The 57671-nt window shown below is 61.7% G+C and carries 54 protein-coding genes and 2 pseudogenes (2 of these 56 cut by a window edge); 31 read left to right on the forward strand and 25 right to left on the reverse strand.

The window, feature by feature from the left end:
• On the forward strand, positions 1–360 hold the 3' portion of the coding sequence (locus NL154_RS14400; RefSeq protein ID WP_221164419.1) for a tRNA (cytidine(34)-2'-O)-methyltransferase. The gene continues 102 nt to the left of window position 1, outside the view; the window shows 360 of its 462 coding nt (coding positions 103–462); its start codon lies beyond the left edge, outside the window; it ends in the stop codon at positions 358–360.
• Positions 361–555: 195 nt separating this feature from the next.
• Positions 556–2202, forward strand: a complete 1647-nt coding sequence (locus NL154_RS14405) for a Na/Pi cotransporter family protein (RefSeq protein WP_221158085.1) — start codon at positions 556–558, stop codon at positions 2200–2202.
• Between the two features lie 3 nt (positions 2203–2205).
• Here the strand turns inward: NL154_RS14405 and NL154_RS14410 are convergent, their stop codons facing one another.
• On the reverse strand, positions 2206–2466 hold the full coding sequence (locus NL154_RS14410; protein ID WP_064804101.1) for a hypothetical protein: 261 nt from the start codon (positions 2464–2466) through the stop codon (positions 2206–2208).
• A 168-nt stretch (positions 2467–2634) separates the two neighbouring features.
• On the opposite strand from NL154_RS14410, the gene hemF reads away from it, so the two are divergent.
• From hemF to NL154_RS14425, 3 genes are all read left to right on the forward strand, one after another.
• Positions 2635–3546: an oxygen-dependent coproporphyrinogen oxidase gene (gene hemF, locus NL154_RS14415; protein WP_210630452.1), complete on the forward strand. Its 912-nt coding sequence runs from the start codon at positions 2635–2637 to the stop codon at positions 3544–3546.
• A gap of 102 nt (positions 3547–3648) precedes the next feature.
• Positions 3649–3912 carry a hypothetical protein gene (locus tag NL154_RS14420; RefSeq protein ID WP_221146960.1) on the forward strand — a complete coding sequence of 88 codons (264 nt, stop codon included), beginning with the start codon at positions 3649–3651 and terminating at the stop codon, positions 3910–3912.
• 112 nt (positions 3913–4024) lie between these two features.
• Positions 4025–4210: a DUF1059 domain-containing protein gene (locus tag NL154_RS14425; RefSeq protein ID WP_221146999.1), complete on the forward strand. Its 186-nt coding sequence runs from the start codon at positions 4025–4027 to the stop codon at positions 4208–4210.
• A gap of 70 nt (positions 4211–4280) precedes the next feature.
• On the opposite strand, the gene NL154_RS14430 is transcribed toward NL154_RS14425, so the two are convergent.
• From NL154_RS14430 to NL154_RS14440, 3 genes are read right to left on the reverse strand one after another with little or no spacing between them, the layout of a single operon-like run.
• The gene (locus tag NL154_RS14430; protein ID WP_434732845.1) at positions 4281–5534 is read right to left on the reverse strand and encodes a CCA tRNA nucleotidyltransferase; all 1254 of its coding nucleotides are present in this window, start codon (positions 5532–5534) and stop codon (positions 4281–4283) included.
• Positions 5531–6181 carry a CoA pyrophosphatase gene (locus NL154_RS14435; RefSeq protein WP_434732846.1) on the reverse strand — a complete coding sequence of 217 codons (651 nt, stop codon included), beginning with the start codon at positions 6179–6181 and terminating at the stop codon, positions 5531–5533. Before NL154_RS14435 ends, NL154_RS14430 begins: the two co-directional genes overlap by 4 nt.
• Positions 6178–6801, reverse strand: a complete 624-nt coding sequence (locus tag NL154_RS14440; RefSeq protein ID WP_221165338.1) for a DUF1285 domain-containing protein — start codon at positions 6799–6801, stop codon at positions 6178–6180. Before NL154_RS14440 ends, NL154_RS14435 begins: the two co-directional genes overlap by 4 nt.
• A 158-nt stretch (positions 6802–6959) precedes the next feature.
• Here NL154_RS14440 and NL154_RS14445 point away from each other — a divergent pair, with 158 nt between their 5' ends.
• From NL154_RS14445 to NL154_RS14465, 5 genes are read left to right on the forward strand one after another with little or no spacing between them, the layout of a single operon-like run.
• Positions 6960–7970, forward strand: coding sequence for an AAA family ATPase (locus tag NL154_RS14445; RefSeq protein WP_210630447.1), 1011 nt, complete (start codon positions 6960–6962; stop codon positions 7968–7970).
• 13 nt (positions 7971–7983) lie between these two features.
• Entirely contained in the window at positions 7984–8904 is a 921-nt protein-coding gene (locus tag NL154_RS14450) for a DUF58 domain-containing protein (protein WP_210630446.1), read from the forward strand.
• Positions 8901–11714, forward strand: coding sequence for a DUF4159 domain-containing protein (locus NL154_RS14455; protein ID WP_221146957.1), 2814 nt, complete (start codon positions 8901–8903; stop codon positions 11712–11714). Before NL154_RS14450 ends, NL154_RS14455 begins: the two co-directional genes overlap by 4 nt.
• A 1-nt stretch (position 11715) precedes the next feature.
• On the forward strand, positions 11716–13788 hold the full coding sequence (locus NL154_RS14460) for a hypothetical protein (protein WP_434732847.1): 2073 nt from the start codon (positions 11716–11718) through the stop codon (positions 13786–13788).
• Positions 13789–13792: 4 nt separating this feature from the next.
• Positions 13793–14209, forward strand: a complete 417-nt coding sequence (locus NL154_RS14465; RefSeq protein ID WP_210630443.1) for a GNAT family N-acetyltransferase — start codon at positions 13793–13795, stop codon at positions 14207–14209.
• Here the strand turns inward: NL154_RS14465 and NL154_RS14470 are convergent, their stop codons facing one another.
• A complete protein-coding gene (locus tag NL154_RS14470) occupies positions 14210–14773 on the reverse strand; it encodes a GNAT family N-acetyltransferase (protein ID WP_210630442.1) in 564 nt (187 codons plus the stop codon).
• 218 nt (positions 14774–14991) lie between these two features.
• Here NL154_RS14470 and NL154_RS14475 point away from each other — a divergent pair.
• Positions 14992–16001: pseudogene (locus NL154_RS14475) on the forward strand (glutathione S-transferase family protein).
• A gap of 34 nt (positions 16002–16035) precedes the next feature.
• On the opposite strand, the gene NL154_RS14480 reads toward NL154_RS14475, so the two are convergent.
• Positions 16036–16512 (reverse strand): NUDIX domain-containing protein, encoded by a 477-nt coding sequence (locus NL154_RS14480; RefSeq protein WP_430961399.1) that lies wholly within the window; start codon positions 16510–16512, stop codon positions 16036–16038.
• Between the two features lie 73 nt (positions 16513–16585).
• Between NL154_RS14480 and NL154_RS14485 the strand changes: the two genes are divergently transcribed.
• The 4 genes from NL154_RS14485 to NL154_RS14500 all read left to right on the forward strand — a co-directional run bounded on the left by NL154_RS14485 (position 16586) and on the right by NL154_RS14500 (position 19748).
• Positions 16586–17494 (forward strand): metallophosphoesterase family protein, encoded by a 909-nt coding sequence (locus NL154_RS14485; protein WP_210631583.1) that lies wholly within the window; start codon positions 16586–16588, stop codon positions 17492–17494.
• Positions 17495–17652: 158 nt separating this feature from the next.
• On the forward strand, positions 17653–18213 hold the full coding sequence (locus NL154_RS14490; protein ID WP_210630439.1) for a tetratricopeptide repeat protein: 561 nt from the start codon (positions 17653–17655) through the stop codon (positions 18211–18213).
• A gap of 184 nt (positions 18214–18397) precedes the next feature.
• Positions 18398–18907 carry an RNA polymerase sigma factor gene (locus tag NL154_RS14495; RefSeq protein WP_210630438.1) on the forward strand — a complete coding sequence of 170 codons (510 nt, stop codon included), beginning with the start codon at positions 18398–18400 and terminating at the stop codon, positions 18905–18907.
• A 1-nt stretch (position 18908) separates the two neighbouring features.
• Positions 18909–19748, forward strand: coding sequence for an anti-sigma factor family protein (locus tag NL154_RS14500; protein ID WP_210630437.1), 840 nt, complete (start codon positions 18909–18911; stop codon positions 19746–19748).
• 284 nt (positions 19749–20032) lie between these two features.
• Here NL154_RS14500 and NL154_RS14505 read toward each other — a convergent pair whose 3' ends face one another.
• From NL154_RS14505 to NL154_RS14525, 5 genes are all read right to left on the reverse strand, one after another.
• Positions 20033–20356 (reverse strand): hypothetical protein, encoded by a 324-nt coding sequence (locus NL154_RS14505; RefSeq protein ID WP_434734163.1) that lies wholly within the window; start codon positions 20354–20356, stop codon positions 20033–20035.
• A 110-nt stretch (positions 20357–20466) separates the two neighbouring features.
• Positions 20467–22185: a 2-isopropylmalate synthase gene (gene leuA, locus NL154_RS14510; RefSeq protein WP_210630436.1), complete on the reverse strand. Its 1719-nt coding sequence runs from the start codon at positions 22183–22185 to the stop codon at positions 20467–20469.
• A 156-nt stretch (positions 22186–22341) separates the two neighbouring features.
• Complete coding sequence (locus NL154_RS14515) at positions 22342–22467, reverse strand: hypothetical protein (RefSeq protein WP_259665256.1); 126 nt, start codon at positions 22465–22467, stop codon at positions 22342–22344.
• Positions 22468–22526: 59 nt separating this feature from the next.
• The gene (locus NL154_RS14520; RefSeq protein ID WP_210630435.1) at positions 22527–23756 is read right to left on the reverse strand and encodes a benzoate/H(+) symporter BenE family transporter; all 1230 of its coding nucleotides are present in this window, start codon (positions 23754–23756) and stop codon (positions 22527–22529) included.
• Positions 23757–23904: 148 nt separating this feature from the next.
• Positions 23905–24489 carry an ATP-dependent Clp protease proteolytic subunit gene (locus NL154_RS14525; RefSeq protein ID WP_221146954.1) on the reverse strand — a complete coding sequence of 195 codons (585 nt, stop codon included), beginning with the start codon at positions 24487–24489 and terminating at the stop codon, positions 23905–23907.
• 232 nt (positions 24490–24721) lie between these two features.
• Here NL154_RS14525 and NL154_RS14530 point away from each other — a divergent pair, with 232 nt between their 5' ends.
• Positions 24722–25480, forward strand: a complete 759-nt coding sequence (locus NL154_RS14530; protein WP_210630433.1) for a DUF2076 domain-containing protein — start codon at positions 24722–24724, stop codon at positions 25478–25480.
• A 136-nt stretch (positions 25481–25616) separates the two neighbouring features.
• Here the strand turns inward: NL154_RS14530 and queF are convergent, their stop codons facing one another.
• The 6 genes and pseudogenes from queF to NL154_RS14560 all read right to left on the reverse strand — a co-directional run.
• Positions 25617–26081, reverse strand: coding sequence for a preQ(1) synthase (gene queF / locus NL154_RS14535; protein WP_210630432.1), 465 nt, complete (start codon positions 26079–26081; stop codon positions 25617–25619).
• Positions 26081–26995, reverse strand: a complete 915-nt coding sequence (gene emfA, locus NL154_RS14540) for a cation diffusion facilitator family transporter (RefSeq protein WP_210630430.1) — start codon at positions 26993–26995, stop codon at positions 26081–26083. The genes queF and emfA overlap by 1 nt, the downstream gene beginning before the upstream one ends.
• Before the next feature lie 200 nt (positions 26996–27195).
• Entirely contained in the window at positions 27196–27876 is a 681-nt protein-coding gene (locus NL154_RS14545) for a DUF2161 domain-containing phosphodiesterase (RefSeq protein ID WP_210630428.1), read from the reverse strand.
• A gap of 13 nt (positions 27877–27889) precedes the next feature.
• Positions 27890–28129 (reverse strand): hypothetical protein, encoded by a 240-nt coding sequence (locus tag NL154_RS14550; RefSeq protein WP_210630427.1) that lies wholly within the window; start codon positions 28127–28129, stop codon positions 27890–27892.
• 101 nt (positions 28130–28230) lie between these two features.
• Entirely contained in the window at positions 28231–30420 is a 2190-nt protein-coding gene (locus tag NL154_RS14555) for an anthranilate synthase (RefSeq protein WP_434732848.1), read from the reverse strand.
• Positions 30421–30685: 265 nt separating this feature from the next.
• Positions 30686–31276: pseudogene (locus NL154_RS14560) on the reverse strand (TonB-dependent receptor domain-containing protein); the annotation flags it as partial.
• 148 nt (positions 31277–31424) lie between these two features.
• Between NL154_RS14560 and NL154_RS14565 the strand changes: the two are divergent.
• Positions 31425–32375, forward strand: a complete 951-nt coding sequence (locus NL154_RS14565) for an extensin-like domain-containing protein (protein ID WP_221146953.1) — start codon at positions 31425–31427, stop codon at positions 32373–32375.
• Positions 32376–32504: 129 nt separating this feature from the next.
• On the opposite strand, the gene NL154_RS14570 is transcribed toward NL154_RS14565, so the two are convergent.
• Positions 32505–34184: a formate--tetrahydrofolate ligase gene (locus NL154_RS14570; protein WP_434732849.1), complete on the reverse strand. Its 1680-nt coding sequence runs from the start codon at positions 34182–34184 to the stop codon at positions 32505–32507.
• 158 nt (positions 34185–34342) lie between these two features.
• Between NL154_RS14570 and NL154_RS14575 the strand changes: the two genes are divergently transcribed.
• A complete protein-coding gene (locus NL154_RS14575) occupies positions 34343–34873 on the forward strand; it encodes a TIGR00645 family protein (RefSeq protein ID WP_210630423.1) in 531 nt (176 codons plus the stop codon).
• A 67-nt stretch (positions 34874–34940) separates the two neighbouring features.
• Here the strand turns inward: NL154_RS14575 and NL154_RS14580 are convergent, their stop codons facing one another.
• Complete coding sequence (locus NL154_RS14580) at positions 34941–36599, reverse strand: hypothetical protein (RefSeq protein ID WP_434732850.1); 1659 nt, start codon at positions 36597–36599, stop codon at positions 34941–34943.
• A gap of 332 nt (positions 36600–36931) precedes the next feature.
• On the opposite strand from NL154_RS14580, the gene NL154_RS14585 reads away from it, so the two are divergent.
• Positions 36932–37657 (forward strand): helix-turn-helix transcriptional regulator, encoded by a 726-nt coding sequence (locus NL154_RS14585; protein WP_210631582.1) that lies wholly within the window; start codon positions 36932–36934, stop codon positions 37655–37657.
• 125 nt (positions 37658–37782) lie between these two features.
• Here the strand turns inward: NL154_RS14585 and NL154_RS14590 are convergent, their stop codons facing one another.
• From NL154_RS14590 to NL154_RS14600, 3 genes are all read right to left on the reverse strand, one after another.
• Positions 37783–38913 (reverse strand): DUF2333 family protein, encoded by a 1131-nt coding sequence (locus NL154_RS14590; RefSeq protein ID WP_434732851.1) that lies wholly within the window; start codon positions 38911–38913, stop codon positions 37783–37785.
• 236 nt (positions 38914–39149) lie between these two features.
• Complete coding sequence (locus tag NL154_RS14595; protein ID WP_434732852.1) at positions 39150–40223, reverse strand: hypothetical protein; 1074 nt, start codon at positions 40221–40223, stop codon at positions 39150–39152.
• A gap of 73 nt (positions 40224–40296) precedes the next feature.
• A complete protein-coding gene (locus NL154_RS14600; protein ID WP_221155628.1) occupies positions 40297–40896 on the reverse strand; it encodes a thymidine kinase in 600 nt (199 codons plus the stop codon).
• Between the two features lie 236 nt (positions 40897–41132).
• On the opposite strand from NL154_RS14600, the gene NL154_RS14605 reads away from it, so the two are divergent.
• The 6 genes from NL154_RS14605 (at position 41133) to NL154_RS14630 (ending at position 46831) form a co-directional block, all read left to right on the forward strand.
• Positions 41133–42089 (forward strand): choline ABC transporter substrate-binding protein, encoded by a 957-nt coding sequence (locus tag NL154_RS14605; RefSeq protein WP_210630419.1) that lies wholly within the window; start codon positions 41133–41135, stop codon positions 42087–42089.
• A 73-nt stretch (positions 42090–42162) separates the two neighbouring features.
• Complete coding sequence (choW, locus tag NL154_RS14610) at positions 42163–43008, forward strand: choline ABC transporter permease subunit (RefSeq protein ID WP_434732853.1); 846 nt, start codon at positions 42163–42165, stop codon at positions 43006–43008.
• Complete coding sequence (gene choV, locus NL154_RS14615; RefSeq protein ID WP_210630416.1) at positions 43005–44057, forward strand: choline ABC transporter ATP-binding protein; 1053 nt, start codon at positions 43005–43007, stop codon at positions 44055–44057. Before choW ends, choV begins: the two co-directional genes overlap by 4 nt.
• 31 nt (positions 44058–44088) lie before the next feature.
• On the forward strand, positions 44089–44838 hold the full coding sequence (locus NL154_RS14620; RefSeq protein ID WP_434732854.1) for a HugZ family protein: 750 nt from the start codon (positions 44089–44091) through the stop codon (positions 44836–44838).
• Between the two features lie 108 nt (positions 44839–44946).
• Positions 44947–45264, forward strand: coding sequence for an ArsR/SmtB family transcription factor (locus NL154_RS14625; RefSeq protein WP_064684394.1), 318 nt, complete (start codon positions 44947–44949; stop codon positions 45262–45264).
• A 241-nt stretch (positions 45265–45505) separates the two neighbouring features.
• Positions 45506–46831 carry an aspartate aminotransferase family protein gene (locus NL154_RS14630; RefSeq protein WP_434732855.1) on the forward strand — a complete coding sequence of 442 codons (1326 nt, stop codon included), beginning with the start codon at positions 45506–45508 and terminating at the stop codon, positions 46829–46831.
• A gap of 78 nt (positions 46832–46909) precedes the next feature.
• On the opposite strand, the gene NL154_RS14635 is transcribed toward NL154_RS14630, so the two are convergent.
• Positions 46910–47824 (reverse strand): HD-GYP domain-containing protein, encoded by a 915-nt coding sequence (locus NL154_RS14635; RefSeq protein WP_210630411.1) that lies wholly within the window; start codon positions 47822–47824, stop codon positions 46910–46912.
• 24 nt (positions 47825–47848) lie between these two features.
• Entirely contained in the window at positions 47849–48139 is a 291-nt protein-coding gene (locus NL154_RS14640) for a hypothetical protein (RefSeq protein ID WP_430961390.1), read from the reverse strand.
• A gap of 151 nt (positions 48140–48290) precedes the next feature.
• Between NL154_RS14640 and NL154_RS14645 the strand changes: the two genes are divergently transcribed.
• Complete coding sequence (locus tag NL154_RS14645) at positions 48291–49394, forward strand: branched-chain amino acid ABC transporter substrate-binding protein (protein WP_210630408.1); 1104 nt, start codon at positions 48291–48293, stop codon at positions 49392–49394.
• A 116-nt stretch (positions 49395–49510) separates the two neighbouring features.
• Positions 49511–51208: an adenine deaminase gene (gene ade / locus NL154_RS14650; RefSeq protein ID WP_210630406.1), complete on the forward strand. Its 1698-nt coding sequence runs from the start codon at positions 49511–49513 to the stop codon at positions 51206–51208.
• Between the two features lie 21 nt (positions 51209–51229).
• On the opposite strand, the gene NL154_RS14655 is transcribed toward ade, so the two are convergent.
• Positions 51230–52951, reverse strand: coding sequence for an alpha-glucosidase family protein (locus NL154_RS14655; protein ID WP_434732856.1), 1722 nt, complete (start codon positions 52949–52951; stop codon positions 51230–51232).
• A 286-nt stretch (positions 52952–53237) separates the two neighbouring features.
• Between NL154_RS14655 and NL154_RS14660 the strand changes: the two genes are divergently transcribed.
• The 4 genes in view from NL154_RS14660 to NL154_RS14675 are tightly spaced (at most 48 nt apart) and all read left to right on the forward strand, a layout consistent with a single transcriptional unit that may run on beyond the window.
• The gene (locus NL154_RS14660; RefSeq protein WP_221102657.1) at positions 53238–54818 is read left to right on the forward strand and encodes a peptide ABC transporter substrate-binding protein; all 1581 of its coding nucleotides are present in this window, start codon (positions 53238–53240) and stop codon (positions 54816–54818) included.
• 48 nt (positions 54819–54866) lie between these two features.
• Positions 54867–55790 (forward strand): ABC transporter permease subunit, encoded by a 924-nt coding sequence (locus NL154_RS14665; protein ID WP_210630401.1) that lies wholly within the window; start codon positions 54867–54869, stop codon positions 55788–55790.
• The gene (locus NL154_RS14670) at positions 55787–56704 is read left to right on the forward strand and encodes an ABC transporter permease (protein WP_210630399.1); all 918 of its coding nucleotides are present in this window, start codon (positions 55787–55789) and stop codon (positions 56702–56704) included. The genes NL154_RS14665 and NL154_RS14670 overlap by 4 nt, the downstream gene beginning before the upstream one ends.
• Before the next feature lies 1 nt (position 56705).
• Positions 56706–57671 carry the 5' portion of an ABC transporter ATP-binding protein gene (locus NL154_RS14675; protein ID WP_221123027.1) on the forward strand. 36 nt of this gene lie beyond the right edge of the window, so the window shows 966 of its 1002 coding nt (coding positions 1–966); the start codon lies at positions 56706–56708; its stop codon lies beyond the right edge, outside the window.

Consider the following 57671-nt stretch of genomic DNA (forward strand, 5'->3'; position numbering starts at 1 on the left):
GAGCCCGCCGGCTTCGACGTCTCCGACCGCAACCTGAAACGATCGGGCATGGATTATATCGCCGCCGCCGCGCTGACCCGCCACGTCAGCTGGGACCGCTTCGAGACCTGGCGCGCCACATCAGGCCGGCGCCTGATCCTCGCCTCGACCAAGGCCGCCGACCGCTACACCGACTTCGCCTTCCGCCCGGATGATGTCCTGCTGTTTGGGCGCGAAAGCGCCGGCGTGCCGGATCACGTGCACGAGAGAGCCGACGCCCGCATCCTCGTTCCGATGGTCGAAGGCCAGCGGTCGATCAATGTCGCAATCTCGGCGGCCATGATCGTCGGCGAGGCGATGCGCCAAACCGTCTGGGCTTGATCGGCCGCTGTCTGAACGGATTGCCGAATATATCAACAAGTGTCGGAAATCGACATTGTCAATCGATCAAACCGGCGTATATTCATTAGCCGGACAATCAAAGCCCCCGCACGATCTTCACAATTTCAATAACTTGGGAAGATTGGCCATCAGGCCGATGCCCATAGACTGACGAAAGCAGAATAAAACAAGAAAATGGATTCTACGATCATCATGATCAACCTGTTCGGAGCCGTGGCGCTGCTGCTGTTCGGCCTCGCGCAGGTGAAGGACGGCGTGTCCAGGGCCTTCGGCGCCCGGCTGAGAACGGGGCTGGCGACCGGCACGCGCGGCGGCCTTCGCTCATTCCTGTCGGGACTTGTCGCGACCGTCGCGCTGCAGAGCTCGACGGCAACAGCGCTGATGACCGCCTCCTTCGTCGAACGTGATCTGATCAATCCGCGCATGGCCCAGCTCGTCCTGCTCGGCGCCAATGTCGGCACGGCGATCACTGCATGGATCGTCGCGACAGGCATCGAATGGCTCTCACCGCTCCTGATCCTCTCCGGCATCGTGCTTTACCGCGGCCGCTCCAGCACCCGCCAAGGCGGCGGCGCAGCGCTGATCGGGATCGGCCTGATGCTGTTGTCGCTGCATCTCCTGAGCCTTGCGACGGAGCCGATGCGCGCCTCCCCCGCTCTCGCCGCTTTCATCAGTCTGCTGGATGGCGCTCTGCCCGTGGCGCTCCTTTTCTCGGCAGCGCTCGCCTTCGTCTCATCGTCCAGTCTGGCTGTGGTGGTGCTCATCCTATCGCTCGCCTCGGCCGGCCTGATCTCTGCCGAACTCGTCATCGTGCTCGTGCTCGGCGCCAATCTCGGCGGCGCGATACCGCCCGTCGTCGCGACGATGTCCGGGCCGGTTTCGGCGCGACGCGTCACGTTCGGCAATCTCGCCGTCCGTGCGCTCGGCTGCATCATCGCCCTGCCGCTCGCGGGCTACGGCGCGGAATTCATTCAGGTGCTGCCCTTCGGACCGTCAAAGCTCCCAGTCGATGCGCATCTGCTTTTCAATGTTCTGCTCGCCGCCCTCGCCTGGCCCTTTTCGAGGCCGCTCGCCACGCTGATGACCCGTCTGGTTCCGGATCAGGCCGAGCCGGACACGGCTCCGAAATATCTGGACGCCCATGAGCTTTCGACGCCCGTCATTGCTTTGACAAGCGCCACCCGCGAAGTGCTCGGCATCGGCGACCTCATCGAGCGCATGCTGATCCGAGTCTCCGAGGCCTTCGAAGGCAATGACTCTTCCAAGCTTTCCGAAATCGCGATCCTCGAAGAGCGTGTCGACAAGCTGCAGCAGGCGGTGAAGGTCTATCTCTCGAAGCTCGGCCGCGAGGGGCTCAGCGACGAGAACGCCCGCCGTTCGATCGTTATCATCGATTATGCCATCAATCTCGAACATATGGGCGATATCATCGAGAAAGGCTTGCTGGAGCAGATATCGAAGAAGATCTCGCTCGGGCTCAGGTTTTCCGACGACGGTCATCAGGAATTGCGTAAGCTGTTCGACCTGACGATCGACAATCTTCGTGTCGCCCAGACGATCTTCGTCACTCGCGATTTCAATCTTGCGCGTCAGATGATGGAGACAAAGGTAGAGGTCCGGCGCATGGAGAAACAGTCGGCCGAACACCATCTGGAGCGCCTGCGTGACGGACGCGCCGACAGTCTGCAGACAAGCTCGCTGCATCTCGATATGCTGCGTGACCTGAAGAGGATCAACGCCCACATCGTCTCGGTGGCGCATCCGATCCTGGATGAAAGCGGCCTTCTGATCGAAAGCCGCGTGCGTGCTGTCGCGGAGTGACGGTCAGTCGGCCGAAGGCAGACGGCGCATGGTGAATTCGATCTGGTCGCCGTCGAGCTGACGCCAGCTTTCGACCTCGGTCCAATAGGCCGCTTTCGGATATTCGTCGAACCATTCGCGCGCCTTGGCGCGGGCATCGAGGAGGCCGAGGCAATATGTCTCACGCACGAAATGGTCTTTCTTGCGGGCAGGATTTTCCGCCCGGTGTCTCGCCATTCTGCGCTTCAGGCCGTCGAAGGACGGAGGTCCTGGAATTTTTGCCATCAACCCTACCTCTGCCGAAAAGATAGTATCGAAACCCTTGCTTTGCGAGTCGAATCTCGATGCCCCGGCCGCAGCCTTGGCGAGAGGCGGCGCCACCTGCTAGATGTGGCGGGCAACAGGGAATGAGCGAGTCGCATCCTGAATGGATGCCGGCCGCGGAGGCGTGACATGGAAAGACCGGAACTGCCGATCGGCTTGCCTGCGGATATCGAAGAGAAGAAGGCGGCCGCCCGCAACTGGTTCGAAGGACTGCGCGATACGATCTGCGCCTCCTTCGAAGCCCTCGAAGACGAACTGCAAGGCCCCTTGTCCGATCAGGAGCCCGGCCGCTTCGTCGCCAAGGACTGGTCGCGTGAAGAAGGCGCCGGCGGCGGTGGCCGCATGTCGATGATGGAAGGCCGCGTGTTCGAGAAGGTCGGCGTCCACACCTCTACCGTTCACGGCGAATTCTCACCGGACTTTCGCACCCAGATACCGGGTGCCAAGGACGATCCGCGTTTCTGGGCCTCGGGCATTTCGCTGATCGCCCATCCCGTCAACCCCAATGTTCCCACGGTGCATATGAACACCCGCATGGTGGTCACAACAAGCCGCTGGTTCGGCGGCGGCGCCGATCTGACGCCGGTGCTGTCGCGCCGCCGCACCCAGGAGGATGAGGACAGCCAGCTCTTCCACAAAGCCATGGAAATCGCCTGCCGAAACCATGCCGTCGCCGATTACGATGCCTACAAGGGCTGGTGCGACGACTATTTTTTCCTCAAGCATCGCAACGAGCCCCGCGGCATCGGCGGCATCTTCTTCGATTGGCTGCATTCGAGCGAAGAAGCCGGCGGCTGGGACGCCGATTTCGCCTTCACGCGCGATGTCGGCAGGGCTTTCGCCATGGTCTATCCGAAGATCGTTCGCTCCAACTTCAACAAGTTGTGGACGGAGGCCGATCGTGACGAACAATTGATCCGCCGGGGCCGCTACGTCGAATTCAATCTGCTGTATGATCGCGGCACGATCTTCGGCCTGAAGACCGGCGGCAACGTCGAATCCATTCTCTCCTCGCTGCCGCCTGTCGTGCGCTGGCCGTGAGACTGTAAAATCTCATCGATTATTCGAACTGAGGGACCTTCATAAAAATTCAGTGAGTCCTAACTTTATATGTACGTGCGTAACAATCGGAGGAGGATTGTCATGACGACAGAAAGCGGCTCGCCTGCGTCCACGGATGTCCAGGAAACATTCCGTGCAATCGACACACCCGAGTTCCTTATCCGCATTGCCGAGAAACTGCGGGCCAAGAGTGGCTCCGATCTGCCGCTGTGCTGCTTCATCGAGCAGGTCAAGCTGCAACTGGCCGGCGGAAAGTCGCCGGAGGATCTGCAGAACGACGCAGCCAACAGCAACACGCCCGGCCATCTCTCGGATACTTTCAAAGCCTGGGCGATGCCCGACTGAACACCTTCTCCGGTCGCCACCTCCTGCCGGCCGGAACCTTCTCTTCGCACGTACATTTCATCAATCGCGTGAGAACGCGATGGCCGTTGCGTTCCAGACAGAGGAGAAAACCATGCGACTTTTCGAATGTGGCACGCTCGTTCCCGGCTGCGCCTGGCACACCCGGGCGGATAATGACGCAGAAGTGGTTCGCCGCGCCGTTGAGCACCTGAAGATTGCTCACGGCGAAACGATCATACGCGAAAACATGGTTGACAACATCAAGGCACGCATCCGCGACGAGGCCACCGCCGCCTGAGAGCGGGTGCCCGCGTCCTGGCAGCGACGACTATGACAGCGCCGCATCCACCCGATGCGGCGTATAATCCCTATTGGATGCGTTCCTGCAGCCGGGCGAGCAGTGCTGGCCGGTCAGCGGCGAAATTCTCCTCTACCCACTGGTTTTCCAGCACCGCAAGCAGTTGCCCGACGCGGGGACCGGATGCGATGCCCGCCGCAATCACATCGCCGCCATTTAGAGGAAATTGCGGCTTCTTCCAGTTCACGGCCTGATCCAGGAGCTTGCCGAGCCGCGCGGAGCGCGCCATTTCGCCAAGATCGCCTTCGGCCTTGCCGCGCGCAACGCCGAGCGCCAACTTCAGCCGCGTCGTGATACCGTCCGCGCCGTTGCGGTAAAGCAGTCGCTCGAAGGCGGCCGGCGATATCTCGTCATTGACCGGTTCCGCTTTCGCCCAGGCCGTCAGGGTGGCGGCTTCCGCATTCGAGAGCTTCAGCCGGGCCGCAAGCGCCGTGAGCCGCGCCGCATCGGGCGGCACGATCGCCGCAAGGCGCAGCAGCGGATCGGGCGTCCAGCCGAGCGCCTTTTCGGTGGCAACGAGAGAAGGGATTGCATCGATCCCCCACCGCTCCGATTCCGGCAGGATTTCCGTCAGCACCGCCACCTGCCGCATCCAGAGCAGCGCCCGGCCGGGATCGCCGGCACCAAGCAGCTTTCTAAGCTCCGACCAGACGCGCTCGGCCGAGAGCGTCTTCAGTTTCGAACGCGCCGCAGCACAGGCTTTCAGACCCTCGGGATCCGGCCGCCCGGAACCGTAATAGGCGAAGAAGCGGAAGAAGCGCAGGATGCGCAGATAGTCCTCGGCGATACGCCTTGCCGCATCGCCGATGAAGCGGATTTTGCGCGTCTCGATGTCCGCAAGCCCGCCGACGAGATCCACCACCTCGCCCTTGGCATCGGCATAGAGCGCGTTGATCGTCAGGTCGCGCCGTTCGGCATCGGCCTTCCAATCGGTGCTGAAAGCGACCTTGGCGCGGCGTCCGTCGGTCTCGACATCGGTACGCAGGGTCGTCACCTCGAAGGGCTTGCCGTCGATGACGAGCGTCACCGTGCCGTGCTGCAGCCCTGTCGGCACCGCCTTGATGCCGGCCACTGCTGCCCGCTCCATGACAATTTCGGGCGCCAGCGTCGTGGCGATGTCGATATCGCCGACCGGCAGGCCCATCAGGCTGTTGCGCACCGCGCCGCCAACCACCCGTCCTTCCCCGTCATCGGTATTGAGAAGTGCCAGGACCCGGGCGAGCGCCGGATCGCGGAACCATGCCTGGTCGGCAATGCCGGTCATGCGTAAAGCCTTTCGTAGAGCGTGCGGACGATGCCGGCGGTGATGCCCCAGATCATTCTGGTTTCATAGGGCATGCGGTAGAAATGCCGGTCGATGCCGTCGATCACGCGCCTGTCGCGGTTATGATTGGCCGGATTCATCAGGAAGGAGAGCGGCACCTCGAACACGTCGTCCACCTCGGCCGGGTTCGGCGTCAGCGCGAAACCCCGCTTGACGACGCCGAGCACGGGCGTGATGCGGAAGCCGGTCGAAGCGAGATAATTCGGCAGCCTGCCGACTGTCTCGACGAAGGAACCGGGCAGGCCGATTTCCTCCTCCGTCTCGCGGATCGCCGCCATTTCGGGCGAGATATCGGCCGGATCGATCGAGCCGCCGGGAAAGGCGATCTGACCGGAATGTTTGCGCAGCGTCGCCGTGCGCTTGGTGAAGATCACCCGCGCTTCCTCGCCGTCGTCGACGACGGGCACGAGCACGGCGGCATCGCGCAGCTTGAAGGTCGCAATCTCCTCCACGATATCGGGGTTGAGGATATGGTCGCCGTGATCACGCCAGGCATGGTCCACCGGCCCGCCATTCTGATCGAGCGCACGGCGGCGGAATTCAGCTGCTGAGAACAGCGGATAACGTTGGGTGATCGCATCGTTCATCGGGAAAGCGCATCCAGTTCGTCGGCCGGCATGACGGGAAAGACCTCGCCGGCGGAGCGGACCGCAAACATCGCCCGCCCCTCCACGTCGAGCGTCTCGCCGAGTGCCGCCAGTTCATACATCACCGCACGCGACACCAGCGCCTCCAGCCGCCCGCGCACATGCAGATAGGGTTTCAGTTCGGCATTGCCGCCCGCAATGGCAAAGCGCAGCCGATGCCCTCCTCCCGCCTCCACGACATCACCGACATTGGTGCGGAATGTCAGTACCTGTTTGCCCTCCCGCTCCGTCACGCTCATCTCCACGGCGACGAACGGCGCGTCCACGACCCTGATCCCGACCTTTTCCACAGGAGTTACGAGATAGGTCTTTTCGTCCTCGTCCTTGCGCAACACCGTCGAAAAAAGCCGCACCAGCGCCGGCCGGGCGATCGGCGTGCCCATGTAGAACCAGGTGCCGTCGGCCCTGATCTCCATGTCGATATCCCCGCAGAAGGGCGGATTCCACCGTTCGACCGGGGGCAATCCTCGTTTTTTGCCGGCGGTTTCCTGCGACGCGCGCGAAATCAGCGCGGCAAGCCCCGCCGCATCCGCCTGTCCGCTGATTTCTTCGGCTGCCATTCTTCCGTCCCGGTTTGTCCTTAACGAAGTGAAGTCACGAGATAGTCATTCGTAACGAACTTGTCAGCCCGTCGCATCTCCATAACTCTATCGAGTATGAGGCAGATGTATAAGTCCGCCGATTCGCTGCCGAATGATTTCAGCCGTTGGAGATGCCCGTGGGTATGATGAAGACCGAAGCCAGCCTCGATGAAAAGGCGATCGTCGCCGCCGCCGAAAGGGCGCTCTCCGATATCGCTGCCATCCGCGGGGAAGTCTCCAAAGTGATCTTCGGTCAGGAGAGCGTCGTCGAGAACACCATCCTCGCCGTGCTATCAGGCGGCCATGCCCTGCTCGTCGGCGTCCCCGGCCTTGCCAAGACCCGCTTGGTGACGACACTCGGCGAGGTGCTCGGCCTTGCTGCCAACCGCGTCCAGTTCACGCCAGACCTGATGCCTTCCGATATTCTGGGGTCGGAGGTGATGGATCAGGACGACAGCGGCCGCCGTTCCTTCCGTTTCGTCAAAGGCCCGGTCTTCGCCCAGCTCCTGATGGCCGACGAAATCAACCGCGCCTCGCCGCGCACTCAGTCGGCGCTTCTGCAGGCGATGCAGGAATATCACATCACCATCGCCGGCCAGCGCTATGACCTGCCGGCTCCCTTCCATGTGCTCGCCACCCAGAACCCCCTGGAGCAGGAAGGCACCTATCCTCTGCCCGAGGCCCAGCTCGACCGCTTCCTGCTGCAGGTCGACGTCAACTATCCCGAGCTCGCCGCCGAGCGACAGATCCTGCTCGAGACCACAGGCCTCGGCGAAACCCGGCCAGAAGCCGTCATCGATGCGCAACGGCTGATCGAAATCCAGGCACTGGTGCGCCAGATGCCGGTGAGCGAGACGGTCGTCGACGCCATCCTTTCGCTGGTGCGCTCCGCCCGCCCCGGTCAGGGGAATGCCTCGACCGACAAGAACGTCGCCTGGGGTCCGGGCCCGCGCGCCGGCCAGGCGATGATGCTCTGCGCGCGCGCCCGCGCGCTCTACGAGGGCCGCCTCGCCCCGTCCCTCGATGATATCTTCGCGCTTGCCGAACCCATTCTTCAGCACCGCATGGCGCTGACCTTCGCCGCCCGCGCCGAAGGCATGTCGGTGCGCGACGTCATTGCCGGCCTGGTCAGGCAGGCAAAGGGATAAGGAAGCCGGACGCGTGGCATCTATCGGACAGACCGTCAACCCGACGTCAGGCAGCGATGCCCTCTCCCGCGCCAGGCAGCGGGCCTCCCTGATGCCGGACTGCCTGGTGGAAGCCAAGCGCATCGCCAATACGGTGATCGCCGGCTGGCACGGCCGTCGCAAACGCGGCATCGGCGAGAATTTCTGGCAGTTCCGGCCCTATGCAGAGGGCGAGAGCCTGTCGCGCATCGATTGGCGCCGCTCTGCCCGCGACGACCATACTTATGTGCGCGAGCGCGAATGGGAAGCAGCGCACACCATCTGGCTCTGGTGCGACATGTCGCCCTCGATGATGTACAAGTCGAGCTACGGCAGCGTCTCCAAGGAAAGCCGGGCGCTGGTCGTCATGCTGGCGCTTGCCGAAATCCTTGCCCGCTCCGGCGAACGCATCGGCTGCCCCGGCATCATGGAACCTGCCTCCACCCGCAATGCCGCCGAACGCCTCGCAGCCGCGCTCATGCACGCGCCGCTGACCGGCGGACTGCCGGAAACGGGAATGATCCGCGGCTGGAGCGACCTCGTGCTCATCGGCGATTTCCTCGACGACGCTCCTGTTATCATGGAGCGGCTCGGTCCGCTTGCCCGCCGCGGCCTGCACGGCCACGTGGTCGAGATATCGGACCCCGCCGAAGAGATCTTTCCCTATAGCGGCCGCACCGAATTCATTGATCCGGAGACGGGGGCCAAGCTCATCTCCGGCCGCGCCGAACACATCCGCGAGACCTATCGCAACGCCTACCTCGCCCGCAGGGAGAGCCTCGGCCAGTCGCTGCGCCATCTCGGCTGGACCTTTACGACCCACCGCACCGATCATCTTGCCTCGGAGGCGCTGGTCGCGGTCCACATGTACCTCTCCGGCATGCCGGCCAAGGCAACGCATGGAGGGCTGCTATGAACGCCCTCCCCTTCGCTTTCGCCTATCCCGCCATTCTCGGCGCCCTCATCGCCTTGCCGGTCATCTGGTGGCTGTTGCGGCTGACGCCGCCACGTCCGAAAACGGAGGTCTTTCCGCCGCTGAAGATCCTTGCGTCGGTGCTGAAGCGCGAGGAAACGCCGGCGCAAAGCCCCTGGTGGCTGACGCTGCTGCGCATGCTGCTCGCTGCCATCATCATCCTTGCGATTGCCGATCCGGTCTTCAATCCGCGCACCAATTCTCTGGCATCGGGCGGCCCGCTCGTCCTCTTCGTTGACAACAGCTGGGCGGCAGCACCCGATTGGGAGCGCCGAGTCCAGACCGCCGACGCGCTGGTGGACGATGCCGAATCCGCCGGCACGCCGGTAGCGATCGCCTTCACCGCCGATCCGACCAACGATGCCGTGCCCGGCACCGCAGCCAGCGCCCGCGACAAGCTGCGGGCTGCCGAGCCGCGGCCGCTGGTTCCCGATCGCGAGCGCGCTTTCCAAGCGCTGCGCGCGGCGCTCAATGGCGTCAAGCCCGGCACTCTCGCCTTCCTGACCGACGGCGCCGCCGCCAAGGCCGATGATCCGACGGTGCGCAGGCTCGCCGAGCTCCAGCCCGCCGATCTGCGCCTGATCGAGGGCGATGCCACGAAGACGGTTGCCGTCACCGCGGCCAGCAATGCGGCCGACGCCATGACCGTAAAGGTCACACGGCTCGACAGTTCGCGCCCCGCATCAGTGGCGCTGAACGCCGTCGATGCCCAAGGCCGCTCGATCGCCAACGGCAGGGTGGATTTCCGTCCCGGCCAGAGCGTTGCCACGAGTTCGATCACCGCTCCCTTCGAGATGCGCAACGATTTCGCCCGCATCAGCGTCGACAACGGCGCGACGGCAGGCGCGGTCCACCTTCTCGACGACGCGTTCAAGCGCCGCCGCGTCGTCCTCCTGTCCGGCACCGGAGCCGATGAATTCCAGCCGCTGCTCTCGCCGCTCTACTACATCCAGCGGGCGCTGCAGCCCTATGCGGATCTCATCCAGCCCACCGATTCCGATCTGGCCGTCGCCATACCGAAGCTTCTCGCCAACAACCCTTCGATCATCATCATGGCCGATATCGGCCGCCTGCCGGAGGAGACCTACGAACCTCTGACACGCTGGATATCGAATGGTGGCATGCTCCTGCGTTTCGCCGGCCCGCGCATGGCGGCGGCACCTGCCGACGATCCGCTCATTCCCGTCATCCTACGCCAGGGAGAACGAGCGCTGGGCGGGACCTTGTCCTGGAGCGAACCGCAATCGCTGGCCGAATTTCCGAGCATCGGCCCCTTCGCGGGCATACCGCGTCCCGCCGATGTCGTCGTCAAACGGCAGGTGCTCGCCGAGCCGACACCCGACCTTGCCGAACGCACCTGGGCCAGCCTCGCCGACGGCACGCCGCTGGTGACGATGAAGCAGCTGGCATCCGGCCAGATCGTCCTCTTCCACGTCACCGCGGAAGCGACCTGGTCCGATCTGCCGATCTCGGGCACTTTCGTCGATATGCTGCGTCACCTCCTGCAGATATCGCGCTCAGGCGGTGTGACGTCCGAGGCACGCAGCAGCGCGCGTGTCTCCGAGACCCTTCCGCCCTACCGCATGCTGACGGCCAAGGGTGTGCTCGTTTCCGAGACTGGCTCGGCGCGACCTCTGATCCCCAGGGCCGGAGCCGAACCGACGGCGAATTTCGACAATCCGCCCGGCCTCTACGGTTCGGAAGATGGTTTCACCTCATTGAACGTGCTGCCCGAGAACGCCGAACTGACGCCGCTCGATACCGCTGGAACCAACGCCGTGCGCGAAGGCTTGATCGGTGGCGAAAGCTGGTCGGCAAAGCCGGCTCTTTTCCTGGTCGCCTTTCTGCTGCTGCTCGCCGACAGCCTGATCGTCCTCTTCATGAACGGCGCTTTCTCGCGATTGCGCCCGGCCGCTCGCGCCGTGGGCGTGATCGCCGTCGTACTCGGCGCAGGCTTCCTGCTGCAGCCCGGCACACTTCACGCCAACGACTCCCGGCCCGATGACGACCTCATTCTGGAGAGGCTTGACAACACGCATCTCGCCTATGTCGTCACCGGCGAGCAGGAAGTCGACAATATATCCGAGCGCGGCCTTGAGGGCTTGACCCAGTTCCTGACCTTCCGCACGACGTTGGAGCCGGCGCCGCCCGTCGGCCTTGACCTCACCAGGGACGAACTCACCTTCTACCCGATCATCTATTGGCCGGTTTCGGCAACGGCGCCCATGCCGTCATCGGCCGCGATCAGCCGCATCGACGCCTATATGCGCAACGGCGGCACCGTGCTTTTTGACACGCGCGACCAGCTCAGCGCTCTGGACAATGGCGGCAATGTCAGCGCTAACGGCCAGCGGCTGCAGGAAATCCTCGCCAATCTCGATATACCGCCGCTCGAACCGGTTCCATCGGATCACGTGCTGACGAAATCCTTCTATCTCCTGTCGAGCTTTCCCGGCCGCTATGCCGGCAGCCCGCTTTGGATCGAAGCCCGCCAAGGTGGCCGCGAAACGACCGAAAAATCGGCGGCGACGGCCGACGGGGTTTCGCCGATCCTGATCACCGGCAATGATTTCGCCGGCGCCTGGGCAGTCGACGAAAACGGCACGCCGATACTGCCGACCGTGCCCTCGGATGAAGGGCAGCGTGAATATGCCTACCGGGCCGGCGTCAACATCATGATGTACATGCTGACCGGCAACTACAAGACGGACCAGGTTCATGTTCCCGACCTCCTCGAACGGTTAGGGCAATGAGATGACCTTCGATTTCTCACCCTTCCTGCCCTGGCCGATTCTGGCCGCACTGGTCGTCGTCAGCGCTCTTATCGCCGCCTTTGCGATCTGGCGCGGCATTCGCGGCGCCTGGATCAGGACACTGGCCGCCCTCGCCCTGCTGACCGCCCTTGCCAATCCCGTACTGCTGCAGGAGGATCGAGATCAGCTGTCGACGATCGTCCCCGTCATCGTCGACCGGAGCCAGAGCCAGCAGACGCCCGAGCGCATGAAGATGACCGATGACGCGCTTGCGGCGTTGAAAGGGCAGCTTGCCCGCTTCCCCCAGATAGAACCCCGCTTCGTCGATGTCGAAGGCGACGTCAACTCCGACGTTCCGTCCACCCGCCTGTTCGACGCGCTGGCAGCCAACATCGCCGACGTCCCATCCGCCCGCATCGGCGGCGCCATCATGCTGACAGACGGCGAAGTCCATGATGTCCCGGCCGCCAATCAGGCGCTCGGCTTCGATGCGCCGATCCATGGTCTCGTCACCGGCAAGCCTAAAGAATTCGACCGTCGCATCGAAGTCATCAAGGGACCGCGCTTCGGCATCGTCAACGAGGAGCAGCAGGTCGTCCTGCGCGTCTTCGACGATGGTCCGAGCCCCGGCGGCACGGCCGACGTCACGGTGAAGCTGAACGGCGACGAGATCGCTACCTTGCAGGCAACGCCCGGCCAGGATACGCCTTTCTCCTTCAAGGTGCCGGCTGGCGGCAGCAACGTGCTCGAATTTTCCGTCGCCGCGCTTCCCGGCGAAGTCACCACCGCCAACAACCGCGCCGTCCACGTCATCGACGGCATTCGCCAGAATCTGCGCGTCCTGCTCGTCTCCGGCGAGCCGCATGCCGGCGAGCGCGCTTGGCGCAACCTCCTGAAATCCGACGCCTCGGTCGATCTCGTTCACTTCACCATTCTGCGTCCGCCGGAAAAGCAGGACGGCACGCCGATCAACGAGCTGTCGCTGATCGCCTTCCCGACGCGTGAACTGTTCATCGACAAGATCAAGGATTTCGACCTGATCATCTTCGACCGCTATCAGGACCGCGCCAACGTGCTGCCAATGCTTTATTATGACAACATCGCGCAATACGTGGAGAACGGCGGCGCGCTGCTGATCGCCGCCGGTCCGGAACATGCGAGCCCAGAGTCGATCGCAATGACGCCGCTCGCCTCCGTGCTGCCGGCAGAGCCGACTGGCCGGATGATCGAAAAGGCCTTCTATCCTCGCCTCTCCGAGGAAGGGCGCAAGCATCCGGTCACGCGCGGCTTGGACGGCTCCGGCGAGGACCCGCCGCATTGGGGCCGCTGGTTCCGCAGCGTCGATGTCGAACGGCCGCAGGGCGAAACGATCATGGTTGGCGCCGACAACCATCCGCTGCTGGTGCTGAACCGCGCCGGCCAAGGCCGCGTCGCCATGCTGCTTTCAGATCAGGGCTGGCTCTGGGCGCGCGGCTTCGAAGGCGGCGGTCCAAATGTCTCGCTGTATCGCCGCATCGCTCATTGGCTGATGAAGGAACCGGCGCTCGAGGAAGAAGCCTTGACGGCGCGCGCCTCCGGCCGAACCCTTGAAGTCACCCGCCAGACAATCGGCGACAATCCCGGTAACGCCACCGTGCGTTATCCCTCCGGTAAGACCGAAACCTTGCCACTCACCCAGACGGAACCCGGGCTCTACAAGGCCGAGAAACGCATGTACGAGGTCGGCCTCTTTGAAATCCGTAACGGCAAGTTATCGACGCTTGTGCACATCGGCGCCGTCGATGCGCCGGAATTCAAGGCAATGATCTCGACGACCGATGTGCTGAAGCCTGTCGTTGACAGGAGCAAAGGTCTCGTGACCCGTGTCGCCAGCGAAAAGGGCGCGATCAGCGTTCCGCCGATCCTGCCGGTGCGCGGCCAGATCCGCGTCTCCGACAACGAGCGTATGATGATCCGCATGACCAACGAAACGGTCCTGAAGGGAATCAACACGTTGCCGCTCTTTGCCGGCTTCGCCGGCGTCGGCATCCTGCTGCTCGCTTTCGGCGCCATGTGGTGGCGCGAAGGGCGATAGTCGCATGCCGGAATTCGAGCTTACGGCATCGCCTTCGGCTGTGGAGCTCGCGGCCATCACCGATGCACTCTCGGCCTTCAATAACAGCGATGTCGGCCCTTCGGACCGCCAGCCGCTCGCCGTCCTCGTCCGCGATACCGACGGCAAGGTGACCGGCGGCCTGTCGGGATTTACTGCCTGGGGCTGGCTCTTCACCCAAATGCTTTACATCCCCGATACGCTGCGCGGAACGGGCATAGCCGGCAGGATCCTCGCAAAAGCGGAAGACGAGGCCAAGGCGCGAGGATGTCGTGGCGCCTGGATCGATACCTTCAACCCGCAGGCTCTCCGCGCCTATCTGCGCCAGGGTTATGAAATCTTCGGCGAGCTTGAGGATTTCCCGGAAGGCCGCACCCGCAGCTTCCTCCGGAAAAATCTCTGATCATCCGCGCCAGGCGATTATGCCTTTCAGCCGCTCGTGCACACCCTCGGCGATCGGAACGACCAGCACCCGGCCGGGATCGACGGGACCTGGAAAGGCAAGCGCGTTATAGGCCACCTTCTCGAAGCCGAGCGGACCGTAATAGGGCGGATCGCCGACGAGGATGACGGCTTCCGAACCCTTGCGCCGCGCAGCTTCCACCGCGATCCGCACCAGTTCTCGGCCGATACCTATGTTTTTGTGCGAGGGTCGAACGGCAAGCGGGCCAAGAAGATGTCCCTTCACCGTGCCGGCCAGCACCGGCGTCATGCGCACGGAGGCGATCGTCTCGCCGTCGTCAGCGCAGATGAAGGAGAGCGACAGGTCGTGCGGCCCCTGCTCGCGGATACGCGCGGCCGCCCGCGCGAAGCGGCCCGGACCGAAGGCTTCTTCATTGATATGTTCGATGGCGGCGTCGTGGGACGCGTCTTCGGTGAGGTAGACGAGATCGTGCTTGTACATGATGGCAGAAACCGGTTGGACGGATTGATGGGTCTCGAACACGCCTTCGGCGTTCGGGAGCATCAGCGTCGTCGCGGGTTTCTGGAAATGAACATCAGGCAGGCGTTCCTCAAATCGTGAAAAGGCCGATAGCAGGAAAAATTTCCGCCGTCCAACGCAAAATGCACACCCGATCCTGCTGGCGTGGGGGGCGTGACGCACTGTTCAATCTTTACCACCTGCAAAGCCCCACTATCTCAGCTAACTTCGATTCCAACACGGCAATCAAGGGAATGAAGATCATGGGAATGCTTGTGGACGGCGTCTGGCACGACATCTGGTACGACACGAAGGAGAGCAAGGGGCACTTCAAACGGCAGCCCTCGCAATTTCGCAACTGGGTGACGGCGGACGGCGAGGCCGGGCCTTCCGGAAGCGGCGGCTTCAAGGCTGAGGCCGGGCGGTATCATCTCTATGTCTCCCTCGCCTGCCCCTGGGCCCATCGCACCTTGATCTTCCGCAAGCTGAAGAAGCTGGAGGAGCTGATTTCGGTTTCTGTCGTGGATCCGCTGATGCTCGAGAATGGCTGGGAGTTCAAGATCGGTGACGGCGCTGCCAGCGACCATCTGTTTGGCGCTGGGACGCTTTGGCAGATCTACGTCAAGGCGGATCCGCACTATTCCGGCCGTGTCACCGTTCCCGTCCTCTGGGACAAGCAGACCGGCACGATCGTCAACAACGAATCGGCCGAGATCATCCGCATGTTCAACAGCGCCTTCGACGGGCTGACGGGTTCGAAGGCCGATTTCTATCCGGAGGATCTGCGTGCCGAGATCGACATGCTGAACGCCACCGTCTACGACACCGTCAACAACGGCGTCTACAAGGCAGGCTTTGCCACAACTCAAGAAGCTTACGAGGAAAATGTCGGCAAACTATTCGAAACACTCGACATTCTCGACGAACGCCTGGGCAAGGGCCGCTACCTTTTGGGCGACAGATTGACGGAGGCCGATTGGCGCCTCTTCACCACACTGGTGCGTTTCGACCCGGTCTATGTCGGCCACTTCAAGTGCAACATTCGCCGCATCGCCGATTATCGCAATCTGCCGGGCTATCTCAGGGATCTCTATCAGACGGCAGGCGTTGCCGAGACGGTAAACCTGCAGCACATCAAGCAGCACTATTACCGCAGTCACAAGACGATCAATCCGACCGGCATCGTCCCGGTCGGCCCGGCGCTTGATCTCGACAGCCCGCATGGCCGCGCTACAGCGCCGCGCGTCTTTTAGACGCGCAAAGGACGCTGTAGAACTTTAAATTGCTGCAATGCGGCCTAAAGCTTCTCACCAGCGGTGGTCGGGTTCCTGCTCGCCCCGAAGCTCGGCGAGGCGGCGATGCGTCGCCTCGGTCGTGCCCTCGGGCAGGCTGTCGAGCGAAAAGAACCCGCTGTCGGAAATCTCCCAATCCGGCGGCCGCGGCGCCGTCTGCTCGACGGTCACGCGATAGAATACGACGTGGTCGCGCCGGGTGGTCGTGGTGTTGAAATAGACTTGGACCAGCCGAGGTTTCCCGATGATTCTGAGGTTGCCCTCCTCGCGCAGTTCCTTGACCAGCGCTTCTTCCGCCGTCTCGTTGCGCTCCAGCCCGCCGCCGGGCATATGCCAGCCGCCGATATAGCTGTGGCGCACGAGGAAGATCCGGCCGTCCGCATCGAAGCAGGCGGCCCTGACGCCCATCGTCATGCCGCGGGCGAAGGAGAAATAGACATGCAGCAGGCGCAGGGCCAGCCTGATGTGAGGGGGCCGCTTCTCTTTATCCACCTTCGTCCCGTTTCGGCTCTTCGTCGCGCCGGATGTGTTTGATTTGTCAATAAGCTGGTCTATGTCTCGTAGCATGTTCAAGCTCGCGCATATTTCCGACGTCCACCTCGGACCACTGCCCCGTCTTTCCATTCAAGAGCTGTTTTCCAAACGCATAACCGGCTTTGTGAACTGGCATCGAAATCGACGCAAGCACCTTTTCGCCAGCACGCTGGATCTGCTGCTCGATGACATCCGCGCCCATCAGGCCGACCATTTGGCCGTCACCGGCGACCTCGTCAACCTGGCGAGCGGCATCGAGATCCGCGCCGCCGCCGCCTGGCTGCGCGTGCTTGGTGATCCCGCCGACACCTCGGTCGTTCCGGGCAATCACGACGCCTATGTGCCGGGCGCTTACGAAAAGTCGATGCGCGCCTGGTACGATTATGTCCGCGGCGACCTCGCCCCGCCGCAATGGCAGGAAGACCGCCGCATCTTTCCCTATCTGCGCGTCCGCGGCAAGGTTGCGATCGTCGGCTGCTCCACGGCCGTCGCCACGCCCCCCTTCGCAGCCTCCGGCTTTTTCAGCGCCCGCCAGGCCCGCGATACGGTGAACATGCTGCGTGCGGCCGGCGAAGCCGGTCTCTTCCGCGTCGTCATGATCCATCATCCGCCGATCCGCGGCGCCACCGCCTTCTACAAACGCATGATCGGCATCCGCCGCTTCGCGGCCGTGATTTCGACCGGCGGCGCCGAGCTCGTGCTGCATGGCCACACGCATCTGAATACGCTGCACTGGCTGCGCGGCCAGGTGCAGCCGGTGCCAGTCGTCGGCATAGCATCGGCCTCGCAGGGACCGGGCAGCATTAAGCCGCCGGCGGCCTACAACCTCTTTTCCATCGATGGCTCTCCGGGCGCCTGGGAACTCACCGGCAAGCGCTTCAGCCTGAACCGGACAGGCGATGCGATGATGCCGGAAAGCGTCGATATTTTCGCCCCTTAGCGCTGGCTTCGGACTCTTTTTATGCAGTAGGTGAATCAATCTCGGAAGGCCCTTTGCCACTGTCGCAACATTTGCCACGGAGGCGGCCTACCCTCTTGGTATTTTTGCCGGTAAGCGTACAATCCGACCGACTGCATTGCCTCAGAACGGAGCCGCCAATGACTTCCCCCTTCCATCGCCCGTGCAGAACAACACTTGCCGCCGGCTTTGCCTTCGCCATCGCGACGGCCGCTTTCGCCGTCGGCGACAGCAACGACGACACCAATCCGCCGCCGAAGACCCAGACGACCAAAACCTGCACCGGCGGCAAGGTCTGGGACAAGGCCAAGAAGGAATGCGTCACCCCGAAGAAGAACAGCTTCAACGATGACGATCTCTATAAGTTCGCCCGCGAATTCGCCTATGCCGGCCAGTATGAGAATGCCATCGCCGTGCTCAACCTTGCCCGTAGTCAGAACGACCCGCGGATTTTGAACTATCTTGGCTATGCCAACCGCAAGGCCGGCCGCATGGAGCTCGGCATGTCCTATTACCGCAAGGCATTGAAGGCGGATGAGAATTATATTCTCGCCCGCTCCTACATGGGCATGGCGCTGGTGGAACAAGGAGACATCGAAGGGGCGCGCGTCCAGCTCGTCGAAATTCGCGACCGCGGCGGCGAAGACACCTGGGCCTACCGCGCGCTGCTGCAAAGCTTGAACGGTTACAGGACATATTGACGCAAGCTTTGCGGTCTAGATTAGGAAAACCCCTTGGGAAGGGGATAAGGTGACCGAGTGCTTGCGAAGTGCAGTGGATTTGCTTCATAAAGCATCTGCATCCCCGGTGCCGACAAAGCCGGTTTCGCGTCCGATGGCGAAGCTTTCGTCCGCGAAGCCATTGTGAATGCTTCTTGGATAGACAATGCGTCAGCCCGCAACGACCATCGACCTCCGGCGTGATCTCGTCGGCCTTCTGCCCCACCTTCGCCGCTTCGCGATCACGCTCGCGGGCGAAGCCGGCGTGGCCGACGAACTTATCCAAGCCGTTTGTCTGCGTGCCATTGCCAAGGGGCACCAGTGGAATGGCGAAGGCCGACTGGAAAGCTGGATATACACGCTTGCCCGTCAGCAGTGGACGGAGGACAGCCGCAAGCGGAAGCCGAAGGCGTCGGCACGCGGCAACGTCACCGACATCCGAGAGGCTGCCCGTGAACGCTCGGCCTCGGTCGATCCCGACGCCATCCATCACATGATCGCCGAAATGCCGGACGGCGTTTCTTCGGTCTTCCTGCTCGTCGATGTCGAAGGACATAGCTATCAGCAGGCGGCCGACATCATGGGAATTTCGACGGCAAGCGTCGTCTCCCAGCTTGCCACCGCAAGGCTGCATTTCGCCGGACTTGCCGGCACCCACCCCATCCACAGGTACTGAATTGCTCGATCTTAGGAAATTGCCGCTCGAAGCCCAGCTCACCGCCCTTCTCGACGGCGAGGTCTCTCCCGAGCAGCGGCACGAACTGGAACAGCGCCTGGCAAGCGACGAGAATGCGCGTCGTCTGCATGAAAAGCTGCGCCATGGCGCCGATTTCGGCCGCCGCCGCCTCGACGATGTCCTGAAGGAGCCGGTGCCGCTCGCCCTCGTCCGCTCGATCAAGAGCACCCAGCCGCCAAAGACGCCGATCGCCCAGCGCGCCATGCGCCCCCAGGTGAAACTGGCCCCGAGCGGCCCGCAGGCGCTGGCAGCCGCTCTTATCCTCTTCGTCGTCGGTTGCGGCATCGGCTACTTTGCCGGCACCACCCCCGATGCCGACGAGATCGCCACCACGACCGCCACGGCGCCTGCCAATACCAACGACTGGCTCGGCGACGTCACCGCCTATCAACGCCTGCTGATCCGCCAGCCCCGTCACCTCGTCGAAGTGCCGGCATCACAGGCCGAAGAAATCTCCAGCTGGCTGACGACCGCCATCGGCGTGCCTTTCCGTGTGCCGGATCTCAGCACCGAATCCTGGACCTTCCAGGGTGCCCGCGTCATTCTCGGCGACAATCGCCCCGTCGGTCAGCTCGTCTATTCCAACAGCGACGGCGACATCATCTCCATCTGCTTCCGCAAGGACGCGCAGCCGCCTGAAACCGACGACTTCAAGGAAACGATCAAGGACGAGATTGGCCTGGTGACCTGGCACAATGCCGGCACCTCCTATGTTCTCGCCGGCCCCTCCGCCGAAGCCACCCTCGGCCAGCTCGCCATGAAGATCGCCACGGCGATCTGATCGGCAGATCGACGATTTGACGCGATAGGGGAAATCGACGTTCAGCGCCAGCGGCCCCCTCGTCCGCCTGCCGGCACCTTCTCCCCACTGGGGAGAAGAGACTCGCGGCGACGGTCTCGGTTTCCCCCTCTCCCCGGCGGGGAGAAGGGGCCGTAGGGCGGATGAGGGGGCCACACGGCACGCCTTTCACTGCTTTCGCTTGCGCTTAGCGAAGGCGGAACGAAGTCAACCTAATCGTCAGGCCGCGTCCTACCAAAACGATCGCGGCCTGAACCTTTCGCAGATCAAGCCTTGCCGGCTTTCACCTCGAGCACCCGGTTGGCCGCCGAGACGATCGCTTCCAGCGATGCCGCGACGATGTTGGTGTTGATGCCGGCCCCTCCGCCGAAGCCACCCTCGGCCAGCTCGCCATGAAGATCGCCACGGCGATCTGATCGGCAGATCGACGATTTGACGCGATAGGGGAAATCGACGTTCAGCGCCAGCGGCCCCCTCGTCCGCCTGCCGGCACCTTCTCCCCACTGGGGAGAAGAGACTCGCGGCGACGGTCTCGGTTTCCCCCTCTCCCCGGCGGGGAGAAGGGGCCGTAGGGCGGATGAGGGGGCCACACGGCACGCCTTTCACTGCTTTCGCTTGCGCTTAGCGAAGGCGGAACGAAGTCAACCTAATCGTCAGGCCGCGTCCTACCAAAACGATCGCGGCCTGAACCTTTCGCAGATCAAGCCTTGCCGGCTTTCACCTCGAGCACCCGGTTGGCCGCCGAGACGATCGCTTCCAGCGATGCCGCGACGATGTTGGTGTTGATGCCGGCGCCGAAGAGTTTGCCGCCGGGATAGGAGGTCTCGACATAGGAGATCGCCGCCGCATTCGAGCCGTGCTGCAGCGAATGCTCGGAATAGTCCTCGACCGACATTTCGATGCCGAGATAATGCGACAGTGCGTTGATGAAGCCGTCGATCGGGCCGTTGCCGCGCCCTTCGATGCGCTTGGTCTCGCCATTATCGGTGATTTCAGCTGCTACGATCCGCTGGCCTTTGCGCTCGGTGTCGGGATAGGTGTGGTGGTCGACGAACTTGAGGCGCGCCTCGGGCTGCGTCACGTAACGCTCGATGAAGCGGTCGTAGATGCGCTTCGAGGGAAGCTCCTTGCCCTCGACGTCGGTGATGCGCTGGATATCTTCACGGAACTCGACCTGCAGGTTGCGCGGCAGGTTGAGCCCGTAATCCTGCTGCAGGATATAGGCGATGCCGCCCTTGCCGGACTGCGAGTTGATGCGGATGATCGCCTCGTAGGAACGGCCGACATCGCGCGGATCAATCGGCAGATACGGCACTTCCCAAACGGGATGGTTGGCGACCTGTGCGGCCTTCATGCCCTTGTTAATCGCATCCTGATGCGAGCCGGAGAAGGCCGTATAGACCAGCTCGCCCACATAGGGGTGACGCTCTGCAATCGCCATCTGGTTCGAATATTCGAACACTTCCTTGATCCGCTCGATATTCGAGCAGTCGATCCCGGGATCGACGCCCTGCGTGAACATGTTGAGCGCCATTGTCACGACATCGACATTGCCGGTGCGCTCGCCATTGCCGAACAGCGTGCCTTCGACGCGGTCGGCGCCTGCCAGCAAGGCCAGCTCGGCGGCGGCGATGCCGGTGCCTCGGTCGTTATGCGGATGCAGCGATACGATCAGGTTCTCGCGTTTGTCGAGATTGCGGCACATCCATTCGATCTGATCGGCATAGACGTTCGGCGTCGCCATCTCGACAGTGGACGGCAGGTTGATGATGAGCTTGTTGTCCGGCGTCGGCTTGACGACCTCGATGACGGCGTTGCAGATCTCCAGCGCCACCTCCAGCTCGGTGCCGGTGAAGCTCTCGGGCGAATATTCGAAACGATAGCCGCCGCCGGCCTTGGCTGCCATGTCGGTGATCATCTTGGCGGCGTCGACGGCAATCTGCTTGATGCCCTGCACATCTTTGGCGAAAACGACGCGGCGCTGCAGCTCGCTGGTCGAGTTATAGAAATGCACGATCGGCCGGTTTGCGCCTTCCAGCGCTTCGAAGGTGCGGGTGATGAGCTCCGGGCGGCACTGTACCAGCACCTGCAACGAGACATCGGCGGGCACGTTACCCTCTTCCACGCACCAGCGGGCGAAATCGAAATCGGTCTGCGAGGCGGAGGGGAAACCGATCTCGATTTCCTTGAAGCCCATCTCGAGCAGCAGATGAAACATCCGGGCCTTGCGGTCGTGGCCCATCGGGTCGACCAGCGCCTGATTGCCGTCGCGCAGGTCGACCGAGCACCAGACAGGCGCCTTGGTGATGGTCTTGGTCGGCCAGGTGCGGTCGGGAATATTCACCTGCGGATAGGGCCGGTACTTCATCGCGGCATCGGGCATGCCCTTCGCGGAGGATCGGCTGTTGGTATTGTCCATTGTCTTGTCTCCTCGTGCCGGCATTTGCCCCGCCTCTTAGCCGATCGCATCGGACTTGGCGATAAACAAATGCGGACCTTCGTCGGTCGTTGGGTCAATTTTGAAAGTGAGTCGCGAGGAGCGATACCGGGCGGGCTTTCGGCCGCCGGGCGCTCCTCAACGGACCCGGCAACCGCGCGTAAGGCCGAGGAGAAGAAGCGAGGTCACGGCGCTCGAGACGTCACGCAGGGCGATGCGGCCGCGTGCAATCGTCTCGGAAATCTTGGCGCCAGAGGTCTTCATGGCCGCGCTTATAACCTTGGGCAGCGAAACTGGCAAGCCCTCGCGGCCCGCCGCCTTCGTTACCCGGACTGAGGCCGGTCTTTCCAAACCCTCACCAGCTGCGACAGCACGAGCATCAGCCCGCCGGCGATCAATCCCCAGAAAGCGCCGGAGATGCCGCCGAAGGAAACGCCGGATGCGGTGACGAGGAAAGTGATCGCCGCCGCCTCGCGCGATTCCTGCGCCTGGAAAGCCGACATCGCCGAGGATGAGAAGGCCCCGACCAGCGCCAGCCCCGCCACCGCCTCGATCAGAACGGGCGGCGCCAAGGCGACAAAGGCCGTCACCGCGCCGGCAAGCAGCCCGAGGATGATATAACCGACGCCGGCGATCAGCGATGCCCAATAGCGCCGCTTCGGATCGGCATGGGCGTCATGCCCGGCGCACATGGCCGCGGTGATCGCCGCCAGGTTGACGGCATGGCCGCCGAAAGGCGCCGACAGCAGCGAAAAGAAGCCGGTTACGGCAAAAAGCGGGCCTGGCTTCGGATCGTAATGATTGACCTTCAGCACCGCGATGCCCGGAATGTTCTGCGAGGCCATGGTGACGATGAAGAGTGGCAGCGCGATCGAGATGAAGGCCGCAAAGCTGAATACCGGCCGGACGATTTCCGCCGTCGGCATCAGCGATCGTTCGAGCGAGGCGAAAGCGCCATCGGGAATATCGATGCCGAAGGCGAGCACCAGCACGAAGGCTGCGAGCGCGGCCGGCACCGCCCAGAGCCGCTTGAAGGCACCGACGACGATCCAGGAAATGACGATCGGCAGACCGAGCAGCGGATTGAAGCCGATCGCCTTCACCGGCGCGAAGCAGAGACCGATCAGCACACCGGCGAGCATCGCATTGGCGAGCGGCGCAGGAATGGCGGCCACCGCCCGGCCGAGCGGTTTGAACAACCCGGCAATGATGATCAGTACGGCGCAGATCAGGAATGCGCCGACCGCTGCATTGAAACCGCCCTCGATCGCTCCGGTGCTTGCCAGCAGTGCCGCCCCCGGCGTCGACCAGGCGATGCTGATCGGCAATCGGGTGACGGCGCTGAGCACGATCGCGCAGACGCCCATGGAGATCGACAACGCCATCAGCCCCGAAGCGGCCTGCGCATCCGTCGCACCCACCGCCTGCAGCCCGTGCAGCACGACGGCGAAGGAGCTGGCGGAGCCGACGAAAGCGGTAAGCAGCCCCATGAACAGGGCCTGGACGGAAAAATCTTTGAGCATGGCGGACTCTGAGCTGCGGGAATGGCGCATGGAGCATGATGGCTGCCGCCTGCGCAAGTCCAGATTGAGGGCTTTCCGTCCAGCTCTGCTGGTCGATGACCTCAAGCCATCTGAAAGCAAGACACCCCTGCCTGCGGTCGGCAGGCAAGGGCGTCTTGAACGCTTCAGTCCAGAAAACTCAGATGTCGGCTTGCGACGTCACGATCCGCGAAACGAGGCCGTAATCCTTCGCCTCTTCGGCAGAGAGCCAGTAGTCGCGATCCGTATCCTTGGCGATCTTGTCGATCGGCTGGCCGGTAGCCTCCGCCATGATCTTGTTCAGACGCTCGTTCATCTTGATGATCTCGCGTGCCTGGATCTCGATGTCGGACGCCATGCCGCGCGTGCCGCCCGACGGCTGGTGCAGCAGGAAGCGCGTATTCGGCAGGCACAGGCGCCGCTCTTTGGGAGCCGCGACGTAAATCAGCGCGCCGGCCGAAGCGACCCAGCCCGTACCGATCATCCAGACCTTCGGCCTGATGAACTTGATCATGTCATGGATGGAATCGCCGGATTCGACGTGACCGCCGGGCGAATTGACATAGATGCGAATGTCTTCGTCGCTGGCCGCGGCAAGCGCGACGAGCTGCGAGCAGACCTTCTGCGCCAGTTCCTGGTTGATCGGTCCATAGATGAAGATCGAACGCGACTTGAAAAGATTCGCCTCCGTTTCCTTGCCGAGCGGCAGTTCCTTCGTCTTGTCGTCCTGTTCTTCGTCGTTCATTCGAACCTCTCGGAGATGAATTCGGGTTCCTCGCACATAGTGCGACTCAATGCCTAAAACAATGCGGGAAAAACACAAGGCACCGAAGCGGTGGAGATATCCTTAAGAAGCCGCGCATCGTTCCGCAAGCCTTACTGAAATGTAACGGTTGGAAGGCTTTGAAAAGCCGGAATCGGTTCCTACCTCACCTCTCACATGGCAACCGCCAAATGAAATCAACAGGAGACCGGACATGTCACCGGAAGAACGCCAATTGCTGACCGCCCTCTTCGACCGCGTGCGCACCGCGCAAGCCCAGCCGCGCGATCGCGAAGCCGAAGCCCTGATCGATCAGGCGACGCGCGAGCAGCCGTCCGCCACTTATTATCTCGCCCAGGCCGTCATCGTGCAGGAAAAAGGGCTGGAAGCGGCCGCCAACCACATCAAGGAACTCGAGGAGCGCGTGCGGCAGTTTGAAGCCGGAGCCAGCGAGCACCACCAGGCAGAACAGGGCGGCGGCTTCCTGAGTTCGATCTTCGGCAACACCCAGACGCAGCAGCCCGCGCCTGTCCCCTCCAACCCCGGCCCCTGGAGCCAACCGTCCCGCGCCTATGACGAGCCGCGCGGCTACGATCGCCAGACGCCGCAGCAGCCCGCCGGCCCCTGGAGCCAGCAGGCCTACGCGCCGTCTGCCGGCGGCAGTTTTCTACGCGGCGCTCTCGGCACGGCAGCCGGCGTTGCCGGCGGCATGCTGCTTGCCAACTCGTTGAGCGGCATCTTCGGCAATCACATGTCTTCGCTCGGTTGGGGCTCGCCCTTCGGCGCCAACCCGTTCGGCAATGCTACCGCACCGACCGAAGAGACCATCATCAACAATTATTATGGCAATGACGACACCCGTCAGGCCGCGGATAATGCCGGCAATGACAATGACGACGATGTGCAACAGGCCGATTACGACGATGCGGACGATTACAGTGATGACTCGTCCGGCGACGTTACGGATGTCTGAGATTTAACGGGCGGAAATGGGCGGCAGTTGGTTTTACATTGCCGCCCCGTATCCCGGCCCTTCGCTTGGGCTCAGGGCGTTCGTCGCTGCAATCGATTCACTCAAATCGATTGCTCGGGCTACGCCCGACCGCTCCTCACCCACGGCCACGATAGGTTGCGACGCCCTGCTCCGGCAGCCACACACCTTCCGGCGGCTTGCCCGTCTGCCAGAAGACGTCGATCGGAATGCCGCCACGCGGATACCAGTAAGCGCCGATCCTCAGCCACTTGGGGTCGACCAGTTCGACGATGCGCTTGGCGATGTAGATCGAGCAATCCTCGTGGAAGGCGCCGTGATTGCGGAAGGAAAACAAGAAGAGTTTCAGGGACTTCGATTCCACCAGCCATTCGCCGGGGATGTAGTCGATGACGATATGGGCGAAATCCGGCTGCCCCGTCATCGGGCAGAGGGAGGTGAATTCCGGCGCGGTGAAGCGCACGACATAGTCGGTGCCGGCATGATTGGACGGCACTTTTTCCAGCACCGCCTCCTCCGGCGATTTCGCGGTTTCGGTTTGCTGACCCAGCATCGACAGGCTGGAAACATCGGTATTCGGCATCATGCCTCCTTGACGACTTTGACGCGGATGCCATGGGCCTTTTCGCCCTCCGGCTCCACATGAATGGCTATTTTGGCGCCCTCATGCACCGCTCTGATGGCATCCTCAAGGCGGTCGCATATATCATGCGCCTGCCGCACGGACATAGTGCCAGGCACCACCATGTGAAAATCGATGAAAGTGACGGCGCCTGCCCGCCTCGTCTTCAGGTCATGCACGCCGATCGAACCCGCCGCATGGGTGGCGATCGCCTGCTTGATCGCTTCTTCTTCCTGCGGCTCGACCGCCTGGTCCATCAGACCGCCGATCGATTGCGAGATCACCCTCCAGCCTTGATAGAGAATGTTGATGGCAACGAGAATCGCAAGAACCGGGTCGAAGATCGCATTACCCGTCGCCAGGGCCAGCAGCAGGCCGACGAGCACGCCGACGGATGTCACCACATCCGACATGATATGCTGTCCATCCGCCGCCAGCGCCGCCGAGCGATGTTTGCGTCCGGTCCGGATCAACAGGCTCGCCCAGACCGCATTGATGACGCCAGCCGCCAGATTGATCGCAAGGCCGAGCATCGGTGCATCGAGCATGCGCGGCGCAGCGAGATAGCCGACCGCCTCGTTGACGATCAGCAGCGCGGCAACGACGATCAGCACGCCCTCGGTGACCGCGGAGAGATATTCCGCCTTATGATGGCCGAAGGGATGGTCTTGATCGGCCGGCTTCTGCGCATAACGGATGACGAAGAAAGCGACGAAGGCGGCAACAACGTTGACCGTGGATTCGAGCCCATCCGACAGCAGCGCCACCGATCCGGTCACCCACCAAGCCACCATCTTCAGCCCCATGACGCCGAGCGACAGCGGAATCCCCCACATCGCCAGCTTCCGAACCGTCAGATCGCCGTTGTCGTTCATATCGTCCTCCTGCGGTTGCGAATGAATTGCAGGATCCAAGCCATTGAAATGCAAAACCGCCCACGCGAATGTCGCGCAGGCGGCCCAGTTGAGGGTGATATGGGCGATGATCGAGGATTTGTCAAAGAGAATGACGCGTCCTTCACAGCTGTGGCCGCGTGCCGATGTGAAAGCAGCGCAGGCACACGATACGCGATCTTCTACACCGCCGAGGGAGCGGGATCGGACTGGAGAGATTGCGGCCACCGCAGAAGAGCGGCCTGGCCTGCCGACGTCAGGGCGTAGACGCCTTTTTCCTGGCGCTCGAACCATCCATAGACATTGTCGCGCAGGATCGGACCGGCCTTCGGCGTAAGCGCCTTCATATCCCGCGGGCGCACAATTCCCCGATCGAGCGCGGCCGCGCAGAGCAGCGCCTGCTGGCGATAGGCCGTCATGATCGGCGCCCGCGAGCCGCCGCCAACGGCAGGATCGCCGCGACGGCACTGATGCTCTTTGACGAGGCGCGAACGCCGCTTGGGATTGGTGCGCGGCATCGGCGAGATGGAACTGACGATGACGCTGACCTCGCCGCCATCCGAGACGCCGAGCATGCCGATGCCGAGCCGCCTGCAAAGGTCGCGGTAGCGCTTGTCCGTCTCTCGCCCACGCCCCTTGGCCGAAACCCGCGCCGCGATCCACACCTCATCACTCATCGCCGCGCGATCGACCGCCTGGAGAAGCAGTTCGAGGTTGAAGGTGAGCTTCAGTTCGCAGACGACCACGACCGGCGGCTCGCCATAGCTCAAGCCAACGAGATCGCATCCGCCGACCTCGCCTTTGACGGCGTAACCCGCCGCCTCCAGGAAGGCTTTGACCGGCAGGTAGAGCGACGTCTCCATGGGAAAATCGCGCTCAGGCGGCGTTGAGATCGGCAATCTCGCCATACCGCGCGAGCAGTCGCGGCGAGCTCATGTCGCCGGTCTCCTCATCGACGATGACGGCATAGGCCGCGACCCCGACGAAACGCTCGGCCATCGCCGAGGCGATCTTTTCCGCGCTGACGGCGTTCGATGCCTGCCGCATTTCGCCTGGCACGAGATTGCCGCGGTTCTTGCGGTAGGGAAGGACGATGAATTTCTCGGCACTGGCCACGGCGATAATTCCCGGTTGATCGTTCCGGAAATGTTCTGATTTTCCTGACAGAGTCAACCCTCGCCCCGTCCGCGTACGGAAGGGGCGAGATGATACTTGGTTTAAGCCGCCTTCGTCTTCACCTTGCGCGCCAGGTGCGCCACGACATTCTCGATCATCCGCATGCCGGCATCGCCGCCGAGCGTCATGATCGATTCGGGGTGGAACTGCACCGCGGCAATCGGCTCCTTGGCATGTTCAATACCCATGATCGTGCCATCGTCGCTTTCCGCCGTGATGATGAACTCACGCGGCAGGGTCGAGGGATCGGCGAAAATCGAGTGGTAGCGGCCGACCGTCACTTCCTTCGAAAGGCCGGAGAAGACGATGCCCGGTTCCAGCACGCGGATGCGCGACGGCTTGCCGTGCATCGGCAGCGCCAGATGGCGCAATTCCCCACCATAGGCTTCGGCGAGCGCCTGCAGGCCGAGGCAGACGCCGAAGATCGGCAGGTTGCGGGCCCGCGCCTTCTTGATCGTCGCCTTGCAATCGAAATCCTTCGGCGTTCCGGGCCCGGGCGACAACACGACCAGATCCGGGCTCAGCCGGTCGAAGATCTCTTCCGGCACCGGCGTCCGCACGGTCGAAACCGTTGCCCCCGTCTGGCGGAAATAATTGGCGAGCGTATGGACGAAACTGTCCTCATGGTCGACCAGCAGGATGCTGACGCCCTTGCCGACGCTGGCGACGTCGCGCTGAATCTTGCCGGAATTGCCGGTCTTGGCGTCTCGGATGGCGGAAAGCATGGCGGAGGCCTTCAATTCGGTTTCGGCTTCTTCTTCCTCTGGAATGGAATCGTTGAGCAATGTCGCACCGGCACGCACCTCGGCGATGCCGTCCTTGATGCGCACGGTGCGCAGCGTCAGGCCGGTGTTCATATCTCCATTGAAGCCGACCATGCCGATCGCCCCTCCATACCATGCGCGTGGGCTTTTTTCATGGCTCTCGATAAAGCGCATCGCCCAGAGCTTCGGGGCGCCGGTGACGGTCACCGCCCAGGCGTGACTGAGAAAACCGTCGAAGGCATCCATGTCGTCGCGCAGCCGGCCTTCTATATGATCGACCGTGTGGATGAGGCGCGAATACATCTCGATCTGCCGACGGCCGATCACCTTGACGGAACCGGGCTCGCAGACGCGGCTCTTGTCGTTGCGGTCGACGTCCGAGCACATGGTCAGCTCGGACTCGTCCTTCTTCGAATTCAAGAGCTTCAGGATCTGTTCGCTATCGGCGATCGGGTCGTCGCCGCGCTTGATCGTGCCCGAGATCGGGCAGGTCTCGATGCGCCGTCCGGAGACCCGCACGAACATTTCGGGCGAGGCGCCGACCAGATATTCCTGATTGCCAAGATTGATGAAGAAGGAATAGGGCGACGGATTGATCGCCTTCAGCCGCTTGGAAATGTCGGAAGGCTTGCTTTCGCAGCGCTCCATGAACTTCTGCCCAGGCACGACCTCGAAGAGATCACCCTTGCGGAAGCTTTCCTTCGCCTTGACGACGAGCTCGGCATATTCGCCCGGCCGGTGGTCGCTCTTCGGCGGAATGGCATCCGTCTGCTTGAAGGGCTCGGGCGCGATATCTTCCGCCTTGCCTTCGGTCGTCACGCCGTCCTTCGCGAAATCATACCGGTCGATCCAGGCCTTGGCGGCATAGTTGTCGACGACGAGGATTTCATCCGGCAGGTAGAGCACCATGTCGCGCTGGTCGGAAGGGCGCGTCAGTTTCAGATCGATCGCGTCGAACTGGAAGGCGATGTCATAGCCGAAGGCGCCGTAGAGCCCGAGGCTCGCATCCGCCTGCGAGTAGAAAAGATCGCTCACGGCCCGCAGCACTGTGAACACCGTCGGAATCTTCGAGCGCTCTTCCTCGGTGAACACCCGGTCCGGCGTCTTGACGGAGAGGTCGAGCCGCCGGGCTGAGGAAGCGCCGAGCACGAGGTCAGGGACGGTCTGCAGCCGTTCGGTCACGAAACCGAGGAGCACCTCGCCGCGTTCATTATGGGCTTCGATCCAGACGTTGCGCCCGAAGGAAGAGATGCCGAGCGGCGGATCGACGACGGCGGTGTCCCAACGGGTATAACGGCCCGGATATTCGTAGTTCGATGAAAACACCGCGCCGCGGCGCTCGTCGAGCTTGTCGATATAGGAAGAGACCGCATCGGCATAGGGGATTGCCCGCCGCTGCCGGGTGACTGATATGCCGCCCTTGGTCTCGTAGATTTCCGCACCATCATCCCGCAGGATCGTTACCATTGTTCCACTCCGTTATCGGGGCCCGGACGACAGGCGGCGATAAAACAAAAAAGCCGCCTCGAAGTTTCGGGCGGCTCACTCGTCGTCTTTGGACACGATTGGTCGAGGCCGCCTCAGCGAGCCCACCACCAAACAGCAATGTTCAAGGACGTAATCATGGAAAATTGTTAGCCTGAGATCAGCCGCCGCGCAAGAGGCGATTGCGCAATGAAAAAGGCGGCCCGAAAGCCGCCCCTCCCCAGCCGTGAAAGTGTGTCGCCGGCAATCAGAATGTCTTCGTGAGCGACACCTTGAAGGTACGGCCCGGCTCGGAATACCAATCGCGAGGCTGCGATGCGGTCGAGAGACCAGGTTGACGTCACGTACAGCCAGCGCATTGAAATATTTCTGGTCGAAAATATTGTAGACACCAGCTTGAACGAGCAGGCCGGGCAACTGTTCCGGCGTCCACCAGCCGTTCAGGTCGATGATTGCGTAACCGTGCGCATCGAAGGTTGTGTCGTTGGTGTTGGTGACGGGTGTATTGAGATGGTCTGTGAGCATGCCGGCAGATAGCTTCGAGGACAGATCGAAGCCGAAGGTGTCATTGCTCCAGCCGCCGCCCACAATCGCCTTGAACGGCGCCACCGAGCGCAGGCGCTGGGTGGTTTCTTCATTCCTGCCGTAGGCATAGGCAAGCGAGCATGCAGATTGATGCCGTTATTGAACGTCTTGACGGCACTTGCTTCAACACCCGAGATCGTCGCCGCAGCCACGTTGGTGTAATTGAAGCTCTGAAGCCGGTCGCGTCAACGCTCGTCACCGTCTCGATGAAATTCTGATAACGAGTGTGGAAAGTGGCGATCCGCCCGGTGAAAACATGACGATAACAGTCAACACAAATCGCCCCGCCTTATGTTGGATATTATTGTCAGGTTTTTGCGATCGTCAAAAATGTTGCACAATTGCAACGAAAAACGCTCTCATGCGTTGCCTCTAGCCACCAATATTAGGAATCGCATGGATTGAGAAAATTTTCGACTTTGGCGATCCTCCTCGCTGCTACCGCCTTTCTGGCTGGTGCCCGCCTGCCCCCGCACGGCCCATTGCCAGAGCCTCGGCCCGATGCCGGGCAGACGGCCGCCCCCACCCGCCCGTCCTCAGAAAAAGCGGAACCCTCCGCGCCTGAACAGGTGCCGGCCCCTCAGCCGAAACCTGACGTAAAGGAGCCGGAGACATCCGCACCGGACCAGCCGCCTGCCTCGCCAGCCGAACCGGCAAAGCCTGAGCATTCAGAACCGATGCAGGGCCCGCCGCTTCCGCCGGGCCAGCTAGAGAGCCCGCAGACTCCACCGGAAGAAAAGCCGCCCGGCGAGCAGACGCTTGAAGAGCAGCATCTGACGATCGAATCCGAGAGTGACGCCGAGCATGCCGAATGCACGTCTGCACTCAAGGCTCTGGGTGCCGTCTTCAAGGAAACGCCGCGCATCGATGACGGCAACGGCTGCGGCATCGACAAACCGATCATCGTCTCGGAGGCTCTCCCCGGTATCGCCGTCAAACCGGAGGCAACGATCCGCTGCCCGGCGGCACTCGCACTTGCCCGCTGGATGAAGGAGAGCGTCGTCCCTGCCGCTTCCGCCGCCCTGCCGGAGCAGGGTCGCATCACTGTCGTCAACCAGGCTACCGCCTATATGTGCCGCCTGCGCAATGGCGCCGAGACAGGCAAGATCTCCGAGCATGCCCGCGGCAACGCCATCGATATTGCCAGCTTCCATTTCGAAAAGGGCGAGGATGTCGCCGTCCGCTCCCGTCGCGAGGACCCAACGCTGACCGGTGCCTTCCAACGCGCCGTCAGCGCCGCCGGCTGCCTCTATTTCACGACCGTACTCGACCCCGAAAGCGACGCGGCCCACGAAACCCATTTCCATCTCGACATCATCGAAAGGAAGGGCGGCTATCGTTATTGTCATTAACGTCGAAGGTCAGGACCCCATCATCAAACAAGAACTGGCGGGGAACGTAGACGGTGCGGCATATTCCCGTCTCCCCTCGGGGAGAAGAGAGGATTGAGAGGCCGCATCCCGTCCCTTCACCACGCCTGATCAGAACAACCCCTCGATATAACCCTGCTCATTCAAAAAAATCCGTTCCGCTGAGGGCGATTTCGGCAGGCCGGGCATCGTCATGATTTCGCCGGTGATGGCGACGACGAAGCCGGCGCCGGCTGAAAGCCGTACCTCCCGCACGGAGACTATATGGCCTTCTGGCGCGCCGCGCAGGTTCGGATCGGTGGAGAAGGAATATTGCGTCTTCGCCATGCAGACCGGCAGCTTGCCGTAGCCCTGCTCCTCCCATGTCTGCAGCTGATCGCGCACCGCCTTGTCGGCGGTCACCTCGCCGGCATGGTAGATCTTCGAGGCGACGATCTCGATCTTTTCGAACAGCGAAATGTCGTCGCCGTAGAGCGGCTGAAATTTCGCTTGGCCGGATTCGGCCAGTTCCACCACCTTATGCGCCAGTTCCTCGATACCGGCCGAACCCTTCGCCCAGTGCTGGCAGAGGATCGCTTCAGCGCCGAGCCGCGACACGAATTCCTTCACCGCCGCGATCTCGGCATCGGTATCCGAAACGAAATGATTGATCGCGACGACCACGGGCACGCCGAAGCGGCGCACATTGGCAACGTGGCGGCCAAGATTGGCGCAGCCCTTTTTCAACGCCACGACATCCTCAGTGCCGAGATCCTCCTTCTTGACGCCACCATTCATCTTCAGCGCCCTGACGGTCGCGACGATGACGGCCGCGTCCGGCCTCAGCCCGGCCTTGCGGCATTTGATATTGAAGAATTTCTCAGCCCCGAGATCCGCTCCGAATCCCGCTTCCGTCACCACGTAATCTGCGAGCTTCAGCGCCGTCTTCGTCGCCGTCACCGAATTGCAGCCATGGGCTATATTTGCGAAGGGACCGCCATGTACGAAGGCCGGATTGTTCTCCAGCGTCTGCACGAGGTTCGGCTGCATCGCATCCTTGAGCAGCACGGCCATGGCGCCGTCGGCTTTCAGATCGCGCGCATGCACCGGCGTCTTGTCGAAGCGGTAGCCGATGATGATGTCGCCGAGCCGCCGCTCCAGATCCTTCAGATCGGTGGCCAGGCAGAGGATCGCCATCACCTCGGAAGCGACGGTGATGTCGAAGCCGCCCTGGCGTGGAAAACCGTTGGCGACGCCGCCGAGCGAGGAGACCATGCTCCTTAGCGACCGGTCGTTCATGTCCATGACCCGCCGCCAGGCGATGCGGCGAATGTCGATATTCTCTCCATTGCCCCAGTAGATGTGGTTGTCGATCATCGCCGCCAGCAGATTGTGCGCCGAGGTGATCGCGTGGAAATCGCCGGTGAAATGCAGGTTGATATCTTCCATCGGCACGACCTGCGCATAGCCGCCGCCGGCCGCCCCGCCCTTGACGCCGAAGCAGGGACCGAGCGACGCCTCGCGTATGCAGACGATCGCCCTTTTACCGATCCGGTTCAGCCCGTCGCCGAGGCCGACTGTTGTCGTCGTCTTGCCCTCGCCGGCCGGCGTCGGATTGATCGCTGTGACGAGGATCAGCTTGCCGTCCTTCTTGCCCGCCTGCGCCGCGATGAACTCGGCGCTGACCTTTGCCTTGTCGTGACCATAGGGGACGAGCTGCTCGGCCGCCATGCCGAGCTTTGCCCCAATATCGAAGATCGGCCTCTTGGCCGCGGCGCGCGCGATTTCGATATCGGATTTGATTGATGGCATGGATGCTCCTCCGTCCCGGCCTTTCGCGGGCGCGAAAGCGCTTGTCCTCGCCACTGGGATATCGAAATATCGGCATGCTGTGAATAGCGCTCGCCTTGCGACCGCCCTGCTGGATCATTATGTGGCGCTCAACGATCGCGGCTTCTTAAGGTAAAGACATGAAAGCACTGGAACTCATCATCGAGCGCATCATCCTGTCGAGCCGCTGGATCCTGGTCGCCTTCTATATCGGCCTGGTGGCGGCGCTCGCCGTCTATGCCGTTTCCTTCGGCTACAAGTTCCTGAAAATCGCCGCCGATGTTTTCGTGCTCGACGAGGCGGAAATGATCCTTGCCATGCTCGGCCTAATCGATGCCGCCCTCGTCGCCAGTCTGATCGTCATGGTGATGATTTCAGGCTACGAGAATTTCGTCAGCCGTTTCGACGAGGCCAGCGATGCGGACAACGAGGTTTCCTTCCTTGGCAAGCTCGATTCAGGTAGCCTCAAGATCAAGGTCGCCTCCTCGATCGTCGCCATCTCCTCCATCCACTTGCTGCAGGTCTTTCTCAATGCCGACAAATACGACGACGGCAAGATCATGTGGCTGACTCTGATGCACCTCGCCTTCGTCGCCTCGGCCGTCATGCTCGGCTTCCTCGAGAAGCTCATGAGCGTGACATCGAAGAACGATTTGAAGGACAAGGGATAGAGGGACGACGAACTGGTTGTCACGTCAGTGCGTGGGCAAACCGGCTGTCATGGCGTTCCCTTCCGCGTCAATTCGAGGCCCCAGCAACAGGAACGATCTCTGCCTCAGCTTTTCTGGGGCATCGAAGACTTTCCTTGGCATCGGGTCCACACAGGCGATCGCCGGGCTCATCACCATAAGGGATGATGCCATTGACGATGCCAAGCTCGAGCGCCTGCGCACGAGGGATTTCTTTTCGCTCAATCGAGGTCGCGATCATCATCGCCTCGAAAGACTCGGCATTGACACCCATTTCTTCGAAATAGGCGAAGAATTTCGTAGATTCAGCCGTCGTGGGTCTCACAAGGCCGATATCGGAATATCCGACAATCCGCGGCGTTCCGCTCATCAAGACGAGAGCACAGGTCGAAAGGCAGTATGCACCGCCGGCAGAGACCTCCCCCTCGGTCGACCCGCTTTTGGCCATGCTCGCCTTGCAACGCGGATTTAGGGTCGGGCAGTTCGGCAACCGTGTTCTGCCAACCGAGGTCTCCAGACCTGCAGCACGGATGATGCGTCCCATTGCGAAAGCCGCATCCATGTCCCCGCCATTGGACTGAAGCACGACCGGCAACTTTCTTTCGCCGAGCGTCTTCAAGATCGCCTTTAGCCGAACCGGGGTATCCCGCGTTATGTCTCCTTCCGCAGAAATCCACTGCGTGCACTCCTCCTGACAATTGCCATGATGCATCAGGAGAAAATCCATCGGCTGGGTTGTTGGCAGTTTCTCGCTTGTGTCTGCGACTGCAGACTGCCCGGGCGCCCCAGCTGCTTCGACCGCCGAATGGCCGTGGCAGGCGGCATCAGTGGCTGCACCCGGCCCGCAGAGCGGCATTCCCGGCCACTCATTGTAAGCCAGCATGTCGGTGTTCAGACCCATGCGAAGTGCATCTGCGGGCGGTACGATCGTGATGCGATCAGGAGCCGTACTCATCATCAAAGCGATCAGATCACCGCTGACGCCCATCTCCTTCAAATAGATCTTCAGGGCAGCAGTGGCCTTCTTGCCGAGCTTGGTGGAGCTGCTCTGTCCCGCCGCCTTGCGTCCAACCTCCTTGCGCGAAATTTCCGTCTTCTTGCCGTTCACGATCTTATATTCGATGCGATAGGAGATACGCACCCTGTTGTAGACGGTCGTGATCTGGTGGACGCCGATGAAGGCCCATTGCGACGAGACGCGCGAGATGCCGCCGGCGAAGGCCAGGGGACATGCAGAAAAGCAGTATGCACCATCCGAATAGGTGACGCCGACCGAGCTGCCATCCTTGGCGATAGCCGCAGCGCAGCGCGCATCATCCTCCGGGCAATCCTTCAGTCGCGTCCCCCCGATAGCTGTTTCCAGGCCTGCCTTGCGGATCATCCGGCCCATCGCATAGGCAGCATCCACCTCACCGCCTTCCGACTGGAAGACGACAGGCAGTTTCCTGTCCCCGATTTTCTTCAGAACTTTCCTAAGCTGGGTGGGAGTATCGGAGGTTATGCGGCCCTCCGCCGATATCCATTCAGGACAGTCTTCCATGCAGAGGAGGCTGCGCACGATGATGAAACGCATCGGGGGTTGCCCTGCCTGCTTCTTCTGCCCAGCCGCCTGCGAAGGCGCGGCACCGAGCGACAAGTTCAACAAAAGAACAACAAGTACTGCCAGAGAAAACAGATGCTTAAAATGCCAACCAGGTGCAAAGCGCACGATTAAATCGCCTCAGTTATACATGATGATACGCTTATCAATTGCATCGTGGCGCAGCAAGCCGGATTTCGACGCCTCCCGCCGCCCAGGCTCTTCCGGCGCGATTCTCTTCCTGCGTGGAGCAGGAAGAATCCCCAGCTATCCCGCCGCAGCAGAAGTCAAAGATACCACAACGCTACTTGCGCAAGCCGCAACTCAACCGATGCGCGCGCAGTTGTGACTATTTCTGTGCGTTTCGGGCTGATCGGCTTGACAAAAGGCAATTGGGACTAGCTTCCGGCGGTGTTTGTGTATTTGATAGCGTTAACATTGAGGCTGCCGGAGGCGTACAAATGTCTTACATGACCACCTCTGAAAGACAGTCGTTGCTTTCGGCGGAACTTGCTGTTGCAGGAACACGCAGCCTGTTTGCGCAAGGGCTCGGCAGAGTCTCCGCGGCCTTCGGACTGTCCTATGCGACGCTGATGCACGCTCCCTCACCGGAAGACCTTCTCCTAAAGCCGCTGCTGATCGAAAGCTCGCTTCCCGCGGCCTATATCAGAGATTTCGATCGCGCCAACATGATGCGTGGTTGCCCTTTCGGCGTACGGTTGAGGGAGTCGGCCGTGCCGCAGGCCTGGCACCTCAGCGATGCCGTCAATGGACAGGCCTTTCCGGCCGAACTGCGCGCCTTGATGCTGCGCCATGCGATACCTGCGGGCGTTGCCATGCCGACCATTGCAGTCGATGGCCGGCGCCTGGTCTTCTGGTTCTGCGGCGAGCGTGCGGCGCTCAGCCAGAGCGAGGTCAACGAGCTGGCGATCATCACTCTGCATGCCCTTGACGCGTTCAATGCGGTCAGACGCAACGAGGAAAGCGCGCACAATGCGCTGTCGGCGCGTGAACTTGAAGTGGTGCGCTGGACGGCACAGGGCAAGACCTCGATCGAAATAGGCCAGATCCTGACGCTCTCGGACCATACCGTGAACGCCTATATGACCAATGCGATCAAAAAACTCGATTGCGTCAACCGGACCCAGCTGGTAGCCAAAGCAATTCGATTAAAGCTGATCAGCTGAAAAATCAGAAGAGGATCGGCACGTCATCCTGTGAATAGGGGGAATCGTGTCTCTTCGCTTCGAGCAGCCTAGCTGCGCGTCGTTGGCTTTGAAGATCATACCGCATGCCGCTGACGACCGACGCCCTAACGATCGAGCACCGACCGGATCTCGACGAGGTTCGAGCGCACCCTCAGGATATAGAAGCCCATGGTGGCGAGGTGGCTCGGCATGATCCAGCCGTCTTCGCGACCATTCGAGATGATCGCGGGCTGGATGCGCAGTGCCGCCTGGAACTGCCGCGTGGTGCCGCCCCAGATCGCGCCCAGATTGCGCTCCCGCACGACCTGCGAGAAATCCGCCTGCGCCGCGGTCAGGATGGCGTAATAGGCATAGAGCTGGCCGTAGGCGAACCAGAATCGGTCGTCGGCGCGCGTGTCGAACCAGCCGCGATTGTGGTGTTCCGAGCGCTCGGCAAGCATGTCGGAGGTGCTACCAAGATCGTTGGCGATGCGGTCGATGAACTGCATGAGGTTGTCGGCGCGGCCGTCGAAAACAGCGTTGCAGGCGGCGAGATCTGTGTTGAACTTGCGCAGGTCTCTTATCGCCGTACGGTAGAAGGAAGGCGTCGGCGTCTTCGGGCCGAAGGGATTGAGCCCGAAATACCAGCTGTATTCGTCGAACTGCAGATTGCCGCGTGCGCTCTGCAGGTCATTGTTGATGCCAGACGTGCCACGCACGCGCCCGAGCGTGTCGACAAGCTCCGCCGAAGTCCGACGAACGGCTTGGTTGATACCGCGCTGGAACGAGGCCTTGTTGTCGAGGAAGGGCGTGTGGTCCCAGTCGATGCCGAAGAAGCCCATCTTGTAGAGCAGCATGGAGGAAATCCATGCATTCTGGTCGACGTTAAAATCGGTCAGGTCAGCGGCGACATCGACGATAGCCGAGCGCTGGCAGGTCTTGGCGGTCCCAGCACCCGCCCCTTCGGCGACCGGCAGTTCCTGCCCGGCGGGTACCTTGCGTTCGGAAAGCCGATATTGATCGACGAAAGCGGTGTTGAAATTCGTCCACACCTGCGTCTGCCAGAAGAAATAGCCGTAGAGCATGACGAAGAGGGCGACGAACGCGACGATCGGCAACCGGATCATCCAGCTCCGGCGCTGATACCAGCCATGCGCGGCGAGGAAGGGCCAGAAGGCCCAGGCGGAAAACAGGCGGGCCCAGCGGCCGATCGTCTGGCCGATCAGCCTGAAAAAACCGGCAATCCGGTCAAGCATCGTCGTCTCCTGTCAGGCGAGGCGAACACTACAGCGCCGCGCGCTTTTACACGCGCTAAGGACGCTGTAGCACTTTGAGTTGCTGCATAATTCCTTAAATCGGTTCCGAGTTAAGGAATTAAGCAGGAGGACATCGCCGCCCCGCTGCATCCACATATGCGCTCGCCCGCCCGAGCACAACACGAGCCGCCCGATTTTTACGAATGAAAGCAGCGCGAACAGCGCGGCGTCACGGATCAGGAGCGCAGAAATGGCAACCTGAAGCGGAAGGACCTGCGGGCGGCATCGATGAGCGGCGCTCCCGACACTGCCTGCGACGGCTCGGCCCAAGCAGGAAACTTTCCTGCGGCTTCCAGGTCGACGCGGCTCTTGCGCCGCTCCAGATCCTGGGCGACCAGCATCCCCTTCTCGAACAGCCTGATCGGCGCTGCAATATCGGGGAAAAGCTCCGGCTTGATCCTGGCCTTCATGCCCGGCCGGTCGGTATCGACCTGCGCCTGATAGATGATCAGCCGCTCCTCGACATCGATCATCAGCTTGCGCAGCAAGACGTTGCAGGTACCGATCCGGCCATTCAGCGAATCCACCAAAGCCTGGAACAGGCCGATGAAGCGCTCGCGCCGCTGGCTGTCCTCCCGCATCTCGTGCTCCTCCGCGGAAATTCGTTCGGCCTCCGCCTTCAACGCCCGCCGCGCTGCCTCCATCTGTTCCCAGTGCGCCCTGTTGCCATAGACGCCGATACGGCCCTGCGTCGTCAGTGCTTTGGCGTTGAGCTCCTTCATCTTCAGTCGGGCGATGTCGATCGAATCGACCAGCCGGCGCCGTTGCTCGACAATGCCTACGAGACCGTGTTCGGCTATCTTGTGGCGTTCGATGATCGAGGTGCGCTGGCTTACAATCAGCCTGGCGAGCGCGTCGGATTTCGCGAGGAGATCGAGCAGCCGCTCGATGGCAGGCGCCTCGCGCACGCGTTCGGTATACATGCGCCACATCCGCTGGCGCGATGTCCAGCCGGCCATTTTCTCGCGCAGCGTCAATCCGCGGGAACTGTCGAGATCGGCCGAAACCTCCCCCGTCATCCGGTCCAATGTAAAGACCAGCTCGGCAAGCAACGCATCGAGCGCCGCGCCATCGGCGATATGGGCCTGGAAGCGCGCATTCTGTTCGAGAAAAACCTCGTCGGCCGATCGTGTTTGGTCGCTGTCAAAGCCGCGGATGCAGGCTTCGCAATAGGCTCCCTCGGCCGCAATCTTTTCGGCAAGGCCGCCTGCGGCTTCGTACTGACTGTCGAACGGCGGAGCTTTGCGCACCTCATCCCTCCGGAGAATCTTCTGCCCAAGCTAGCCGCTCCAGACGCCGAAGAAAACCGGCTCTGTCACCGCCTCACACCGGCTCGGCGATCCAGGCCCCATTCATTTCGTCATCCCAGTGCCTGCGGCAGAGTGAGACATATTTCTCATTGCCGCCGACATCGATCTGCGCGCCTTCGTGCAACACCTTCCCCTGCGCGTCCAGCCGCACCACCATCGTCGCCTTACGCCCGCAGTGGCAGATCGTGCGCACCTCGCGCATTTCGTCGGCGATCGCCAAAAGCTCCTGGGAGGCCGGAAACAGCTTGCCCTGAAAATCCGTCCTCAGCCCGTAGACCATGACGGGGATGCCGAGTCGGTCGACGATGCGGGCAAGCTGCCAGACATGGAGAGGCGTCATGAAATGCGCCTCGTCGACGAAGACGCAGGAGATCGGCGCCCCTTCACTCTGCGTCATGACCAGCCGGAACAGATCCTCGTCCGGCTCGAAGGGTATGGCGCTCGCCTCCAGCCCGATCCGCGAACCGATGACGCCGCGGCCGGCGCGCTCGTCGAAGGCGGCGATCAGCTGCAACGTGCGCATGCCGCGCTCCTGATAATTATAGGAGGCTTGCAGCAGCATCGTCGACTTGCCGGCGTTCATCGTCGAGTAGTTGAAATAGAGCTTTGCCATCGGATTTCTCCCTGATCGGTTTATTGAAAGCTCGGATCGGCAAAGAAAAGCCCCGCAACGGCAATAATCACAGGAATTGACGCCCGAAACCCGCCGAAAGGCGCAAAAAACCGCGACTGCGAAAAATCTGCGAACGTCGCAATCGCACCCGTCGATACGACGCAAACACACTGAGGTCGCTTGTCAAACTGGGTTATTGGTGATTGGCTTGGGGACCTAAAGACTGGGAGTCTAAAATGAAAACAACAAGCGCATTCAAACTCGTCACTGCAACTGCCGTCGCCGCCCTCTCCGTTGCGACCGCCGCTTTCGCCGCCGATCCCGACAGCTGCTCCACCGTCCACTTCTCCGATGTCGGCTGGACTGATATCACCGCCACGACGGCGACCGCCTCCGTCGTCCTGAAGAGCATCGGCTACCAGACCGACGTCAAGGTGCTCTCGGTGCCGGTCACCTATACCTCGCTGAAGAACAAGGACATCGACATCTTCCTCGGCAACTGGATGCCGACGCAGGAAAAGGACGTCCGGCCCTATATCGATGACAAGTCGGTTGAATCCTTTGGCCCCAACCTCGTTGGCGCCAAGTACACGCTCGCCACCAACGCCAAGGGTGCTGAGCTCGGCATTAAGGACTTCAAGGATATCGCCGCCCACAAGGACGATCTCGACGGCAAGATCTACGGCATCGAACCCGGCAATGACGGCAACCGCCTCGTCATGGATCTGATCGAAAAGAACACCTTCGGCATGAAGGATATGGAAGTCGTCGAATCCTCCGAACAGGGAATGCTCGCCCAGGTCGCTCGCGCCGAGAAGGCAGGCAAGCCCGTCGTCTTCCTCGGTTGGGAACCCCATCCGATGAACACCAACTTCAAGCTGACCTATCTCACGGGCGGCGACGACGTCTTCGGTCCCGACTTCGGCGGCGCCAAGGTCTACACGAATGTCCGCGCCGGCTACCTCGGCGAATGCCCAAATGTCGGCGCGATGCTGAAGAACCTGACGTTCTCCCTCGACATGGAGAACCAGATCATGGGTAAGATCCTCGACGACGGCAAGGAGCCGGAAGCCGCAGCTACCGAATGGCTGAAGGCCAACCCGTCGGCGCTCGAGCCCTGGCTCGCCGGCGTCAAGACCCGCGACGGCAAGGGCGACGCTCTGGCGGCCGCCAAGACCAGCCTCGGCCTTTGATCACATGAACGGGGCGGTTCGCCGCCCCGCTTCATTTTTGTCCGATTGTTATTTTTTCTGGATAGGCGCGCTCTTGAATTGGATCACCGACTCTAAGATTCCCATCGGCCCATTGGCCAAATCCTTCGTGGACTGGCTGACCTCGAATGGCGAATGGTTCTTCAACCAGCTTGCCTTTCTGCTGTCGCACGTCATCGACGGCCTGCTCTTCGTGCTGCAAAAGCCGCATCCGCTGATCGTCATCGCGATTATTTCCGCCCTCGCCTTCTGGCTGCGGCGGTCGATCGTGATCACGCTCTTCACCTGTCTTGGGCTGCTGCTCATCATGAACCAAGGATACTGGAAGGAGACGACGGAGACGCTCGCCCTCGTGCTCGCCTCCACCTTCGTCAGCATGGTGATTGGCATTCCACTCGGTATCGCGGCCGCCCGCCGCGCCTGGGTCTATGCCGCCATGCGCCCGGTACTTGATCTGATGCAGACCATTCCGACATTCGTCTACCTGATCCCGGCACTGATCCTGTTCGGCCTCGGAATGGTTCCGGGCCTGATCGCGACCGTCATCTTCGCGATCCCCGCTCCCATTCGATTGACACGTCTCGGCATTATCTCGACGCCGCCCTCCCTTGTCGAAGCCGCGGTCGCCTTCGGCGCGCGGCCGATGCAGGTGCTGCGCAAGGTCGAGCTCCCCTTCGCGGCGCCGCAGATCATGGCGGGTCTCACACAGACTATCATGTTGTCGCTGTCGATGGTGGTCATCGCCGCACTCGTTGGCGCTGATGGTCTCGGCGTGCCGGTCGTGCGTGCGCTGAACACCGTCAATGTCGCAAAAGGCTTCGAAGCCGGTCTCTGTATCGTCATCCTGGCGATCATTCTCGACCGCATGTTCCGCACGGCGGGTGAAGGAGACGGCGCATGACCGCGGTAAGCTTCAAGGATGTCAGCATTATCTTCGGCGATCGGCCGGAAGCCGCTCTTGCCATGGCCGACCAGGGCAAAACGCGTGACGAGATCGGCGCCGCGACTGGCCTGGTGCTCGGCGTCGCCGATGCGTCGCTGACGATCGAGGAAGGCGAGATCCTCGTGCTGATGGGCCTTTCCGGTTCGGGCAAGTCGACCTTGCTGCGCGCCGTCAACGGGCTCGCTCCCGTGGTGCGCGGCGACGTCGCGGTCTCCACGACCACCGGCCTCGTCAATCCTTACAAATGCAATGCCAAGGCGCTGCGCGAACTGCGCACCCACACCGTCTCCATGGTGTTCCAGCAGTTCGCCCTGCTGCCCTGGCGCACCGTCGCGGAAAATGTCGGCTTCGGTCTCGAACTCGCCGGCATGCCGGAGGCCGAACGCAAGGCCCGCGTCGGCGAGCAGCTCGAACTCGTCAACCTGACGAAATGGGCGAACCGCAAGGTCAACGAATTGTCCGGCGGCATGCAGCAGCGTGTCGGCCTTGCCCGCGCCTTTGCCACCGGCGCCCCGATCCTGCTCATGGACGAGCCTTTCTCGGCGCTCGACCCGCTGATCCGCACCCGCCTGCAGGACGAACTCCTGGAGTTCCAGCGGCGGCTGAAGAAGACCATTCTCTTCGTCAGCCACGATCTCGACGAGGCTTTCCGCATCGGCAATCGCATCGCCATCATGGAGGGCGGCCGGATCATTCAGTGCGGAACGCCGCACGACATCGTCAAGAACCCCGCGGACCAGTATGTCGCCGACTTCGTGCAGAACCTCAACCCGATCAACATGCTGACCGCCGCCGACGTCATGCAGCCCGGTCTCGGCCAGACGGCGGCCGGCATGAGCGTCAGCGCCACGGCCCGTGCCGCAACTCCGCTCGTCGATGTCCTCGACGTACTCGCCCGCCAGCCGGGCAGCATCGGCATCGTGGAAAACGGTACGGTCATCGGCACGATCACCGCCCAGGATGTCGTCGCCGGCCTCACGCGTCATCGCCGCAAGGAGGACGCTTGATGTTTTCGATCCGCTTTGCCACAAAGCGGGTATGAAAGATCAGCCCTCGCCCTTACGCGAAACCGACGACGAGGCCCGCAGGCTCGCCCGCGTGCTGTTGCGCTCCGCACGGTACGCGGCGATTGCCGTTCTCGATCCCGATACTGGTTTTCCCTTTGCCAGCCGAGTGCTCCTCGCCACCGATATCGACGGCGCCCCCGTCATCCTGGTTTCGAAACTTTCGGCTCACACAAAGGCGCTCGCAAGAGACCCGCGCGCCTCGCTGCTGACCGGCGAGCCCGGCAAGGGCGATCCGCTTGCCCATGGCCGGCTGACGACCCAATGCACGGCGGAGCCGATTGAGCATGGTCATCGGTTCCACGAGCGCATTCGCACGCGTTTCCTCGATCGCCATCCCAAGGCAAATCTCTATATCGATTTCCCCGATTTCCTCTTCTTCCGTCTCAAACCGGAGCAGGCGAGCCTCAACGCCGGCTTCGGCCGTGCCTACCATCTCGACGGCGGGGATCTCATGATCCAATCGCCGGCAAACGAAGAGGTTGCCGCCAAAGCGGCCGAAATAGTGCGAGATTTAGTAGAGCGCCATTCCGATGTGGCGCAAACCCTTGCCATGCGCTTAAAAGCCCCGAAATCGGCTTCTTGGCGCATCTGCGGGATCGATCCGGCGGGTTTTGAGATCATTTCCGGCGACTTTTTGGTGCGATGCGAATTCGAAACGCTCGCTGTGGATTCCGATCACATTTGTTCAAACATATCTAAAATAGCATACTCGATACCTTAAATTTAGGTATATACAATCTTCGAGCCCAGTTGCTAATTTTGCCGCGGGCTCCGGCAGACAGCCCTTACCAGATAGATGATGTACGTTTCGCATTAGGAAGATAACAATATGGAAACCCCCGATTTGGCTGACCACACGAATGTGGCGGCAGCACTATTGTCAGCCATGGCCAATCCCAAAAGATTGCTGATCCTGTGCAGCCTGGTAAAAGGCGAGGTCGCCGTCGGAGTGCTTGCCACACAAGTCGGCCTTAGCCAGTCGGCGCTTTCACAGCACCTTTCGAAACTGCGCGCGCAGAAGCTGGTCAAGACCCGCCGCGACGCCCAAACCATCTACTATTCGAGTACATCCGAGCCGGTCATGAAGATCCTGGCGACACTCGAAGACATCTACCTCGTTCCGAGCAGAAGCAGATCCGCAGCCTGATGATAGCGCTGACAGGAACGTCGGCCGGTGCCGCGCCGTAGGAAATGCTCCCCGCAAATCTCGGCAACGTATTCCAGCAGCTGAACTCAAAACGACCGGCAACTCTCGCAATTTGCCGGTCGCGCTTTTGTGTCGGGACTTTTCTCGTTGACGCGTTGGGAAGCCCTGATAATTTGACCGGGCAGTAAAAATTCGGGCGACAAGCCCCTGGGAACGGGCCGCCAACGGTCAGGAGAACAGCATGTCCAACCGCCTCAATGCACCGAACGATCTTCGTGCCTTCTGGATGCCGTTTACGGCAAATCGCCAGTTCAAGAAGGAGCCGCGGTTATTCGTCGGCGCCAAGGACATGTATTATACCACCCATGACGGTCGTCAGGTGTTGGACGGCACGGCTGGTCTCTGGTGCGTCAACGCCGGCCACTGCCGCCCGAAAATCACCGAAGCGATCCGCGAGCAGGCGGGCGAACTCGATTACGCGCCGGCTTTCCAGCTCGGCCATCCCAAGGCGTTCGAACTGGCGAACCGGCTGGTCGATATCGCTCCGGAGGGCATGAACCACGTCCTCTACACGAATTCCGGTTCCGAATCCGTCGAGACCGCGCTCAAGGTGGCGCTTGCCTATCACCGCGTGAAGGGTAACGGTTCGCGTTTCCGCCTGATCGGCCGGGAGCGCGGCTATCACGGCGTCAATTTCGGCGGCATCTCCGTCGGCGGCATCGTCGCCAACCGCAAGATGTTCGGCACGCTCCTGACCGGTGTCGACCACATGCCGCACACCCACCAGCCCGGCAAGAACAACTTCACCCGCGGCGAACCTGAGCATGGCGGTGACATCGCTACCGAACTCGAGCGCATCGTCACGCTGCATGACGCCTCCACCATCGCCGCCGTCATCATCGAGCCGGTGGCGGGCTCCACCGGTGTCCTGATTCCGCCGAAAGGCTACCTGCAGAAGCTGCGCGAAATCTGCACCAAACATGGCATCCTTCTGATCTTCGACGAAGTCATCACCGGCTTCGGCCGTCTCGGTGCCCCCTTCGCCGCGCAATATTACGACGTCAAGCCCGACATGATCACTACCGCCAAGGGACTGACCAACGGCGTCATTCCGATGGGCGCTGTCTTCGTCACCTCCGAGATCCATGATGCCTTCATGAACGGCCCGGAGCACATGATCGAGTTCTTCCACGGCTATACCTATTCCGGTAACCCGATCGCTTCCGCCGCAGCCCTTGCCACGCTCGACACCTATAAGGAAGAAGGTCTGCTCACCCGCGCCGGCGAACTTTCCAACTACTGGGCCGACGCGCTGCATTCACTCAGGGATTGCCCCAACGTCATCGACATCAGGAACACCGGCCTGATCGGCGCAATTGAACTCGACCCGATCGCCGGCGAGCCGACGAAACGCGCCTTCACCGCCTTCCTGAAGGCCTATGAGAGCGGGCTTCTGATCCGCACCACCGGCGACATCATCGCACTCTCCCCGCCGCTGATCATCGAGAAGCAGCATATCGACGAACTCTTCGGCAAGCTGCGGACCATTTTTCAGAACAACATCTGAAGACGCTCACGAGGCTCTCATCAAAAGACCCGCGATAGACAATGTTCTCGCGGGTCTTTCCGTCTGAAAATTTAAACCTCAGTTCACAGAGGCGACGGAAAGGCAGAGGGCGAACTTTTTCAGGAGCTGGCGATCGAAATGCCCCTCGGCGCCGAACATCCATTTCAGTGCCTGGCTGGCACTCCACGGCGCCTTATATGGCCGCACAGAGGTAATGGCGTCATACACATCGCAGATCGTGGCCATCCGCGCGTGCAGGCTCACCTCGCTGGCGGGCAAGCTGCGCGGATAGCCTTTGCCGTCGATGCGTTCGTGATGATTGAGGCAAACGTCGAGAACGATGTCCGACATGCCCTCCTGCCGCGACAGGATCGCGTGCCCCTTCTCCGGATGGCCCCGAAGCAAGCCGATTTCATCCTTTTCCAGGGGCCCCGTCTTGTTCAGCACCTCAAGCGGAATTTCAAGCTTGCCGACATCGTGCAGCAAACCCGCGGTGCCGAGCATCTGAATCGTATGCTCGTCGAGTGCGAGATGACGGCTGAAAAGGATCATCAGCGCGCTCACCGAAATGGAATGCAGGAAGGTTACCTCGTCCTTTGATTTCAGGCGCGTGACGCTCAGGAACACCGCGGGGTTCTCATCCATCGACTTGGAGACGGACGAAATCACCGGCGCCACGTGATCTATGCTGACTCCATCGCCGTTCCGCAGCTTTGCGAAAGCCTCTTCCAGCAACTGCACGGATTTCTGGACGGTCTCGCGCGCGGCCTGAATGTCGATCTCGACGTCGCGGCCCGGCAGGCCGTTGGTATCGAGCCCCTTGCTGGTATTGATGACGACGCCGGCAGTGCCGCATTTACGAATTTTTGCAGCATCAATCTCACGCCGCAGGGAAAATCTGCGCTTGGACAAAAACGGATCCTGCCACAGGCCCTCGATAACCTCCACAAACATTCCGATACACACCTGACCGGCGTCGATACGCTTGAGCATGCAGATCTCTGTTTCCCGATAGGTCTATCTAATTCTTTGTATTGTTCTCTTTTTCAATGCGGCGGTATTCGGGGTCCCATGGATACTACTGCCATTGGCCAAACTAACGGTTAATAGGGAAATTAAAGACAACCTTATGGATGTGATTTTGTCCGGAAGCAGGTCGTGACCATTCGCCGCCTCGCCTTTGAAAATCGCGACAAAACGGAGAAAATGATCCGTTCCAACTGAATTTTCAGCCGGATCCGCCGAATTTTCCTTCCATTTTGTTATGAACTTGCGCAATCCCATCAAAATTTCTAGAAATCTTGCCATGAGCCCTCCCCGAGTCAAACATGGCCGGCGGGTTCGCTGATCGCACCGTTACCGATCGTCCTTGGCGCAGCCTCTGGAGTCTGTTGAATGATCGGGAAAGCCGGCGCGGCACATCATCGCGGGTCGACGACCCCATCCAAGGAGACAGACAATGACCCTCAAGACATTGACGGCGACCCTCGTCGCGTCACTCGCCTTTGCGCCCCTTGCTCATGCCGACATCACCATCGGCCTGATCGCGCCGCTGACCGGTCCCGTCGCCGCCTATGGCGATCAGGTGAAGAACGGCGCTCAGACTGCCGTCGACGAGATCAACAAGAAGGGCGGCATTCTCGGCGAGAAGGTCGTGCTGGAACTGGCCGACGATGCCGGCGAACCGAAGCAGGGCGTTTCCGCCGCCAACAAGGTTGTTGGCGACGGCATCCGCTTCGTCGTCGGCCCGGTGACATCGGGCGTTGCGATCCCGGTGTCGGACGTTCTGGCTGAAAACGGCGTGCTGATGGTCACCCCGACCGCAACAGCCCCGGACCTCACCAAGCGCGGCCTCACCAATGTGCTGCGCACCTGCGGCCGCGACGATCAACAGGCCGAAGTCGCCGCCAAATACGTGCTGAAGAATTTCAAGGACAAACGCATCGCCATCGTCAACGACAAGGGCGCCTACGGCAAAGGTCTTGCCGACGCCTTCAAGGCAACGCTGAACGCCGGCGGCGTCACCGAAGTCGTCAATGACGCGATCACCCCTGGCGACAAGGATTTCAGCGCCCTCACCACCCGTATCAAGTCCGAGAAGGTCGACATCGTCTATTTCGGCGGCTACCACCCGGAGGGCGGCCTGCTCGCCCGCCAGTTGCATGACCTCTCCGCCAACGCGATGATCATCGGTGGCGACGGCCTCTCGAACACCGAATTCTGGGCGATCGGCACCGATGCGGCGGGAGGCACGCTGTTCACCAATGCTTCCGACGCCACCAAGAGCCCGGACTCCAAGACGGCTGCCGATGCGCTCGCCGCCAAGAACATTCCGGCCGAGGCCTTCACCCTCAACGCCTATGCCGCCGTCGAAGTTCTGAAAGCCGGCATCGAAAAGGCCGGCAGCGCCGAGGATGCGGAAGCCGTCGCGGCTGCTCTGAAGGATGGGATGGAGGTTCCGACCGCCATCGGCAAGCTCACCTACGGCGAGACCGGCGACCTGACCTCGCAAAGCTTCTCGCTTTACAAGTGGGAAGGCGGGAAGATCGTCGCTGCGGAATAAATCAGGATATAGAGATTGCGACCGGGCGCTATAAGCGCCCGGTTTCGCTTGTGGGCATCGCATGTCGCTGCAGATCGGTTATAAGTTCCGGAATCGGTTGCAATGTGAGCGGTGCCATGACCAACAGACTCGAACGTCTCATCGACCAGGGTGTGGGCCGTATCCCCGCCGACATCGTGCTGAAGGGCGGCAGCTTCTTCGATCTCGTCACCGGCGAAATCGTCCGCTCCGACATCGCCATCGGCGCCGACCGCATCGTCGGCACCGCGGGCGACTATGCGGGCGAGACCGAGATCGACATCTCGGGCAGAACCGTCGTTCCCGGCTTCATCGACACGCATCTGCACATCGAATCCTCGCTGGTGACGCCGCATGAATTCGACCGCTGCGTCCTGCCCTATGGCGTCACGACCGCTATCTGCGATCCGCACGAGATTGCCAATGTGCTCGGCACCGAGGGCATCGAGTTCTTCCTGGAATCGTCGCTGGAGACGATCATGGACATCCGCGTCCAGCTCTCCTCGTGCGTGCCGGCAACGCATCTCGAAACTGCGGGCGCTGACTTGCCGATCGAAAGCCTGCTGCCCTTCCGCGACCATCCCAAGGTGATCGGCCTTGCCGAGTTCATGAATTTCCCCGGCGTGATCCACAAGGATCCCATCTGCATGGCCAAGCTTGACGCCTTCCAGGGCGGTCATATCGACGGTCATGCGCCGCTTCTGTCCGGCAAGGATCTCAACGGTTATCTCTCGGCCGGCATCCGCACCGAGCATGAGTGCACGAGCGCCACCGAGGCGCTGGAAAAGATCCGCAAGGGCATGCATATCCTGGTGCGCGAGGGCTCGGTGTCCAAGGACCTCGCCGCGCTGATCCCGATCATCACCGAGCGGCTTTCCCCCTACCTCGCGCTCTGCACCGACGACCGCAATCCACTCGATATTGCCGAACAGGGCCATCTCGATCATATGATCCGCACGGCGATCGCCAACGGCGTCGAGCCCTTGGCGATCTACCGCGCCGCCTCGATCTCGGCCGCTCGCGCCTTCGGCCTTAGAGACCGCGGCCTGGTGGCGCCCGGCTGGCGCGCCGATCTCGTGGTTCTCGACAGCCTGGAAAGCTGCCGTGCAGAGATGGTTTTTTCCGCCGGCCGCCGCGTCACCGACGCGCTTTTTGCCACGCGCAGACCGGTCGCCCCGATCGGCCTCGACAGCGTCAAGGCCCGGCCGGTCAATGCCGCCCATTTCGGTGTGCCGGTCGCCGAGGGCGAAACATCGGTCATCGGCGTCATGCCGGGCAAGATCATCACCGAGCATCGCCGCTACCGCCTGCCGGCCAAGGGCAACGAGACGACGGTCGATCTAACCAACGACATCATCAAGGTCGCCGTCATCGAGCGCCACGGCAAGAACGGCAACCATGCCAACGGCTTCGTCCAAGGCTTCGGCCTGAAGAAGGGTGCGATCGCCTCCACCGTCGGCCATGACAGCCACAATATCTGCGTCGTCGGGGTCAATGAGGACGACATGGCTCGCGCCGCAAACCGCCTCGGCGAGATCAAGGGTGGTTTCGTCGTGGTCGAGGACGGCAAGATAACCGGCGAAATCGCCCTGCCCGTCGCCGGCCTGATGAGTCTGGAACCCTACGAGAAGGTGCGCGACACGCTGCACCATCTGCGCAAGGCCGCCTTGGCACTCGGCGCCACGCTGGAAGAGCCATTCCTCCAGTTGGCCTTCCTGCCGCTGCCCGTCATCCCGCATCTGAAGATTTCCGACCGCGGCATGGTCGATGTGGACAAATTCGCGCTGATCGGGTGAGTAGCGCCAGGGTTGGAGTGCTTACTGCCAGGCTTCCGGCCATTCACTCTCAACAGGTTTCGCAACGGGCACCGTCCCGAGCAGCTTCGAGAGGCCACCAACCCGCGCACAGAACCCGTCCAGCGCTGCAAGCGTGACCGTTCCGGCTCCGTCCACAGCCTCGTACCCCGGCATGGTCAACGGCTCTCCGAACACCATGCCGTCAGGCAGGCGGAATTCCGCCGGTTTGCGCGTCAGGTTGAAAACGAACAGCAGTTTCTCTTCACCCTTTTCGCGGGTGAAGGCGAGCAGGTCCTGGTTGGTGCCGATGAAGGTCATCTCGCCGTCACCAAGCGCCGGCTGGCTCCTCCGGAAGGCGAGCGTCCTGCGGTAGTGGTGCAGCACCGAGCTGTTGCTGTCCTCCTGCGTATCCACGGAAAGCGCAGCCTGCTCGTAAGGCACCGGCAGCCAGCTCTTTTCAGCCGAGGTGAAGCCTGCATGCGCCTTGCTGGCTTCCCAAGGCATCGGCGTGCGGCATCCGTCGCGGCCCTTGAAGGCCGGCCAGAAGCGGATGCCGTAGGGATCGCGCAGATCCTCGAAGGCAAGCTCCGCTTCCGGCAGTCCGAGCTCCTCGCCCTGGTAAAGGCAGATCGAACCGCGCAGCGCCGCAAGCACGGAGATCGCGAGCTTGGCGATGACGGGCCGCTCCTCTTCGGTCAGCGCGAACCGGCTGACATGGCGCATGACGTCGTGATTGGAGAATGCCCAGCAGACCCAGCCGTCGGTCACCACCTTCTGGAAGGCTTCGACGCAGCCGCGGATATGTGCGGCGGTGAAATCCGGTCCCAGCAGATCGAACGTGTAGCACATGTGCAGCTTGTCATCGCCGCTCGTATAGGCGGCCACCGTTTTCAGCGAGCGTGCACCGTCGCCGACTTCGCCGACGGTCGTGCGATCCTCATAGCGGTCGAGCAGTGCGCGGAAGCGCTTGAGGAAGCCAATGTTTTCCGGCTGCGTCTTGTCGTAGAGGTGGTTCTGCATGCCATAGGGATTGGTGTCGGGCGCATCGAGGCCCCCATCATTGGTATCGGGCTCGTGCGGCGGATTGCTTCTGAGTTGCTTGTCGCAGAAATAATAGTTGACCGTGTCCAGCCGGAAGCCGTCGACGCCGCGATCGAGCCAGAACTTCACCGTCTCCAGCACCGCCTCCTGCACTTCTGCGTTGTGGAAATTGAGGTCGGGCTGCGACGTCAGGAAATTGTGCTGGTAATATTGCCGGCGCACGCCGTCCCATTCCCAGCCCGGCCCGCCGAAGATCGACAGCCAGTTGTTCGGCGCCGTCCCGTCCGGCTTCGGGTCGGCCCAGACATACCAGTCCGCCTTCGCATTGCTCCGGCTCGCCCGGCTCTCGACAAACCAGGGATGTCGGTCGGAGGTGTGCGAGATCACCTGGTCGATGATGACTTTGATGCCGAGCCTGTGCGCCTCGGCCATCATCTCGTCGAAATCGGCGAGCGTGCCGAAGATCGGGTCGACGTCGCAATAATCGGACACGTCGTAACCCATGTCGGCCATGGGAGACTTGAAGAAGGGTGAAAGCCAGATCGCATCGACGCCGAGGCTGGCGATATGCGGCAGCCGGCGGGTGATGCCTTTGAGATCGCCGAGCCCATCGCTGTTCGTGTCCTGAAACGAGCGCGGGTAGACCTGATAGATCACCGCTCCGCGCCACCAGCCCGCATTCCCGCCTGCCTGCAATGCCATCGGCTACATCTCCTGCCTCGTTTGCGCTCGACACACTAAAGCGGACGAAACAAAAGACAACCACGTGAAGCCGTTATGAACGGAACCGCGACCGCCGCGACGTTTCGTCGCGATCCAACAAGAGGGAGACGCATATGGGCTTGTCCACAACCTCAATCCAGCCCCCGGATTTGGGGTTGCAACGCAAAGCCTTTGCGATAAGGTGCGCACTGACCTGCACGTAAGAGGTCGAAAATCGGGAACAGATGTCTAATAAAGGCGCAAAGCCTAGAAAGGTGGACCCACGATGAACCAGTTCACGAAAAAATTTCTCGCCTCCGCGATGCTTGGCACATTGCTGGCGTTTTCGGCGCACGCGGCGACGCTCAACATCCACAATGGCGGCGATCCGCAGTCGCTCGATCCGCAGAAACTTTCCGGCGACTGGGAGAACCGCATCGCCGGCGACATTTTCGAAGGCCTCGTCACCGAGGATGCCAAGGACAATCCAGTCCCCGGCCAGGCCGAAAGCTGGACCATCTCGCCTGATGGCAAGGTCTACACGTTCAAGCTTCGCGACGGCATCAAGTGGTCCGATGGCCAGCCGGTAACGGCAGGAGACTTCGTCTTCGCCTTCCAGCGCCTCGTCGACCCGAAGAACGCCGCCGATTATGCCTATCTGCAGTTCACCATCAAGAACGCCGAAAAGATCAACAAGGGCGAGATCACCGATCTCAGCCAGCTTGGCGTCAAGGCGATCGACGACAAGACGCTTGAGATCACCCTCGAAAATCCGACCCCCTATTTCCTCAATGCGCTGATGCACTACACCGCCTATCCGCTGCCGAAGCATGTCGTCGAGGCGAAGGGCCAGGATTGGGTCAAGATCGGCAACATCGTCACCAACGGCCCCTATAAGCCAGTCGAATGGGTTCCCGGCTCGCACGTCACAACAGTCAAGAACGACCAGTGGTACGGGGCCAAGGACCTGAAGATCGACGGCGCCAAGTTCTTCGTGCTCGAGGATCAGGAAGCCGCACTGAAACGTTACCGTGCCGGCGAATTCGACATCCTCACCGACTTCCCGACCGACCAGTACGAGTGGATGAAGAAGAACCTGCCGGGCCAGGCGCATGTCGCTCCCTTCTCCGGCCTCTATTATTATGTCGTCAACTCGCAGAAGCCGCCCTTCAGCGACAAGCGCGTCCGCCAGGCACTGTCGATGGCGATCAACCGTGAAGTCATCGGCCCGCAGATCCTCGGCACCGGCGAGCTGCCAGCCTATTCCTGGGTTCCGCCGGGCACCGCCAATTACGGCGAGCCGGCCTATGTCAGCTGGAAGGACCTGCCGTATAAGGACAAGGTCGCCGAAGCCAAGAAGCTGCTCACTGAGGCCGGCTTCGGCCCGGACAAGCCGCTTCACGCCGTTCTCAGCTACAACACCAACGACAACCACAAGCGCATCGCCGTTGCGATCGCATCCATGTGGAAGCCGCTTGGCGTCGACGTCGAACTCGTCAATGCCGAAACCAAGGTGCATTACGACCAGATGCAGCGTGGCCAGGTCGAAATCGGCCGTGCCGGCTGGCTTGCCGATTATAATGATCCGGACAACTTCCTGAACCTGCTGGTAACAGGCGTCCAGATGAATTACGGCCGCTGGTCCAATCCCGATTACGACAAGCTGATCAAGGACGGCAACGCGGAAACCGATCTGAAGAAGCGCGCCGAAATCTTCAAGAAGGCCGAGCAGCTGGCGCTTGATGAATCCGCCGCCCTGCCGATCTATTATTATGTCTCGAAGAACGTCGTCTCACCGAAGGTCGAAGGCTTCGTCGACAACATCCAGGACATCCACCGCACGCGCTGGCTGTCGATGAAAGAGTAAGGGAAAACGGTCCTTCCCGCCCCGCGCGGGAAGGACCGGCCCACGACCATGATCAAATACGCTCTCCGTCGCCTGCTGTCGACGATCCCCGTCATGTGGATCGCCGTGACAGCCTCGTTTTTCGTCCTGCGCCTTGCCCCCGGCGGCCCTTTCGATGGCGAAAGGCCATTGCCGCCGGTCATCCTCAAGAACCTCGCGGCCCACTACAATCTCGACAAGCCGCTGATCCAGCAATACCTGCTCTACGTCGGAGATCTGCTCAAGGGCGATCTCGGGCCCTCCTTCTCCAGTGAGGATTTCAGCGTCGCTCAGCAGATCATGATCGGTCTGCCCTATACTTTCACGATCGGCACGGCCGCTTTCCTGCTCGCCATCCTCGTCGGCGTGACCGTCGGCTGTCTCGGGGCGCTCTACCAGAACAAGACGCCGGACTACATTCTCGGCAGCCTCATCTTGATCGGCGTCGTGCTGCCGAACTTCCTCATCGCGCCGATCCTTCAATTGATCTTCGGCATCCACCTCGCCTGGTTTCCGGTCGGCGGCTGGGGTGACGGCTCGCTCAAATTCCTCGTGTTGCCGATCATCGTTCTGGCCCTGCCGCATGCCGGGCGCATCTCGCGCATCACCCGCGGCTCGATGATCGAGGTGATGAACCAGAACTTCATCCGCACCGCCAAGGCCAAGGGCATCGGCCCGCGGCTGACGGTGATGCGCCACGCGCTGAAGCCTGCATTGATGCCTGTCGTCTCCTATCTCGGACCGGCGGCAAGCTACCTTCTCACCGGCTCGCTGGTCGTCGAGAGCATCTTCGGATTGCCCGGCATCGGCCGCTACTTCGTCAATGCGGCGTTGAACCGCGACTATGGAATGGTTCTCGGTACGGTCATCTTCTACATGGTGCTGATCGTGTTCCTGAACCTTCTCGTCGATATCGCCTATGCGTGGCTCGATCCGAAAGTGAGAAACCGATGATCCTCAATCCCGCAAAGCGCGAGCTGCTCGCCCAGGAGCTTCTGCAAGCGGAGGGTCTCGCACCCGAAGGCCGTTCGCTGACCAAGGATGCGTTGCGTCGCCTGGCGCGCAACAAGGCCGCCGTGCTGTCGATCGCCGTCCTGGGGCTCCTGATCCTCGCCGCCTTCCTCGGCCCCTGGTTCATTCCCTTCAACTACGAGGATCCGGATTGGGCGGCCTTCCGCATCCCGCCCTCGATCGAGACGGGCCATTATTTCGGCACCGACCCGAACGGCCGCGACCTTCTCGCCCGTGTGCTCTACGGCACCCGCGTCTCGCTTGCCGTCGCGCTGACGGCGACCGTCGTCTCGGTCGTCATCGGCGTGCTTTATGGCGCGATCTCAGGTTATATCGGCGGCAGGCTGGATGCGATCATGATGCGCTTCGTCGACATCATGTACGCGCTTCCCTACATCCTCTTCGTCATCCTGCTGATGGTGATCTTCGGCCGCAACGTCTACCTGCTCTTTGCCGCGATCGGCGCGCTGGAATGGCTGACTATGGCCCGTATCGTGCGCGGCCAGACGCTGTCGATCAAGCATCGCGAGTTCATTGAGGCGGCGCGGGCCTCCGGGCAGCGGCCGTTCAAGATCATCGTCAAGCACATCATCCCGAACCTCGTCGGGCCGGTGGTCATCTTCGCGGCGCTGACGGTGCCTGAAATCATCGCCACGGAAAGCTTCCTTTCCTATCTCGGCTTCGGCGTGCAGGAACCGCTGACTTCACTCGGCACGCTTATTGCCGAGGGAACCGACGCCATGGAAAGCATGCCCTGGCTGCTGATTTTCCCGGCAAGTTTCCTCGTGATGCTGCTGCTCAGCCTGCTTTTCATCGGCGACGGCCTGCGCGACGCGTTCGACCCGAAGGATCGATAGAATGCTCCAAGAAAAAGACATCCTGCTCGAACTCAAGGACTACTCGATCACCTTCGCGACGCCCGACGGCGAGGTGAAGGCGGTCTCCAACATGAACCTCACCGTGCGGCGCGGCGAGCGCATCGCCATCGTCGGCGAGTCCGGCTCCGGCAAGAGCCAGACCTTCCTCGGCATCATGGGCCTCATCGCCAAGAACGGCAAGACGACAGGACAGGCGCTGCTCGAAGGCAAGGACGTGCTGTCGCTGAAACCGCGCGAGCTCGACCAGATCCGCGGCAAGGACATGGCCATGGTCTTCCAGGACCCGATGACGGCGCTGAACCCGTCGCTGAAGATTTCCCGGCAGCTGACGGAACAGCTCGAGGTTCACCGCGGCCTGACGGCGCGCGCCGCATCGGACGCTGCCCTCGACATGCTGAAACGCGTCGGCATCCCCGACCCAACGCGGCGCTTCCACCTTTATCCGCACGAACTGTCAGGCGGCATGCGTCAGCGCATCGTCATCGCCATGGCGCTGCTCACCAAGCCGAAGCTCCTGATTGCCGACGAGCCGACGACGGCGCTCGACGTTACGATCCAGGCGCAGATCCTCGATCTCTTCAACGATCTGACGGCGGAGATGAACACAGCGCTCATCATGATCACCCACGATCTCGGCGTCGTCGCCGGCCTCGCCGACCGCGTCGCCGTCATGTATGCCGGCCGCATTGTCGAGGAGGCGCCTGTCGACGAACTCTTCGATAGTCCCGCCCATCCCTATACGGCGGCCCTGCACGCCTCGATCCCGCGGCCGGACCAGGATGTCGACCACCTCGTCGTCATTCCGGGGCGCCCGCCGAACCTGCAGCACCTGCCAAAGGGCTGCAATTTCTCGCCACGCTGTTCGCAGGTTCAGGACGATTGCATCGACCGCCCGCCGCCGCTCGAAACCCTGGCGCCGCGCCACTGTGCGGCCTGCTACCACCCG

It is taken from the genome of Rhizobium sp. YTUHZ044, assembly GCF_051123975.1.
GTDB lineage: Bacteria > Pseudomonadota > Alphaproteobacteria > Rhizobiales > Rhizobiaceae > Rhizobium.

Coding starts and splice junctions, on each gene's coding strand:
- ade (WP_210630406.1), top strand. CDS start 49,511: ATGACCAACAGACTCGAACGTCTCATCGACCAGGGTGTGGGCCGTATC.
- NL154_RS14590 (WP_434732851.1), bottom strand. CDS start 38,913: ATGCTTGACCGGATTGCCGGTTTTTTCAGGCTGATCGGCCAGACGATC.
- NL154_RS14665 (WP_210630401.1), top strand. CDS start 54,867: ATGATCAAATACGCTCTCCGTCGCCTGCTGTCGACGATCCCCGTCATG.
- NL154_RS14640 (WP_430961390.1), bottom strand. CDS start 48,139: ATGGCAAGATTTCTAGAAATTTTGATGGGATTGCGCAAGTTCATAACA.
- NL154_RS14645 (WP_210630408.1), top strand. CDS start 48,291: ATGACCCTCAAGACATTGACGGCGACCCTCGTCGCGTCACTCGCCTTT.
- leuA (WP_210630436.1), bottom strand. CDS start 22,185: ATGGACAATACCAACAGCCGATCCTCCGCGAAGGGCATGCCCGATGCC.
- NL154_RS14520 (WP_210630435.1), bottom strand. CDS start 23,756: ATGCGCCATTCCCGCAGCTCAGAGTCCGCCATGCTCAAAGATTTTTCC.
- NL154_RS14625 (WP_064684394.1), top strand. CDS start 44,947: ATGGAAACCCCCGATTTGGCTGACCACACGAATGTGGCGGCAGCACTA.
- NL154_RS14545 (WP_210630428.1), bottom strand. CDS start 27,876: ATGGAGACGTCGCTCTACCTGCCGGTCAAAGCCTTCCTGGAGGCGGCG.
- NL154_RS14660 (WP_221102657.1), top strand. CDS start 53,238: ATGAACCAGTTCACGAAAAAATTTCTCGCCTCCGCGATGCTTGGCACA.
- NL154_RS14620 (WP_434732854.1), top strand. CDS start 44,089: ATGAAAGATCAGCCCTCGCCCTTACGCGAAACCGACGACGAGGCCCGC.
- NL154_RS14630 (WP_434732855.1), top strand. CDS start 45,506: ATGTCCAACCGCCTCAATGCACCGAACGATCTTCGTGCCTTCTGGATG.
- NL154_RS14525 (WP_221146954.1), bottom strand. CDS start 24,489: ATGAACGACGAAGAACAGGACGACAAGACGAAGGAACTGCCGCTCGGC.
- NL154_RS14425 (WP_221146999.1), top strand. CDS start 4,025: ATGCGACTTTTCGAATGTGGCACGCTCGTTCCCGGCTGCGCCTGGCAC.
- choV (WP_210630416.1), top strand. CDS start 43,005: ATGACCGCGGTAAGCTTCAAGGATGTCAGCATTATCTTCGGCGATCGG.
- queF (WP_210630432.1), bottom strand. CDS start 26,081: ATGCCGAATACCGATGTTTCCAGCCTGTCGATGCTGGGTCAGCAAACC.
- NL154_RS14655 (WP_434732856.1), bottom strand. CDS start 52,951: ATGGCATTGCAGGCAGGCGGGAATGCGGGCTGGTGGCGCGGAGCGGTG.
- NL154_RS14670 (WP_210630399.1), top strand. CDS start 55,787: ATGATCCTCAATCCCGCAAAGCGCGAGCTGCTCGCCCAGGAGCTTCTG.
- NL154_RS14600 (WP_221155628.1), bottom strand. CDS start 40,896: ATGGCAAAGCTCTATTTCAACTACTCGACGATGAACGCCGGCAAGTCG.
- NL154_RS14460 (WP_434732847.1), top strand. CDS start 11,716: ATGACCTTCGATTTCTCACCCTTCCTGCCCTGGCCGATTCTGGCCGCA.
- NL154_RS14435 (WP_434732846.1), bottom strand. CDS start 6,181: ATGAACGATGCGATCACCCAACGTTATCCGCTGTTCTCAGCAGCTGAA.
- NL154_RS14465 (WP_210630443.1), top strand. CDS start 13,793: ATGCCGGAATTCGAGCTTACGGCATCGCCTTCGGCTGTGGAGCTCGCG.
- NL154_RS14530 (WP_210630433.1), top strand. CDS start 24,722: ATGTCACCGGAAGAACGCCAATTGCTGACCGCCCTCTTCGACCGCGTG.
- NL154_RS14570 (WP_434732849.1), bottom strand. CDS start 34,184: ATGCCATCAATCAAATCCGATATCGAAATCGCGCGCGCCGCGGCCAAG.
- emfA (WP_210630430.1), bottom strand. CDS start 26,995: ATGAACGACAACGGCGATCTGACGGTTCGGAAGCTGGCGATGTGGGGG.
- NL154_RS14410 (WP_064804101.1), bottom strand. CDS start 2,466: ATGGCAAAAATTCCAGGACCTCCGTCCTTCGACGGCCTGAAGCGCAGA.
- NL154_RS14495 (WP_210630438.1), top strand. CDS start 18,398: ATGCGTCAGCCCGCAACGACCATCGACCTCCGGCGTGATCTCGTCGGC.
- NL154_RS14555 (WP_434732848.1), bottom strand. CDS start 30,420: ATGGTAACGATCCTGCGGGATGATGGTGCGGAAATCTACGAGACCAAG.
- NL154_RS14455 (WP_221146957.1), top strand. CDS start 8,901: ATGAACGCCCTCCCCTTCGCTTTCGCCTATCCCGCCATTCTCGGCGCC.
- hemF (WP_210630452.1), top strand. CDS start 2,635: ATGGAAAGACCGGAACTGCCGATCGGCTTGCCTGCGGATATCGAAGAG.
- NL154_RS14605 (WP_210630419.1), top strand. CDS start 41,133: ATGAAAACAACAAGCGCATTCAAACTCGTCACTGCAACTGCCGTCGCC.
- NL154_RS14420 (WP_221146960.1), top strand. CDS start 3,649: ATGACGACAGAAAGCGGCTCGCCTGCGTCCACGGATGTCCAGGAAACA.
- NL154_RS14575 (WP_210630423.1), top strand. CDS start 34,343: ATGAAAGCACTGGAACTCATCATCGAGCGCATCATCCTGTCGAGCCGC.
- NL154_RS14515 (WP_259665256.1), bottom strand. CDS start 22,467: ATGAAGACCTCTGGCGCCAAGATTTCCGAGACGATTGCACGCGGCCGC.
- NL154_RS14430 (WP_434732845.1), bottom strand. CDS start 5,534: ATGACCGGCATTGCCGACCAGGCATGGTTCCGCGATCCGGCGCTCGCC.
- NL154_RS14440 (WP_221165338.1), bottom strand. CDS start 6,801: ATGGCAGCCGAAGAAATCAGCGGACAGGCGGATGCGGCGGGGCTTGCC.
- NL154_RS14635 (WP_210630411.1), bottom strand. CDS start 47,824: ATGCTCAAGCGTATCGACGCCGGTCAGGTGTGTATCGGAATGTTTGTG.
- NL154_RS14405 (WP_221158085.1), top strand. CDS start 556: ATGGATTCTACGATCATCATGATCAACCTGTTCGGAGCCGTGGCGCTG.
- NL154_RS14490 (WP_210630439.1), top strand. CDS start 17,653: ATGACTTCCCCCTTCCATCGCCCGTGCAGAACAACACTTGCCGCCGGC.
- NL154_RS14585 (WP_210631582.1), top strand. CDS start 36,932: ATGTCTTACATGACCACCTCTGAAAGACAGTCGTTGCTTTCGGCGGAA.
- NL154_RS14470 (WP_210630442.1), bottom strand. CDS start 14,773: ATGCTCCCGAACGCCGAAGGCGTGTTCGAGACCCATCAATCCGTCCAA.
- NL154_RS14485 (WP_210631583.1), top strand. CDS start 16,586: ATGTTCAAGCTCGCGCATATTTCCGACGTCCACCTCGGACCACTGCCC.